The organism is Bacillus sp. MYb78 (assembly GCF_002975115.1).
In the GTDB taxonomy this organism is placed as follows: Bacteria; Bacillota; Bacilli; order Bacillales; family Bacillaceae_G; genus Bacillus_A; species Bacillus_A cereus.
The window spans coordinates 1-57,671 of sequence record NZ_PCOB01000015.1 but is presented as its reverse complement, the minus strand read 5'-3'; the positions used below and the strand labels follow the sequence as shown (position 1 = coordinate 57,671).

Here is a 57,671-nt window from a genome sequence, read left to right as displayed (position 1 = left end):
GTATATATCACCATGCTCTACTTGTAAGTTCACTTCCTTTAGCACAAGTTGATTCGAAAACGCCTTACTCATTTTCTTCACTTGTAATAAGGGCACATTCTCCACATGATGTCACCTGCCTCTATCCAGAACATTTTTTGAGAAAATGATTATTTGTTCTACTTGTTTTGTAGCATTGTATATTCCTTTTTTCATATCTAGAACACTTTTTTCAATGTGCTATTAATCGTTTCAACTGGAATAAACAAAATATATGCTACATATGTTTAAGCATTGGTCAATTGTTGAAAGGGATGAAGAGTATGTCACAGCTGAACTTTGAAGAAAATTTATTAACTAAAGTAGCCTGGTACTATTATAAAGATCAATTAACACAACAAGAGATTGCTTCACTTCTTCATATTTCAAGAAATAAAGTCGTCCGGTTATTAGATAAGGCACGCAGTGAAGGTATCGTTACATTTCACGTAAAAGGAACCGGTTTGCATTGCTTGAGCATTGAACGTGACTTAATGAAAAAGTTCCACTTGAAAGATGCCTTTATTATCCCTACTCCAATAGACAATTATGCTACTTCTCTCGGAAAAGCCGCTGCACAATATTTAGAGACTCATCTCCAACAAGGTGATTTACTCGGCATCGGCTGGGGTGAAACAATAAGTAAAATGCTAGAAAACATTCATTTGGAAAGTTCTATTAATCTTTCATTCGTAACGCTAACAGGCGGAGTAAACCACTATCTTCCAAGAAAACAAAACTATTTACACTACATGCAAGGTGATCTTCATATTATTCCTACTCCTTTTCTAGCATCTTCTACTGAAATGGCACAAAGTATTTTATCAGAACCAAGTGTGAAAGATATGCTTCATGTCGCTTCACTTGCACATACGGCAGTTGTCGGTATTGGCGGGTTATCTCAAGACGCTACGATTGTAAAAAAAGAAAAATTAACGCTACGTGAAATGACATATATTCGAAGTCAAAACGGGGCGGGCGATATTTTAGGACAGTTTTATAATACGAATGGTGATTTATTAGAGCTCTCGCATCATAATCGTCTAATTGGCACACCACTTACGATTCTTCGCAGCATGAAGCATGTCATTGGTGTGGCTGGAGGTACTCAAAAGATAGATGCCATTTATGGGGCTTTAAAAGGGAAATTTATTCATACATTAATTACTGATGAAGAAACTGCGCTCTCCTTATTAAGAAAGGAAGGTGATTCTTAATGTCTACTTTATTAGCTTTCGATGCTGGTACAGGAAGCATTCGAGCTGTTCTCTTTGATTTACATGGCAATCAAATTGCAGTAAGCCAAAAAGAATGGGTTCATAAAACTGATCCTCGTTACCCCGGTTCTATGAATTTTGATGAAAAAGAAAACTGGCAACTTGTACAACAGTGTACGAAAGAAGTTCTGCAAAAAAGTAATATACTTCCCTCTTCTATTCAAGCTATTAGCGCTACAAGTATGCGAGAAGGTTTTGTTTTATATGATAAAAATGGGCAAGAAATATGGGCATGTGCAAATGTTGATGGCCGTGCATCCGCTGAAGTTAGTGAGCTAAAAGAAATCCGCTCACATCTTGAAGAAGATTTATACAGAAAATCTGGGCAAACTTTTTCATTGGGTGCTTTACCACGTCTACTTTGGATTAAAAAACATGAACCAGACATCTACAACAATATTCAATCCTTTTCGATGTTAAATGATTGGATTTTGTATAAATTAAGCGGCGTACTGCAAATCGATCCTTCCAACGGTTGTACGTCCGGAATCTTTGATTTACAAAATAGAAATTGGGATAACGAAGTCGCTAAAGAATGTGGTATAACGTTGCCATTTTCACCAAAAGTAAATGAAGCTGGCACTGTAATTGGTAATGTTACAAAAGAGTGTGCAGCACTAACTGGTTTACTTGAAGGGATTCCTGTCGTCGCTGGTGGCGGTGATGCTCAAATGGCAGCACTCGGGACTGGAGTCGTAAAGCCAAATCAAACTTTAATATGCGGCGGCAGCTTTTGGCAACAGGAAGTGAATATTACAGAGTCAACAACGGATCCAAATGCTGCAATTCGAGTAAATTGTCACGTCGTTCCGAACCTTTGGCAATATGAAACGATTGCCTTTTTCCCTGGCCTCGTTATGCGTTGGTTTCGAGACGCTTTTTGCCAAGAAGAAAAAAAGTTCGCTGAAAAACTCGGTGTAGACGCTTATGAATTATTAGAAGAACAAGCGAAAGACGTACCTGTCGGTTCATATGGTATTATCCCTACTTTTTCAAACATTATGAACTACATTTCTTGGCGTCATGCCGCACCTTCATTCTTAAATTTAAGTTTAGACGCTGACAAATGCGGAAAAAAGGAAATGTTCCGTGCTATTGAAGAAAATGCGGCCTTCGTTACACTTGGAAACTTAAAACTAATTGAAAATCTTACTGGTACATTCCCTTCTGAAGTTGTTTTTGCTGGCGGTGCCGCTAAAGGGAAACTATGGCCACAAATTCTATCAGACGTACTCGGCATTCCTGTAAAAGTACCAGTTGTGAAAGAAGCGGCTGCTTTAGGAACTGCAATTGCTGCTGGAGTTGGCGCTGGCATATATTCATCTATGGAAGAGACTGCCGAACAATTTGTACAGTGGGAAAATACATTTGAACCAGTCACTGAAAATCACGAGCTATACAAAGAATTCTATGAAACATGGAAAACCGTGTATAGCAGTCAGCTCGCTTTAGCTGATAAAGGACTTACAACACATATGTGGATTGCACCTGGTGCACTGTAACACATTACATAAAGGAGTGAACTGTATGTTAAAAGCGAATGAAAATGACTTCTCCTATCGCTTCGGTGATAACGGGCCGAAATATTTAATACAAGGTCCAAATATTGATCTTGGCCTTGTTGTCATTCAGCCTGGGCAAGAATTTCAAAATCATTACCATACAACGTGTGAAGAAGTTTTTTATGCGTTAGAAGGTGAAATAGACTTCTATGTAAATAACGAAAGAGTTCCGATTAAACAAGGTGATGTCCTGCAAGTTCGCCCTCATGAATCTCACTATCTGATTAACCATTCTGACAAACCTTTTAAAGCTGTTTTTATAAAGTCACCACATTTACCAAATAAAGATACGGTACAAACGGAAAATCCAACATTAACGAAGGAGTGATTTTGAATGACTTGGGGATTTAAAAATCGATTAAATACAATTTTACCTGATGGTAGAGCGGTTATGTTAGCAATAGATCACGGCTACTTTTTAGGGCCAATTCACGGGCTAGAACAACCACTTGAAACAGTTAAAAACTTACTTCCTTATACAGACTCCCTCTTTTTAACACGCGGTGTACTTAGCTCCTGCATTCCTGAAAACTGCAGCACACCGATGGTTATGCGTGTATCCGGTGGCGCTACTGTCGTCGGTAAAGATTTAGCGAATGAAACAATTGTTACACCTGTGAAGGAAGCAGTGAAGCAAAACGCAATTGGCGTTGGCGTTTCTGTTTTTGTCGGATCAGACTATGAAACACAAACTGTTACAAATCTCGCAAATGTAGTTTCTGAAGCTCATGATTACGGCCTACCAGTACTCGGCATTACCGCAGTCGCAAAGGAATTACAAAAACGTGAAGCTCGCTTTCTAGCACTTGCTTCCCGCGTATGTGTTGAAATGGGTGCTGATATTATTAAAACGTATTACTGCGAAGGATTCGAAAAAATAACGAGCACATGCCCTGCCCCAGTCGTCATCGCGGGCGGCCCAAAACTAGATTCAATTGAAGACGCATTAAACATTACGTACAATGCATTGCAAGAAGGCGCTATCGGAGTAGACATGGGCCGAAACATATGGCAATCGGAGCACCCAGCTGCGATGATTCAAGCAATACATGGTATTGTGAAGAATAGATTGAATGTGAAAGAGGCGCTTGAACTTTATGATGATGTGAAGAATTAATGTAAAAAGACAGACTATTTATTAGTCTGTCTTTTTTACTTTACAGTGAAACTTTCTTAATTCGTCTTCTAATATGATACATACTTAAATTTTATACACCTTCAAATGATTACTCTTGGTGATTACTATTAAGCTTTGAAACTTTCTTACCTTCTCTATAATCAAGACAAGACACTTCAATTAATAAGCCATTAAATACTGTAAAATAAAAACCATAACTACTACCTCGCATCGAATAAGGTTCCTTATCTATTTCAATGCCGCCTGCTACTAAACGATTATACGCTTGATCAACTTCATTTGAAGTATCCACTAAAAAACCAATATGAAAAGCTTCCGGATACGTAACTTCCTTATTCCCTTTAAATGCTTTTGGATCACTTAGCACAAGTATAAATCCACTCTCATCACTCATAACTACAAGTGCTTTCCCTTTTTGTTCCAAAAATTGAAAATCAAAAAATGTTTCAAAGAAATGTCTCGCTTCTGATAAGTCATCAACACATAAATTTAAATGATTCAGCTTCATGTACTCATCTCCTTTTAAACAGAAGGTATATAGACTCATTTTCATAACACTTAAATATGTAAGGCAAGATATTCAAGCGTTCCATCTAAGACTATGCTTTATAAGTCTAATATTTTTTTCTATAGCCTAGAACGTTTTTTAAATGAATGAAAGATTTTCTATCATTCCCATCCCCCCAGTAATAAAAAAAGAGGATACATGTTTGCTTTTACAACATGTATCCTCTACTTATATATTACGACTGCTGATAAGCCGCTTTCGATGATTTTACATAATAAACTGCATGATCCACATTAATAATATGATCTGGTTTTGGTTTACCACGGCCTGCTCTATGTCCAGCTAAGTGTTCTTCACTTGTTTCCCAGTTTTTCCATGCTTCTTCAGATTCCCAGCGAATCATTACGACAACTTCTTCGTCGCCGCGTCTTACTTTTTTCACAAGAACACTTAAATCGATGAAGCCTTCAAATTTTTCAATAATACCTTCTCCAGTGAAACGTTCTACAACTATATTTGATGTACCTTCTTTTACTGTAAATGTTTTCGTTTCGATAAACATATATCCCACTCCCTCTTTGTTATACGAATACTAGTATTCTTCTATTATAATTGATTATGATAATTATTTTCAATTGTAAAGTTTTAATTTTTTGAATTATGCTGATTTCTTTTCTATCGCCTCATCTAAAAATTTGAAATATGGAAGTAACATCCCTATTAAAGATGTAACACATATAATTGCACCGATGATTACATATAGCGCTCTTACTCCCCACATTTCACTCAATATTCCCCCTACTAACACACCTAATGGCATAGCGGATCGTATAAAAAATAAACGCACTGAAAATACTTGTCCTATCATATTATTTGGGACGGTTTGTTGGCATATTGTCGTGTTATGAACATTGAAAAATGCAATACAAATCCCTGCTATTACTTCAATTATTATTGCAATGATAATACTATGATTGAATCCTAATGAAATGTATGTGAGTCCCCCTATAAACAATCCTCCGAGCATAAGTATACGCCGGCTTTTATATGTTACTTTTCCGACTAGTATAGATCCAACTACATAGCCAAGTGGGAATCCGGCCATAAAATAACCATATTCCGCATATCCCGCTGATAGCTCGTCTTTTATATAAGGAAGATTTGTGACCATCGTTACCCCAACTCCAAATTGCACGAAAGTAAGAAATATACCGAGCCAAACGATGATTGGTTTTGTGAAAAAATATGTAAAACCGTGAAGAAATTGTTCTAGCCACGTTTTCCGAATAGGTTGCGACGTTCTATTTTCTTTTATATAAAATAAGAAAGCACCACTAACAAATAGACAAATACATACGAAAGATAATGTAAGTTCTGTTCCAATCAAATGAATGACTACTCCGCCTAATACTGGCGCAAGAAACATCATAAGGCGAGTCATTCCATCAATGTACGCATTTGCATCTTGAAGTTGTTCTTTCCCTACAATGCTCGGTGTAATTGCTTGACTTGCAGGTGTATAAAGTGGTGTAATAAGTCCTACTACAATTTGAACAACATAAATGTGCCAAACTTCTATACTACCTGTAACTAGCATCACCAAAGGTAATAAGAATACGGACGCTCGTATCCATTGTGAACAAATCATAATCCACTTCCGGCTCCATTTATCAATAAATGGGCCACTTATTAATTGCAATATGAGTGATGGGATGAAATATAATAGCCACATACTACTTAAAGCCATTTCCGATCCTGTTAATTCATATACTAGAATTGAATTACATAACGTTCCGAAAGCCCCTCCTAATTCTGAGATTGCACTACCAATCCACATAAAAAAGAAAGAACGATTTTTCAATACACTCTTCACTATAGCTCACCAACTTTTCTCTTAAATTCCTCCCTTTATGTACATTCTTGTTGCATATTATCTATTCAAAAACGCTTCTAATTCTTTTGCTAACGACTGTACTGCTTTCTTCCTTAATACATATTTTCCGTCATGTATATCAACTAACTTCGCTGCACGTAACAATTTCAAATGATGGTGTACTGTCGATTTTCCAAGCTGCAATCTTTCCGTTATTTCCTGTAAAGTACGTTCTTTTTCAAACAACATTTTTACAATTCGCAATCTCGCTTCATCCCCAAGAGCCTTATGTTTTTGAACTAAAAAATAATTCGGCTCATACGGATCTTCGGGATGAATGCTTTCATTCGCAACTGGATAATGAAATACTTTCGTATCTTCAATATCTGCTTCAATATTCCACGGTCTGTACGTCATTTGCGGAATAAGAAGTACGTGATGAACACTTGGCTCTGGCATATAGTTCACTCCGCCAGTCGCCCATTCGACAAACTCTTCCGGCTTCATCTTTTTATTCATTTCATTTTTTGCTTCATAATCTCGTTTTAATATAGAAAATATTTCTTCTTCCTCTTTCTTAATTACACTCTCATACCAACCTGTCATAACAGCAATTAAATGAGATTTCAGCACTTGTACATCTACATCACATATAAAGCGAATATAAGTAGAATAAAACTGATGATCATCTGTTAGTTCCTTTAGTTCGTGTATTGCACATACAACTCCCGTTGCTGCTAAACGTCTTTTCTCTTCATACTTCTCTCCTAAAAACGGTAAACATATATACTTCAAATCTTCTTCTGAAAGTGAATCGATTTTAGCATGAAACTGCGATAAATCCTGAAAATCCTCTTCATACAACAACTGAAGCAATGCTTTCCACGTATTATGTTCTTCTACAAACTGTAAGTGTTCTCTCATCTCATTTGTTAATGATTGTCTAATTCCTTCCCATTCACTTTCAGTCTTTTCAAGTGTATCAATTAACCTTTTATGAGTAATTGCTGCAATGCCAAGTGCACATTCGAAAAGTATCGAATATTTCACCTGAACGTTTTATGTTTCCCTCTTTTTACTCTTTATGTGATAGACCTCCATTTTTATCCCCTCCTTGTTTGCTATGTATTAAATTCTATTTTTATCGAATTTTACCTTCTATTCTTTTAGAATTTACAAAAATATAAATTAAACCACATTCATTCTAAATTAAGAAGAATAAGAGCTTTTTTATATACAAATAATAAAGCTCAAGGAGTGGTTGACATGCATTTCATATCAAATATGTTAGGGATTTTCGTTGTCATATTAATCGTTTTCTTATGTTCGCCTAATAAAAAACATATAAAATGGAGACCAATTGTAATCCTCATCATATTGGAGCTTTTTATTACGTGGTTTATGTTGGGCACAAAGCTAGGCAGTATTATCATTAATAAAATTGCGTCATTTTTCAGTTGGCTACTGGCATGTGCGAATGAAGGAATTCGATTTGCATTTCCTTCCGCTATGGACAGTCCACACATTGATTTCTTCTTTAGCGCGTTACTTCCTATCATTTTTGTTATCACGTTCTTTGATATTCTTTCTTATTTTGGAATCTTAACTTGGATTATTGATAAAGTAGGTGCAGTTATTTCAAAGATTTCTCGTTTACCAAAGTTAGAAAGTTTCTTTTCGATTCAAATGATGTTTTTAGGAAACACCGAAGCACTTGCGGTTGTTCGTGATCAATTATCTGTTTTAAAAGAAAATCGATTATTAACTTTTGGAATTATGAGTATGAGTAGCGTTAGCGGATCCATTCTTGGTGCTTATTTATCAATGGTTCCAGCAACATATATTTTCAGTGCAATCCCATTAAACTGTATTAACGCATTAATTTTAGCCAATGTATTAAATCCTGTGGAAGTTTCGAAAGAAGAAGACGTTGTTTACACACCTTCCAAACATGAAAAAAAGGATTTCTTTTCTACTATTTCAAACAGTATGTTAGTCGGGATGAATATGGTTATCGTTATTTTAGCCATGGTAATTGGATATGTAGCTTTAACAGCATGTTTAAATGGGATTTTAGGCTTTTTTGTAACGGGGTTAACAATTCAAAAAATCTTCTCCATTATCTTTAGTCCTTTTGCATTTTTACTCGGTTTATCAGGCAGTGATGCTATGTACGTAGCTGAATTAATGGGGATCAAAATAACGACGAATGAATTTGTTGCAATGATGGATTTAAAATCAAACTTAAAGTCGCTACAACCGCATACGGTTGCGGTTGCAACGACATTTCTAGCTTCTTTTGCTAACTTTAGTACAGTAGGTATGATTTACGGAACTTACAATTCATTATTTGGCGGAGAAAAATCATCAGTCATCGGTAAAAATGTTTGGAAGCTTCTTGTTAGCGGGATGGCTGTTTCTTTATTAAGTGCTATGCTCGTTGGGCTATTTGTATGGTAAATAATTTTTATAATAAAAGACACTCAGGCCAATTGAGTGTCTTTTATTATTATTTTCGAATTTGTCCATTTCCACGAATCACATATTTTGTAGAAGTTAATGCTGGAAGCCCCATTGGTCCTCTTACGTGTAACTTTTGTGTACTGATACCAATTTCCGCTCCGAATCCAAATTCGGATCCATCTGTAAAACGAGTCGATGCATTATGATAAAGTGCCGCGGCATCTACAGAAGTAAAAAACTTGCTGACGTTTTCCTCGTTTTCAGTAATAATTGCTTCAGAATGCATAGATCCATACGTATTTATATGATGAATCGCTTCTTCAACAGTGGAAACCACTTTCACTGCTAGTGTAAGAGATAAAAATTCTGTCCCCCAGTCTTCTTCTGAAGCAAGTACAATTGAAGAATCCATTGCAAATGCTTTTTGATCACCACGTAGCTCCACGCCTCTACCCTTCAAAGAAGAAAACAACTCGCTACCATATTTCTCTGCCCACTTCTCATGAAGAACAATCGTTTCAATCGCATTACATACAGATGGACGCTGCGTTTTTGCATTTATAATAATATCCAATGCCATTTGTTTATCCGCTGTTTCATCAATGAAAATATGACAATTTCCCGCACCTGTTTCAAGTACTGGAACAGACGCTTCTCTCACAACAGTATCGATTAATTGTTTGCCACCTCTTGGAATAAGAACGTCTAGATAATCCTTCATTGTAAACAACTGCTTTGCGCTATCTCGCGTTGTATCTTCTATAAGCTGGACGCTTTCTTGAGGTAAGCTTGTTTGTTTGAGCGCCCTGTGAATAACGGCAACGATCGCTTTATTAGAATGAATAGCAGAAGAACTACCACGTAATATGACTGCGTTTCCTGTTTTCAAACAAATTGTAGCAGCATCCACTGTTACATTCGGTCTTGCCTCATAAATCATCCCAACAACACCAAGTGGTACGCGCATTTCCTGAATAGATAGTCCATTTGGCCTTTCCCATGCACTTACACATTCTCCTACAGGATCACGTAATTCAATTAGCTGCTTAATCCCTTCTGTCATATCAACAATACGCTGTTCATTCAGCATAAGGCGATCAATGAGAGAATCAGAAAACCCTTTTGCCTTACCTTCTTCTATATCCCGTTTGTTTTCCTCTAAAATATAAGCTGTTTCACTTATTAATTGATTTGCAATTGCAGCAAGTGCTTCGTTTTTTTGATTTGTAGATTTTAGTACAAGTTCCCTAACAACCTCTTTTGCTTTTATCCCCTTTGCCAACACTTCATTCATTTTTATTTCCTCCTTTTTAAAGTGAAACCCAATGATCCCTATGGATGACTTCATAACTATGTCTCTCGCCTCTTACTTGAATATCTTGGCTTTGCATACCTTTTACATCTCTTAGTTCCTCTGCACTATATGCGCATTGTCCTTTTCCTATTACGCGCCCTTGTTGCGTTACAACCTCTACAACTTCACCCACTTGGAAAAATCCTGATACATTCGTAACACCAGCTGGAAGTAAACTCTTACCATGCTGAATGATGGCAGTAGCTGCCCCAGCATCTACTTCAATTTGTCCGCTAACAAGCGAATGCAAGGCAATCCATTGCTTGTTCATCTTCATTTCTTTTTGAGGAGCATTACCGACATACGTTCCGTCACCCTTACCCTTCAAAACATCTACAAACTTTTCCTGCCCACGTCCTGTTCCGATAAATACACTCACACCAAGAGAGAGTGCTGTCTTTGCAGCATCGATTTTTGATTTCATACCGCCAGTCCCAAGTTTTGAGCCAGCATCTCCTGCAAGAGAAGAAATTTCTTCCGTAACTTCAGGAAGAAAATAATATTTTTTTGCATCCGCATTTTTCTGAGGATTTTTGTCATATAACCCGTTCACATCTGTAAAGATCATAAGCATATCCGCCGAAACAAGCCCGCTTACTAAAGCTGACAGCATATCATTATCACCGAACGTCAGCTCCTCTAAAGAGATGGAATCATTTTCATTAATAATTGGAAGAGCGGAACGGTTTAATAATTCTCCTAACGTAGCGTAAGCATTACTATACTGTTCTTTTCTAGAAAAATCACTTCTCGTCAACAAAAGTTGCGCAGTAACGATGCCATATTTACGGAATTCCTCCGTGTACGCCTGCATTAACAAACTTTGTCCGACAGCTGCTGCAGCCTGTTTCCCTTTAATCGTTACAGGTCTGCTAGGATATCCTAGCGCTGAAAACCCTGCAGCAACGGCTCCAGATGTAATTAACACAACCTCGTGCCCATCAGCTTTCAACCGAGCCAATGCGGCAACGTGATCTGAAAGCTGTTCTGTAGAGATGCCTACATGACTATCTGCCAAGGAACTACTTCCAATCTTTACAACAATTCGTTGTTTTTTCACTTTTTTATCCCCCAAGTCTAAAATCAAAGTTTTTATAATTTACACTTCATTCACTTTGCAACTATATCTATTCTCATCAATGCTGCACTGAATTATTTAAGAGCAAAATAAAAATGACCGCTTCGCCCTTAATAAAATAAAAAGGACGAAACGGTCATTGTTCCGCGGTACCACCTTAATTGATATACATAGATATCCACTTGGTGCCTATAACGCAGGCGAACGCCTAAACTTTCATTTAAGACTCAGGGATAGGTTCGATACATTCTATACGAGGAATCTTTCAGCCGGTGAATTCCACTCTCTTTCGCAAGAAGACATATGTACTAATTCCCTTCAACGATTTTCGATCTAATTTTTTTATATTATGCGATATAGTTCGATTCGGTGTCAAGAGGTATCTTAAAAAATAAATAGAGCCACAAGTTACTTGTATGAAATTATTGCCCTACTGAATGAAAATACAAATTGATATAAGTTTAACTCATATTCATAAACATAAAACCTTAAATTATAGTGTATATATTTACATAATGTCGAATATAATTAATTTTTATCTTTTAGTGTTGCAAAAATGAATATATTCTCTTAGAATGTTTCTTTATATTGCACAGGGATGTTATTCTTATTCTAAGAAAATAATATCAAACCGATATAATTGATTATAAAAGGAGCAAGATTGAGTTATTATGGATAAACAAATTGGATTCATCGGTTGCGGAAATATGGGAATGGCTATGATTGGCGGAATGATAAACAAAAATATAGTGTCTTCAAATCAAATTATTTGTTCAGATTTAAACACTGCTAATTTAAAAAATGCTAGTGAAAAATATGGGCTAACTACAACTACCGACAACAATGAAGTAGCTAAAAATGCTGATATTTTAATTTTATCAATCAAACCAGACCTATACGCGTCAATAATTAATGAAATAAAAGAAGTAATCAAAAACGATGCTATCATCGTTACGATCGCTGCTGGGAAAAGTATTGAAAGTACTGAAAATGCATTTAATAAAAAAGTAAAGGTTGTAAGGGTAATGCCTAATACTCCTGCTCTTGTTGGAGAAGGAATGTCTGCATTATGCCCGAATGAAATGGTGACAGAAAAAGATTTAGAAGATGTACTAAACATTTTCAATAGTTTTGGTCAAACAGAGATCGTAAGTGAAAAATTAATGGATGTTGTCACATCCGTAAGTGGTTCTTCACCAGCTTATGTATATATGATTATAGAAGCGATGGCAGATGCTGCTGTACTAGATGGTATGCCAAGAAATCAAGCATATAAATTCGCTGCTCAAGCTGTGTTAGGCTCTGCAAAAATGGTACTAGAAACAGGAATACATCCAGGTGAATTGAAAGATATGGTTTGTTCTCCTGGTGGAACGACAATAGAAGCTGTAGCAACATTAGAGGAAAAAGGATTACGAACAGCAATTATTTCAGCTATGCAACGTTGTACGCAAAAGTCTGTTGAACTATCTGGTCAAACTAAAAAATAAAACTATAAAAGAGATTACGTTAGCTATGAATTCACATAATTTTAATTAAAAATTCACTACATGATAAACGGCCAAACTCATATAAAATTGAGCTTGGCCGTTCCGCTTTTTAATTATATTAAAATAATTTAATTCAAATCTTCTTTAAAGGTTCTATTTTATCCCTTACCTATTCCCTACTATGATTGTGTAATTTTATTAGAAACTAATAATTTTTCAATGCATTTCGGTAACATATCTATTAGTGTTTCAAATGCGTAGTTTACATCTAGACGTTCTGTCCATTGATGTGCATCTTTTCCTACCGGCCCCATATTTAATACTGGAACATCAAACTCTTCTAATTCCTGAAGCGGAATTGAATAACCTTTATCCCATAATGGCATATTGTCTACAAGCGAACTCATTGAATCCAGTGGATACTGCAAGCCTACATAGCTTAAATCTGAAATCCCCCCAAAATAATTTTGGTTTTCAAATGTAATCTTATGATTGTAGTGTGCATACTTTTCCATTTCTACAACTACCTCTTTTATTAAAGGATTGTTGCGTGAACTCACAGCTGGATAGTACGGCGGAGCGAAGAAAAGTACAATCATCGGTGCCTTTTCTTTACATAAAATCGCTAATTTATCTACTAAATCAATCGTTACCGCACGATCATCTTTATCTTCTCTATTTTTTATAATATTAGATTGAATATGATTTATTTTTTCTTGTCCATGTTGCTCAATTGCATATGTGATAAGCTCTTCATAAGTTAATACATTTACTTTGAGATTAGGTGGTATAAATGGATTATATTTAGAAAAACGATATGCATGTTTTTCATACGACTCTTCTATTTTCTCTGCTACTTTCGTTACTTTTTGACGTAACAATGAAACTACATCTGTCATTGATTTTTCTAATAAAAACAAATTAAATAATGTAACTGCACGATGCGGAATTTGTACAGAATAATCCTCTTTTAAGTCCCTTTGAAGTAAGTTAGTTGGCGGAGGACTCGCTTCCCCTTCTACAATGTCACAAAGGTCTGTGTTTAACTCTAATTCTGCTGTTATTAATGAGGCCATATAACTCCCATTTAAGCCTGCAAAAGGTTCACCTACATGTGTCTCTTTTCCATAGCAAAGAAAACCAGGTAACACTTTACCAATAGAGCCAGTGTAAATATACTTATTTTGGTCACCAGGATGTCTTGAAAACATAGGCTCTGAGTTTAAGACCGTTTTATAATCTAAGTTATGCTCTCTTGCTAAATCTAACAATCTCGGAACAGCCGCCCTCATCCCTATAGAATTCACTTCTTCATCTGGTACAGCCAATAAAAGAACATTCCCATCGAATCTTCCTTCACATGCTTGTTCAATCATTGCCATTTGTAATGCGAGACCGCATTTCATATCCATTGTTCCTCTACCAAACAGCCATTCTCCATGTTCTATATCTTCACGTACATGGTCTGGAAGTTCATCTTTATGAGAATAAAACATAGATGTTAACTTTTTAGGATTAAATGCATCCTCTTTCCACACTCCGTAATCTTGTACATCTACAACATCAAAGTGACTTACTAGAATTACAGTATTTTTTGTACTATCGCTTTTCTTTACTAGTGCTGTAACAAAATATCGTCCGTCCCCTGTCGGATTTTTTTGTAAATGATGCGGGTTTTCTTTGAAGTACTGTAAATCAGATAACTGTTCCACAACAAAGTCTGGCAATATTACTTCAGCTTCTGAACCGGTAATACTAGGAATTTCAACAAGACCGCTTAATAATTGAATCAATTGTTCTTTTGATTGCCACTTTGACATATAAATCCCCCTATTTTTCCGCATTTTGAAAACTAATTCCAGTATATGAATAAAAAAATGACGACAGCTATCAAAATTATAGTTCTGATGTACTGCCGATTTTTATTGATATTTCATGAGCCGCTTGTTTTACCTTGCTAATAAGAAAAGATAGTCGATCATCATTAATACGATGACTAATTAACCCAACACTTAATGCTCCTACTACTTTATGATTAAATCCGATAATAGGTGCAGCTACTGAAGCTGTCCCTTCTGTTTTTTCACCATAACTGACAGCATATCCTTCATTTTTTATTTGCTTTATTTGATTAAGAAGAATTTGCTTTTGTTCTGGTAATGAAGAAAGTAAATTTTCTACAATATGTTCCATTTCATTCGTTTTCATATTGGCAAGCATCGTTTTATTTGCGGCACCAATTGAAAGTGGAATTTGTTCCCCTAGATTATCGATAACTCGAATTTTTAAAGGACTATCAATTCTTTCAATGATAATAGAATGTGTTCCGTTTGGAATATTTAAATAGACACTTTCCTCCACTTCAGCAGCTAAACGTTTCATCACTTCTCTTGCAACAGATCTGTAGTCTACCTTCTCCAATTGACGTAACCCTATTTCCATCCACATTGGTCCAATTTTGTACTGTTTTGTCTCTGAAATTTGTGTAACTAACCCATGCTCCATTAAAGAGTTAAGTAATCTATGTACTGTACTAACCGGGAGATGTGTTCCATCAGCTATATCAGAAATAGCCCAATACTCTTTTTCATTTGTAGAATTCAATAATTTAATAATACTTATCGCTCGATCAATGGACTGTACCATAACTCGCCTCAACTTTACTCGTAATATGTTAGTATGCTTAATTAACTATCAATTTAGCAAACATTCGAAATGAAATCAATCTATTTATTTAATTTTCTAACAATAAAAAACGTATCACTAACAAAGAATTGAAAACGCAAACAAAAAATTATTGACTTTTCTTTTTAATTATCTGAAAATTATAACAAGATTTCACATCACGGAATACATTCCATAATACGGAAAAACATCAAAATTTATTCTATCAACTATGAAAGTGAGGAAAACAATGGCGCAAGTAAGCAATACAAACAATGAATTAAAACGGACGATGAAAAGTAGACACTTATTCATGATTGCACTCGGTGGTGTGATTGGAACGGGGTTATTTAACGGATCTGGCTTTATTATAAGTCAAGCTGGACCTGGCGGATCCGTACTTGCCTTTATGGCCGGTGGATTATTAATGTATTTCGTTATGCTATGTCTTGGTGAACTTGCTGTAGCCATGCCTGTTTCAGGTTCTTTCCAAGAATATGCCACTAAGTTCATCAATCCTGCAACTGGCTTTACAATCGGATGGTTGTATTGGTTAAGCTGGGCGAATACGACCGGTCTTGAATTTACAACTGCCGGCATTACAATGCAGCGCTGGTTTCCTGATATTCCTGTTTGGGTTTGGTGTTTAATATTTGGCGTTACAATCTTCACTATTAATGCATTATCTGCTCGTAGTTATGCAGAAACAGAATTTTGGTTTTCAAGTATAAAAGTATCTGCCATTATCGCTTTCATTATTCTTGGCGGCGCCGCTATGTTCGGTTTTATTGATTTAAAAGGTGACGAACCCGCTCCGCTATTATCAAATTTCGTAAATCATGGTGGTTTATTCCCAAATGGACTTGCTGCTATTCTTTTAACAATGGTTACAGTCAATTATTCCTTCCAAGGTACAGAGCTTGTCGGAATCGCAGCAGGTGAAAGTGAAGATCCAGCAAAAACTTTACCTCGTTCTATTAGAAATATTATATGGCGCACGATGTTTTTCTTCGTCTTAGCAATCTTTGTTCTTGTTGCTTTAATTCCTTGGGAAGAAGCTGGATTAACAAAGAGCCCATTCGTTGCTGTTTTTGATAATATCGGTATTCCATATGCAGCTGATATTATGAACTTTGTTATTCTTACTGCTGTTCTTTCTGTTGCAAACTCAGGACTATACGCTGCTACTCGAATGCTTTGGTCTTTATCAAAAAACGAAATGGCTCCAGCCTTTTTAAAGAAATTATCATCACGTGGGATTCCTCTCAACGCTTTAATCATGACGATAGCTATTTCTGCTTTTTCTCTTTTGACAAGCGTAGTAGCTGCTGAAACTGTTTACTTGTGGCTCATTTCAATTTCCGGAGTCATTACCATTATTGTTTGGATGTCAATTTGTGTTTCTCAATTCTTTTTCCGCAAACATTATTTAGCAGACGGCGGAAAATTAGAAGACTTAAAATTTAAAACGCCACTTTATCCACTCGTACCAATTCTTGGTTTTGGATTGTATGGCATTATATTAATCAGTCTTATTTTTATCCCAGAACAACGACTTGGAATCTATTGCACTGTCCCATTTATCATCTTTTGCTACACTTACTATCACTTTAAAGTTAAGAAAAGAAATTCTACTAACACTCATAGTGAAACTAAAATTAGCGAGACTTCGTAATATTTGACGATACATAAAAGACCACACATGGCGTTTCACTTCATGTATGGTCTTTTATCGTTCCTTCTCTCATTTCCCCCTACTATTGAAAGAATTATTTATAACACTTTAAGTTCTGGATTGCTCAGGTGAACTTTGGGTTGAAAAATGAGCATTTCTATACCTTTCCCGAAATTTCAAGTTCTGCTAATGATGTTGTAGAAAGTGTTAATGTAGTAAATACTATAATACTAACAATTACTATTTTTACTATTCATAAGTTGATGATTCTGCTTACTATTACTGTTTTGTTTTGATATATTTAATATATATTTAATATATATTTAAAGACAGACAGGAGTTAGATACGATGATAAAAGGTTTTGGAGGAATATTTTGGAGAACTAAGAATCTTGAAGTTATAAAAAAATGGTACAGTGAAGTGTTGAAACTTGATATAGAAGATTGGAATGGAACTGTGATTAAACCCCAGTTAGGAAATGAGACAATCTTTTCTTTCTTTACAGAGAATGACAATTATTTTCCAAAAGAACAACAAGTGATGTTAAATTTCGAAGTACATAATCTAAACGAGGCTATAAAGCATCTTGAGAATATTGGTGTACCTCTTGAGAAGAAAGAAGAAATCAGTGAATTTGGACAGTTTATTTGGATTAAGGATCCTGAAGGTCGATTGATCGAACTTTGGGAGAAATAGTGGATTCTACTTATTTACTATTAAGTTAACAGCTGCGTTAATACATCAAGGTAAATAAAAAAGTCGATTCCTTTAACTCCACAGGAAATCGATTTTTTTGTGGAGTTAAACTTCTTAGCTTTGTAAATCCTCATTTTTCAAATTCTACCCTATGGCCACCAACTTAAAAACATAAAAAAACGCTATTCTTACGAAAAGAATAGCGTTTTTCATTATTTAAATATGATTTCATCTGAATTTAATAGATATATCCCCTCTCCTACAAAAGTAGTAGAGTGTTCATTTAAACACTTACTACCTCAGTGGGATTTATCACATTCCAATTTCAATATAATAGTAAATAGGTATATCGGATATAGATGTACATTACTAGGCTTATACATATTTCAACTTTAGAATTACATTCACTATTTAATTGGTAGTTACCAATAAAGAAAGGAATGATCATAATAATACAGAACATATACGAAACTCATTTACATGTAAGAAATTTAGAAAACGCAATAAATTTCTATCAAAACAAGCTAGGATTAACGTTAGCAAGAAAACTCTCCAAAAGAAGAGTGGCTTTCTTTTGGGTCGGAGAAAATAAACAACAAATGCTTGGACTATGGGAAGTAAATAATATCGAAGACTTTGAGCCGAGACATTTTGCTTTTGGTGTAAATTTAGAGTCTTTAATGACTTCTAAAGCGTGGTTAGAGGAACGTGAAATAGAAGTGATAGGAAGTCAAGGAAAAGGAAATCAAGAGCCAATTGTCCAAAGGTGGATGCCCGCTGCAAGTGTATACTTTCTAGATTGTGATGGAAATAAATTAGAATTCATTTCTATGTTACATGAGAATCCAGATGAACTAGAATATGCATCCTATTTAAGTGTATGGAATACGGAACACCAAGAAAAATGAATGGAATTTTCGTTCAAGTCTTTTCTTATTTTTGGATATAATGTTGTACTATCCCCATGCCCATCAACTTAAGAATTTAGAATTCCCCCCAAAAACGAAATTTCGCCACAAGTTGTCACAAAATTTCGTTTTTGGGGTAGTTTTATTTTCTTAGCTTGATTTCGATGAGCGGTACCCCATAAAGGCCCCTGATACATAATTGATGTTCTGCTATTTGTAGAAAACAATCCACTTATACCATTTTAACAAGAAGAAATATCTCGTCCATGTTGTAATATTGGCTTACGTTAAGCTTGTGAAAAAATCATATTCATGTATAATACAATTGATGTATGATACAATAGTTGTAGGAGGGTGACCTTTTTGAAAAGAGAAGATGCCTTAAAACTAAGAAAAGATATCAAGAAAATGATTATAATAACTGGGGTTTTTGAATCTCAAAATTTGCCCAATGGACCATTTGAAAAACCTTTACCAACTTCTCAAATGATGGCGTTAGAAGAACTAGAGGTGGAAAAATTAACTGTTTGGCAACTATCCAATAAACTTAGATTAGAGACTTCAACTGTAAGTAGATTGGTAGATAAGTTAGTAAAAAAGGGGCTTATTTATCGTGAAGTAAATGAAAAAAATAGAAGAGAACTTTTTCTGCACCTCACAGAAAAAGGTCACATAACTGTTAATTGCTTAAGAGAGCAATCCATTACATTTTATCAAAGTATTCTCAATAATTTATCAGAATCAGAACAAAAAATAGTTGTGGATGGTTTTGAATTATTTATTGATTCTATTTCTAAGTCTTTTGATTAGAGTGAGGTAAATCATAACATTTGGAGGGTAAAATGAGTTTGGATTTTGAACGTCCTATTATTGAATTAAAAGAGAAATTTGATGAATTAAAGAAAATTATGAAAGAAAATAATGTAGATTTATCGCCAGAAATTCATGTATTAGAAAAACGTTTAAATAAAATGCAAGATAAAATTCATTCTAATATTACACCTTTTCAACGAGTTCAAATTGCAAGGCTACGTAACCGGCCCACGACATTGGACTATATACCTTTATTGTTTACAAACTTTCTCGAACTTCATGGTGATCGATTATATGGTGATGATAAAGCAATGATAGGTGGTATTGCAAAATTTAAAGGGATGCCCGTTACGGTTATTGGTCATCAAAGAGGTAGAAATACAAAGGAAAATATAGAAAGAAATTTTGGAATGGCACATCCAGAAGGTTATAGAAAAGCGCTAAGACTTATGAAACAAGCTGATAAATTTAATCGCCCTATTATTACATTTATTGATACAATAGGCGCCTATCCAGGGAAAGGGTCTGAAGAACGTGGAATTTCTGAAGCGATAGCTCGAAATCTATTTGAAATGGCTACACTTAAAGTGCCAATTGTTTGTATTGTAATTGGAGAGGCATCAAGTGGTGGAGCTCTTGGCATTAGTGTCGGTAACCATATCCATATGTTAGAGTATTCATGGTACTCGGTAATTTCGCCAGAAGGAGCAGCATCTATCCTATGGAAGGACGCTAAGTATGCTCCAGAAGCTGCTGAACATATGAAAATTTCAGCAAAAGATTTAAAACATTTAGGAATTATTGATGAAATCATTCCTGAAATTAAAGGTGGAGCACAAAATGATATACAATCACAGGCAAAAATGATTGAATCTGTAATCGAATCATCTCTAAAAAAATTGATACTATTATCCTCGGAAGAGCTTATACAACAGCGATATGAAAAGTATAGACAAATAGAGAATTATAAATGAAAGTATTTAAAGTCCGTATTACATTTCGGAGGATTATCGCAAAAAAAATTCTAAATATTTTTGCAAGTAACCTCTTAAACTGGGATATGCTGATACTATCATTCTACAAAAGATGTGTGATCGGTATGGAAAAGGATAATTTGTTCTAATGGATCAACGTGGTGTGTACTATATACCGCGACTCAAATTAAACAATAGGATATATGTCAAAAATGAATTTCCTGAATACTTTCGAAACGGAACAATAAAAAAACAATATCAGTACATCAAAGTTGATTTAGAGCACATCATGGATACCTTAAAATCAGGACAGTCCTATGAAATAAAAGAAGCTTATATTGGAAAGGATAAAAAACTATTCACTCGGGTGATTATGTATCGATTTACAGAAAAACAACTTCGTGAGCGTATGAAAAAACAAGTGTACACAGAAAGTACACTTTGTTTTCATTTTTAAGTTGATAGGCATGTGTCCCCCCCTTTTTGCTATTAATTTTCGTCGGATTTATGAACAGTTATCATAACGGAAAATTCATGATAACTCCATTTGTTAACATAATGTATTTATTGTCATCTTATATTTGTACTTACGTACGAGCAATTCCTAATCTGCTTCAATTACAATTTGAATTATGTAAATTTTCTTCTTATCTGGCATCTACTCTTTAAACAAAAACTCCCCTTAAATCGAAAATGATTAAGGGGAGTTTTATATACGATGCAATTATAGTTCAGATTTCACTCGAACAGAAACATTATTTTTAATTATATTTTTGACATCTTTAAAGCTAACAAAATTGTTACTTTTCTCATCCCAAAGACGGAAACGTAGTGATTGTAAGCTTGTAGCAAGCGTAATCGTTGGTACATTTTTTAACGGAAGCGTATTATTGTGTGCCTCTTCTAGTTTATAGTTAGGTACTCTTGGGCTTAAATGGTGAACATGATGGAATCCAATATTACCAGTTAAGAATTGCAAAATTTTAGGAAGCTTATAAAAAGAACTTCCTTCCACTGCCGCTTTCACATATTCCCAATCTTTATCCTCTTCAAAATAAGAATCCTCAAATGTGTGCTGTACGTAAAACAACCAAATACCTATTGAACCTGCTATTAAAAATATAGAACCATGTACTAAAAGAAACGATTGCCATCCAATTGCCCAGCAAAGCATTCCTATAATAGCAACGATTAAAATATTCGTTAAATAAGTGTTCATACGTTCTTTTTTTCTAGCACCTTTTCGGTTAAATCTATTTTTAAGCAGGAAAACATAAATCGGACCTAATCCAAACATAACGAATGGATTGCGATATAAACGATATGCTAAACGGAGTCTAAATGGTGCTGCTACATATTCATCTACTGTAAGCGTCCAAATATCTCCTGTACCCCTTTTATCCAAATTACCACTCGTAGCGTGGTGAATAGAATGCTCATGCCCCCACTGATCAAATGGGAATAATGTTAAAACACCCATACACGTTCCAACTATTCTATTTGCACGTCGACTTTTAAAAAACGAATAATGGGTGCAATCATGAAAAATAATGAAAATCCTTGTCATAAATCCAGCGGCTAACAATGCTGGAACTAATGTTAACCAATAAGAAACTGACAAACTTTTATAAGCAAGGTACCATAAAATAATAAATGGCACGATTGTGTTGATCAGTTGCCAAACACTTTTTTTAATCGTTGATTTTTCAAAAGGAGCAACTTGTTTTTTTAAATTTTTAGTATTTTCTAAGGTCATTGTTCTAATTCCTTTCCTTTTTGTTGCTAATTCATATTATAACACACTATTAGTATCAGGTGTTAAAAGTAGCTATAATAAATATTTTATACTATGAAAATCTCTTTTTTCTTACTCATTACTTACAAATTTCTTACGTCCAAAATAGCTTCTATAATTGGACAGACGGAGCATTTTATGTATCAAAGAAACTTCGAATTTTTCCAATAAGTACATAAAAAAACAGAGAGTTTTTTCACAAGAAGAAAAGAGCTGTCATAAGTCAGTTTCACCGACTTGTGGCAGCTCCTCTTCGTTTTACCTTATTTTATCGATGAAGCCAAACCGCACCTGCAGACTTGTCTTCAGCTTGGCCTACTACTTCAAACTTCAGTCCTAGTTTCGGCAACTTACGTCCTGCATCAGGAATGATGCTGTTGATATATTGCTTAGAATCATCAAATTTCGCCACTCCTGGTAATCCTTTATAATCAAAAATACCGCGAGTTGGTGAATTTACTTTCCATGCTGGCGTTTGATCAAATGAGAATGCCGCATCGGCAATTTGATAACGCGTACTGCTCTTCACAGTAGGTTGTCCGTTTAATGTCCCTACAATTGCCTCTGGATGAGAATCTACTACTCCTAAGAACCCTTCACCTGGATGAACGCCTACCCAGTTATCTGTAAAGCTTTGATCCGCATACCATACAACCATTCCTGTATTAAATACTGGTCCACGTGCATGTTGTAACGCAGTGTCAGAACCAGCATAATTTCTCCACTCTACATAGTAATTATGTTTTTTCTGTTCAAATCCGTTAGACACAGTAAAGCCTTTTAACGTCATTGCTGGCTGACCTTCCGCATCATCAGAGAAAACAACTTTTCCATCTACAGTTAAGGCTGCATTATCTAACGCAAATCCTTTATAAGCTACTGCAATATCTGTTAAGTACTCAAATTGCAGTTTTACTTTTTTTCCTTTGAATTGGCTTAGATCGTATGATTTATCAACCCATTTACCATCAGTTGTATCCGCGCCGCCTTTTACATCTTTTTCGCCCATTCTATCAATGCGTGTCTTCGTTCCATCTTCTGCAATCGCATATACGTCAAGGAAATCATACTTCGCTTCAAGTTCGTAAAATGCCTTATAATCGAACTTAGCATCCTTTGCATTTGTTAAGTCAAATACTGGTGTCTCAAGTGTTGTATGAATGTCATTTCCTTTTGTACTATAATAGAACTTCTTACCAAACGCCGATTCGATATTTTTTATATCTTTGTCCGGCAAGTTAACACGAACGATTCCAGGTCGTTTAGATTTTGTAGTACTTTGATCTACATATGTCGCAACACCGATGCCTTTGCTAAGTTTGTCATAATCTACTTCAAGGATATTCGCCCAATTCCCCTTCATATTCTTTTGGAAAAACTCTTTATTTTGTGGTGAGAAACTCGTTGGCTCTGTTCCTGCAATTTTTCCAGCCCAGCTACCACCACTCATAATAGACCATGACTCAACAGGTTCACCTTGTCCTGAGTACTTTGTATCATATTCATCTGGTAAGCCTAAATCATGGCCATACTCATGTGCAAACACACCAACCGCTCCGTCTTCAGGCTCGATTGTATAATCGTATGCAGCCATCTTTCCGCCCCAGTTCGAAACAGAAGATTTCGTGCCATCAATTGCATATGGTTTTGAACCGAGTTTTGAACGATGTGACCAAATCGCATCATCTTTCAATTTACCGCCGCCAGCTTCTTGACCAACGCCAGCATGTACAACCATTAAATGATCAATAATTCCATCTGGCTCATTTTTATTTCCATCACCATCTTGATCGTATTGATCAAATTGGTCATAGTCTGCTAAATTGATTCCTTTTGCTACCGCTGCTTTTAATGCTTCTTTCACAAAATCTTTTGGTCCTAAAGGCCCCTTGTTATCATGACCAGTACCCGCATCAGCACCATAATCTGATGCTTTTCCTGGAACAGTAAGCCACTCTGTTACAGTCCCATCAACTGTATAGCTACCACCAGATTGTTCTTCATAATATTGCTTAAATGTGTTAATCTTCGATCCATCAAATAAAGTGAATGGTTCATCACCAAATAACATTTTTTGATAATGTTCACGATTAAAGTCCTTGGAATACATGTATCCTGGCTCTTGATCAATATTGTTATGCTTAAAATCGCTAAATTCTACAAGTAAAACAAGTACTTTATCTTTTCGAACAGCTCCATTGTATTCTTCTTGCTTCGCTGATGTAGTAGGTACTTTTCCATTTAATTTTCCTGGATTCAATCCAGCACTTTGCCCAGCTACTGGGCCTACTTCAGGCTGCTGTGCCTGTTCATTTTCCTTCATTTTTGCATCTTTTACTTTTTTCATAAAATCAGAAGCTTCTTGTGTAAGACTATCTCCTGTTAAGATTTCTTTCCCAGGGTTTTCCCCTTTCTTTTTCTCAACATATTTTTCGACAGCCTTTGACGTCTCAGCTTGTGATGCAGATTGATCAATTACCCCCCGTTGTTTTAGCGCTTCTGCCAAACGCTCCTCCGGTATTAAGTGCTCATCTATTGGTAGAGATGATGTTGGTGTCTCAGCATACGCTGCGTGACCTCCAAAAGCAAACGTACTACTTAGTACTGCTGCTGTTGTTAATACCGCTAATGGTTTTAATTTCTTTTTCTTTTTCAATGTATTTCCTCCCCAGTGTCTGCAAATTATCGTTTTTTGCCGATAACAACATAATATTCGTTATAATACGAATATTCAATCTTTTTCAACAAATAAAATGTTGAGAAATATTTTTTTATGCAGAGTGAAATACAAAAGATAGAAAAACAAACAGGCTCTCCAATAAATAACAGTGAACTTTTATATGTTCTTAGTTACAATCAAAATCCAGTAAATCTGAGATTTATATTTTTTTAATAAAAATAAGAATTAAATATTTTCTATACTATTTAATCTATGGATTATCATATTACTCACTATTCTCATTATTACAAGCTAATAGTGGTTCATACATCATTATAGCGTGATTCTCCGTTACATATTGATCTTCTATTAACTGTTTCTGTTGATTATATACTTTACGTTGAATCACATTATGTCGTATATAACCGCCCCAGTATGCAGGTTGAATTGAGTGTTCTTTCTCATACACTTCATATTGATAAAGTTGCGGATAGACTGTTCTCCATTCACCAACTAAATATTCATCTGTCATATAAAGGTGAAGTTGATACGGTTGGTCCGTTTCATTTTTAATTTGTAAATCCAAATAGTTATAGGAACAAGTCGCTCCACTCCCAAACGGTTGAGTTCGCCTCGAATCAGGAAAGACATCAAAGCTATGACGATATCGTTCTGTTACTGTCAGTGGTGTATGTAAAGTCATCCAATATATTAAATTCGAAAGCTGACAAAGACCTCCTCCAATACCTGTTTGAAAAGATCCGTAGTGTAATACCATACCTTCTACATATCCTTTTTTCCTCGTAGGCTTACCTATTAAACGCCAGTAAGAAAATGTTTCTCCTGGTCTAATGACGATACCATTTAGTTTTTTAACAGCAATTTTCAAATTAACAACCTTATTCTGTTGATACCACATATCTACATCTTTGAGCTTACGAAGTAATATCGTTCGGTGCTGAATTGCTGTACAAGGTAGCTTTTCTTGTTGGAGCCTTTTTGCATATGTTTTTCCGTCTACTAACCACTGAATGTACCTCTTTGTAGAGTAATACCACTTCCCTAGCATAATACGATACTTAGACCGCTGTTTAGGACGTAAGTGCACTATATTCATTTTATTCCCTCTCTCTTTCTTCAACTAAATTCTAATATATCTCTAATTCAATAAATTACAGTTTTCTTAGCTGCATAATAATTTTCGTAAATAAAGTGAAACTTTAATCAGCCCTCACCAATCGGGCTTTTACAAGCAGCCTGACCCCCACCTAACTTCTTTGCTTTCGCTTAATTTTGAGGTGGGGGTCTTACTGTCCGGCAAATAGCGGGATACAAAAGACGCAAAAAAATAATAAATTTACTCTAGTGGAGATTTTATTTTGTTGATTGCTTTATAATTATATAAAACTGCGCTTCAATACGATAAATTGAAATAAACACATTATTAATATAACGAATAATATTAAATAAAAAATAACGAAAATTAAAGAAATTCTAAAGTATTAATATATTTTTCGTAAATATTAATTGATAATACATTAGACTTTACTATATGTATAAATTCTCTATTCTACAAAACGAAATTTTTTAATGTAAGAAAAAATATAATTCCCCTTTCACATTTATACAAGTCTCATCTGGAAAACTTTCCAAAACAATCCGAACCCTTATATTTAGAATAAACACAAAAAATTGCCACCAGTTAGCTTAACTGGTTGGCAATTTTTTAACGAGAATGCTTTACAAATAGTTGAATTGCTTCTTCTGGTACATAGCACTTTCCATTACTCTCTACAATAATACTTCCTAATTCATACCCTTTACCATTGATACGAATTATATTTTTGTTACCAAATAATTGTGCTTCTACTTTATTATGTTTTACTACGAGTAACGGGTTTGCTCCTTCGGTTTTGTCGGCTGTTACAGTTGCACCGATTTTCTTAAAGGCTTGTTCACTCTCCAAAAATATTTTATTCGTTACTTCTTCTAAGTTAAAGCCCATCGCTTTCGCCATCGTCTTCGCAATGTCTGTATTTTGGATTAAGCCTTCTGGTTTTTGAGGTCCATAAGAATGTAAAAATACATCCTCACCTGTATGTCCTCCTGTCGTAAAGCCGATATTTGCACGATTAGCCAATAATGTAGTAAGAATTCGTCCTACATCCATTTTCTTTTTTGACGCTTTTAATTTTTCTTTTTCATCATGAGTTAGATTATCCAAACCGTATAGTTTAGCTACATCTTCTACATTTGATAAATCAGATTTCAGTTTATTTATAGTTCCTTCAAGTGTCATTTTCGCCTTTTTCAATGAATCAATGTATGCAGAAACCGGTGTAGTATTGTATCCTTTTGTCGTATTTCTATTCCCTATAGAGATACCGCTGTTACCATGATCAGTTAAAGCTATGAGCATCGTATCCCCATCTTTCTTCGCAAATTGTAACGCCTTTGCTACCGCTTCATCAAATGCCAATACATCACTAATCATCCCAATTGGATCATTAGCATGAGCTGCCCAATCAGGCTTACTACCTTCTACGAATAAAAAGAAACCATCTTTGTCTTTTGATAATGTTTGAATTGCTTTTTCTGTCATTTGAGAAAGTGTTGGTTGTTCTGGATTTGTTGCTATACGATCTATATCAAACGCAAGAGCATGATTTGAGAAAGAGCCCCAAATTTTATTAGATTTGGAGTTCAATAACGCATCTTTCGTTTCAACGAAATCGTATCCTCTGTCTTGAATCACCTTCACTAAATTTTCACCATCTTTTCGGATTCCATTACTTTGCATAGGTAGCAGCGCCGCTTTTCCCCCGCCTAATACGACATCTATATTTTGATATACTTGTTGCTTCGCAATTACGTCAAATTGCTTGCGATTAACATGGTGAGCCGAGAATCCCGCCGGAGTAGCATGCTGAATTTCAGATGTAGCAACAATTCCAGTTGCACGGCCAGTACGTTTTGCACCTTCCAATACGTTTGCGACCGGCCGTAACTTGTCCTCTTCTTTTATTGGCTTTAAGTTAGGTGAATTTACAGTAGAAGGTAGTACGCCTACATATCCTGAATTCGATTTATTTCCAGTTGCTAATGCTGTCGCTGCTGGTGCTGAGTCTGTAATAGCTGATTCTGCAGAATATGTACGAACACCTCCTGTTACAATTTGATCTAACGTAAGCGGTGCCTCTTTATACCAGCGAGCCAATGTTGTCGCCGTTGAACTTGTTCCGTCCATAACCATCATAATTATATTTTTAGGCTGGTGTTCTACTTTTTTCACCTTAGCTTTGGCCGCATGATAATTCATCATACTTTCCGTACTTAATACGCTTACTATTATAGCTCCCACTAATAGTAACTTTTTCATCTTCACACCATAATTCAACATGATTGTTCCTCCATAAACTTTGCATTCATTTCAATACACCTTATTTCCTTTCTCATTCCACAACCTACATATGTTTTATTAGTTCCCAATTCTCATAAAGCTAACAATAGTTACTTTCTATTTCTTTCCTTAATTAAATATCGGTATGTGTCATCTATCTTATAAAAAAGATTTAGCATTCATTCATTAATTACTTGTTTAACAATAAATCCTCGATTAAAAGAAATAAAATTTTATTGTTAAACAATAAATTTCATGTTAAATTAATAAGATATTAAATAAATGAGGTGCTTTTTATGAAACAAGGATCCACACTCTTTTTAAAGACCGTTGTAATTCTGATCGGAATCCCCGTTCTTGCTATGTGCATTTTTTTAGTCCCTAAAATAGGAAATTTCGCCGCAGAATTATATCCAGATATTTCATATATTAAATATCTTGTATTTATCAATTTATACGCAACAGCAATACCTTATTACTTCGCACTGTACCAAACATTTAAGCTTTTAAACTATATTGATAAAAACAACGCATTCTCAGAGTTATCTGTTCAAGCTTTAAAAAATATTAAGTACAGCGCATTGGCAATTAGTGTATTATATGTATTAGGTATGCCACTTTTCTATCTCGTGGCAGAGAGAGATGATGCCCCTGGCATTATTATTATCGGAATGATTATGATTTTTGCTTCAATGGTAATCGCGGTCTTTGCTGCCGTTCTCCAAAGACTATTAAAAGATGCTATAGATATAAAATCAGAAAATGATTTAACGGTCTGAGGTGAATAATATGGCAATTATTATTAATATTGATGTAATGTTAGCAAAAAGAAAAATGAGTGTAACAGAACTTTCGGAGAAGGTTGGAATTACAATGGCTAACCTTTCTATCTTGAAAAATGGAAAAGCAAAAGCAGTCCGTTTTTCAACTTTAGAAGCAATATGTAAAGCATTAGAATGCCAACCGGGGGATATTTTAGAATATCAACCTGAAGATACCAAGTAAAAAGAGTCCTTCATACGAGAAGGACTCTTTTTATTTCACATTACGGCGCAAAACTAATTTGACCAGTAAACAATAGGATAATTGCTATGATCCAAAATATAAAAAATGATGAGGACAGTATTAATGAAAGGATAGCAATCCCCTTCTTCTCTGTTTTTTTCGTCATTGTTATTATAGAAAGCATAATACCTACACCTGTCAGAGCAATTGTAATATAATCTCCAACTATATTACCTGCATTCGCTATCCTTGTTGGCGTTATAAAAACGAATAGAAAACACAAAATGCCGATGAGTAAAGATATATAGCTTATTATACTGTACTTCTTTTTAGGAACTATTTCTGTTTTCATACTAATCCCACCCCTTCTATATAGCTATGAGTTTATATTAGCATGAATAACCATAATTTGGTTATGATAAAAAGCAGATAAAACGGACACTATCACTTTATCTGTCAGTTTATTTCTATCTAACAACTAACCTGACTATTTCTTTACTAAAGATATACAATCATTCTTTGATCCACGGCAATTGGTATATAATAGCTCTAAAAAATAAAGACTGTACCTTTAAAATGAAAGATACAGTCTTTATTAATAACTTTTTTTATAAAGAAAACTCTCTATCACTCACTACCTTAAAAAACTCCGAGTAATGTGATAAAGAATAATCCGCTACATCACAATTACCTTGAAACATACATGTTGAAATACCTAATTCTTTTGCAGGTAATAAATCTAATTCTCTATCTCCAATAGCTAAATCAATATTGTATTTTTTATGCAGATGATTATAAGCTAAAGAGTTTGGCTTTCGAGGAAAGCCATCGTTAATTGTAACCATATCTACGAAGTATTTTTCCCAGCCGTAATATTTTAAAATGCCCATAACCCCTTCCCTATGTTTATGGGTCATAATCACATTTTTATTTACAAATTTCAAAACCTCTTCGACACCTGCAAAAGGTTTCATATCTTTTGACGTGAATTTTCCCTTCAAAACTTTAATCTTTTCTTCCTGCTCGCATGAAATATTATAATACTGAATTGCATGAGAGTATGATATTTTTAAGTTTTTGTATATTTCTTGTTTTTCTACTGAATCACCTAATATTTCAGAAAACAACATTGTATATGCAGGATACGTATCAAATAACGTCCCATCAAAATCCCATAAAATATTCATTCTATTCACCTGCTATGTTCAAATCATTTAATGACTAAATCCGCCCTATCCCTCGGCGATTCCATTTCTAAGTAATAATCCTCTGCTTTCCAATACCTATTTTCAAACTTTGAAAGGTTTTTCTGTGTCTCCTCACTCTCACGCAGAAACCTTGTCTCTCTTGGACAGTCCAAATAGACCATATAATGAAAGAAATCTCTCCATTCTTTTCGCTGCAGAAAAACTCCTTCAATAACAATTACGCCTACAATAGGAATCTGCACTTTTTTCATTTCACATGAGTCTGTTTCCTCTTGATAAAAAGGCAAAGTTAATTTTGTCTCATGTTGTAACTTCTGAAAAAACTTCTGCCTCAAGTATGTAATATCCCACTGTAAACAATAATACTCATACCATTCTTCATGGTTTGTATAATAGCGTCGATTACGCTCTACTATATGATCATCAATATGGAAAATATGAAACGGAATGCCTTCTTGTTTCATATTTTCTTTTAAATTTGCTACGAATGTTGTTTTTCCTGAACGACTTAAACCATCTATACCTAAAATGAATCTATTTTCCCTATGATTCTTCATAATCGTTATAAGTTCGTTTGTACTCATTACTTCTTCCACTCTTCTTTTAATAAAGAATATAAAATGGTATCATGAGCAACTCCATTTTGAATCATATGTTTTCGAAGTAATCCTTCTTCTTGAAATCCTGCTTTTATTAACAACTTTTGAGAAGCTTTATTTTCTACATATACAACCGCTGCGATTCTTATCAGTTGCAGCATTTCAAATCCGTAAGCTAAAATCGCTTGTAATGCTTCCGATGCATATCCTTGTCCCCAATATGTATCATCTAATTCATAACCAATTTCAGCTCGTTTATGAATATTATTAATTAAATGAAATCCGCACGTTCCGATTAATTGGCCCGTCCCTTTTTTCTCGATTCCCCAGCGAAATACACTGCCCTCTTCATAACGATTGTTAAACGTTTGAATCGTTGTTTTCGCTTGCTCAATATTTTCAAAAGAATCCATTCCGAAATAACGTATAACTGATTCTTTCGAAAAATATTGGAACATCGTTTCTGCATCTAATAGTGTAAGTTCTCTTAAGAGTAAACGTTCTGTTTCTAGTTTTGGAAATCCCATCTCTCTTTCTCCCTCTATTCTAATGAACTGCAAATTTCAATATAATTTCCATCTGGATCAGCAATGTAAGCAATTGTTTGTCCCCACGGTTTTACAATAGGTTCAACTAAAATCTTGATTCCTTGTTCTCTAAATTGCTCAATCGTTTTTTGTACATTCTCAACAACGAATCCTAATTCAAAATGAGAAGACTGTAATTCACCTTCTGTAAGCGGTAGTCCTGTTAATTCTTTCACATCTTGCCGCGTATTCATCGCTAAAATGGTAGTTCCAGTATTAAATTCAATATATGTACCGTGCTCTGCTTTTATAGGTAACTGTAAAATATCTTTATAGAATTTTAAACATTCTTCAAACTTTTCTACATATAAAATGATGTACTTCATTTTCAAATCCATTTTACATCCCCCTTTATATCTATCCCTAAAATTTCGACAAAAGTCTCATAAAAACCTTGTTCTTTGTTGTAATGAGCAAAAAAAATGAGGCCGATTTCTCGGCCCCCCAGCTTATTGGCATAAAACAGGAGATTTGGTTTGGACATAACCAGTTCGTACTTTTATTATATTTTATTTTTTCTGAATTTTAAATACATTAAACACCTATTTATATTGAGAAAGTTTTTTGCTTGCATAAAATTAAAGATTTTAAGAAATGATACAAATGGAGGTGTATACATATGGAACCAATGCTATGTCCAAGCTGTAAAACGAACCGTACTCGCTTTAATATTCTTGAACAACAAGTAAAACCAGTCAAATTAAATCCACAAACTGGTCAAGTAGAAGAAGAATACACAAATGAAACGATGAATGCTTTTCATATGGCCTATCAAGGACCTACATACCGCGTCCAGTGTGCTGTATGCGGACTTGTTGAAAACCCAGAACAATTTATTAAACCTGCGCAAAATCAGTCTTTCTAACAATGTCATTACTATCCCTTTTAGAAATAGATTTTTTCTATAAGGGATTTTTCCATTTAATAAGTTAATTAAAGATGTATTTCTTCCTTATTATATATTAAAACCCACACCCTTTTGGTAATATTTACATAAGGGGGGTATAACAAACGATTTTAAATAAAAAGATAATGCTTCCATCAACATTTCTACTAGTAACTTGCCACATAGTCATCTTTTACTTTTGGATCTTCGATTTTGAAAAAATAACGACTCCTTACGGTCTAACAATATGGATTGTTTCTACTATTTGTGGTCTTTTACTTTATTACCATTTTAAAAATCAAAAATCTAATAAAGTGATATTTATTGCTAATTCTTTATTATTTCTTCTTCATTTATGATTTTTTTAGGTATTGTTACTAGTATTATCTTTATAACTGTTAATTCTATGAATTAAAAAGGTAGTCTTTTATTATGTAAAAAAGAATGAACAAAATAAATATATATAAAGATTAGAGAAGATGATTTCCCAATATATCTTCTCTAAGAATATCACTCTTTGTTAAAATATTTCCTTTTTCAATTTTTTAAGCTTTCTAAATAAATTAATAAACGCATATGAATATATACAAACTAAAAACCCTACCATACCTCTATATAATCCTGATTCTGATACTCCAAGAAAACATAAGTAAAGCACTGGAATTAACGTTACAAACATAATTGCAACGAACTGTATCAATTCAACAAGTTTTTGTATCTTCGTTTCTTTGTCTGAATAAATATCAGGTAACTCATTTTCCTCGTCTACTTCTTTACAGAAATAATTCCATTTCGCAAAACTCGTTACATGTTTCCAGCCACACATTTCATATATATCAATATATTCTAGTTGTTTTTCTTTCGAATCTTTATAATCCAGTCTAAAATCCGCTTTATATATTACATCTTTCGGTTCAGTTTTCTTAAACGTATACATTACATTATACTTTTGTAAAGCCCATCCTTTTTGATGCATTTTTCTTAAAAAAGCTTCTTCTTTTTCCAAGCTCCATATCGCGAAAGGTTTGAATACCTTCTTTGTCTCCATATTCCATTCACTCCCCTAATATACTATTCCCATTCCTTACAGATCTCTGTAACCTGTTATACTCGAGCTCTAACACTTCTCTCCCAAACGTTGTTAACTCATAGCACTTCTTTCTATCTGTAGAGGCAACTTCAACAATTAATTTTTCTTTTAGTAATTTCGTCGTATTCCCGTATAACGTACCAGGACCGAGTTTTACTTCTCCATTTGTCATCTCTTCTACCATTTGCATAATTCCATAACCATGCATTGGCTTTACAAGTGACAATAATATGTAGTATGTCGCCTCAGTTAACGGAATATATTTTTGCGCCTTCGCATTCATTATAACTACCTCCGATACATCGTCTTATGATATATCGACTTACGATACATCGTATACCGATATTGTATAATCATATTCCAAAATATGCAAGCTTAATTTAATAATTAAATATCTATTTCTTTGAATTAAAAAATCATACTAATTTTCTGAATAATTTGTTAAAATATAGAAATATTAGCTCTTTTATACTGAAAGGAATGGTACATATGATAAATAAATTGAAAGAAAACATAGGATCTGTGTTTGTTGGTAAAGAAAATGTTATTGATCTACTGCTTGTTTCACTGCTTGCTGATGGACATGTACTACTCGAAGACGTGCCTGGTACTGGGAAAACGTTACTGGCGAAAACCATTTCAAAAAGTATTGGCGGTAGTTTTTCTCGTGTTCAATTTACCCCTGATGTACTTCCAAGTGATGTAACAGGTATTGAATACTTTAACCCAAAAACAAGTGAATTTGAGTTAAGAATTGGACCCGTTATGACAAACATTTTGCTAGCAGATGAAATTAACCGTGCAATGCCGAGAACACAATCTAGTTTGTTAGAAGCGATGGAAGAGCGACAAGTGACGCTTGAAAAACAGTCTACTCCTCTCCCAAAACCGTTCTTTGTTATTGCAACACAAAACCCAATTGAATCACAAGGGACTTTCCCTCTTCCAGATGCACAGCTTGATCGCTTTTTAATGACGATTTCAATCGGTTATCCAACTCCTGAAGATGAGTTACAAATGATGCGACGTTTTCGTAACGATTTACCATTAGAAAGTGTCACATCTGTCATCTCATTAGAAGATATTTTAGAAGCTCAAAAACGAGTAAAAGAAATATTTGTTTCGGAACCGTTAGAACATTACATTATTAATCTTGCTCATGCTACAAGAAATCATGATTATATCGCTAACGGTGTAAGCCCACGTGCCACACTTTCTTTAGTGCGCGCAGTTCAAGCATTAGCCTTCTTACGCGGGAGAGAATATTGCACCCCTGAAGATATACAATTTTTAACTCCTTCTGTTTGGAATCACCGTATTGTCTTATCAATGGAAGGTGCCCTGCGCACGACTAAAAATGATATAATGCAAAGTATTTTAAAAGAAGTTGACGTACCTGTGGAGATTGAGCAAGTATGAATGGACAGCGTGTTGTAACTGTACCTTTATTTTTTCAACTCCATATTATTCAACTAACTGTGCCAGGCGCTATACTATTTACGTTTTTTATGCCGCAACGAATTATAATGTTTCTCTTTTTCTCCTATTATTTATTTGCGATTTTCATTTATAAATATGTCGCTTACATAGAGAAAAAATTTGAAGTTATAAACGAGAGACAAACCACTCGGCTTTTCCCTGATGAATCTGGAAAGTTTTTTATTCATTTGAAAAACGGTGCACATATCCCTCTCGTTAATGGTGTTTGTTATTTTCATTTAGATTCGTCTCTTATACAGCATAAAGATCAAGGAATTGAACGAATGTCAAAAACGTTATTCTCTTTTCCATTTTCACAACCTGCACATTCGGCGCAAAAATGGGATTTAACATTAACCGCAACGAAACGTGGTGTGTTTCAAATTGAACAGTTCGAATGCGTTTTAAAAGATCCTTTTCATTTATTAAATGTACACTTACCTGTTTTCGATAAGTTAAAAACTGAAATTATTGTGTATCCTTCTCCTAAAGAAGTAGCAGGTTTGCAAGAACTTCAGCAACTTCTAACTGGTTCTTATCGAACTAATTTTTCTTTTTACAATGATGAAACATCTATTATCGGTGTAAAGCGATATGAGCGTGAGTCTTTCCGCTCTATTCATTGGAAGGCATCTGCTAAAATGCAGGAATTACAAGCGAAGCAATTTGAACCTGTAAAAAATTATAGTTGGACGATTTGTCTTTCTTTAGCTGCCGATCGTGGATTTGGTTGGAAAGATAATGTTGAAGATTTAATTTCATTCGCAACATACATTTGCCAATATGCAACGAAGCATCACATACCGTTTGAATTATTTATTAGTGTATTAGCAGAAGGTGGTGCATTACATTTATCGTTACATGAAGGGCAAACACAATATGCAAAAGCTTTAGAAGAATTAGCACGTGTTTCAGATGATAGTACGTTACTGCCGAAACAAGGATTCCTTCATTATGTAATGAGAAAGAGAGAACGTTCGTCTACAATGATATACATTGGTTTACAGAAAAATGAACTCCCTCTTCTCTCGCAGCCAACGTTCCTCATTAATAGCGAAGGGATGGTGGAATCGGTTGAAAACTTGGCTCTATCACGTTAATGACTTTATTTTGCTTCTCCTCCTTTCATTATTAACAGAAAGGGATGACCTTGTTGCTATTTCCATATTTTTAGCAACAGGCTATGTAGGCGTATTTCTTCTTCATAAATTTATGAAGAAAAAAACAACAGGATTTGTCATACTGTTCATTACTCAAATAATCGGTTGTTCTTTCCTTCTCCCATTCTCTCTATTTGGCACAATTATGTTACCGCTTTTCTTCTTTATCGTACATGTAGTCGGACCAGGATATCCAGTTCAAAAATCGTTAGGCGGTATTGTTTGGTTTAGTATTTCAGCCATATTTTTTGCGCCCTTTCCACCTTTGTGGGAGCTGTTACTATTAGTTATACACATTATGATTACATTTTGGTTAACTGGGGCAAATCGGAATCAACAGTTATTACGTTTCATTTCTATCATTACGATTGGTGTAATGAGTATAGTACTTGTTCAAGTGTTTCCTTTCATTCGACTTATTTTTTCCTATATCATAGAAACAGTTGCATTAGGATTCGGATACGCTATCAATCCGTTATTTTCAGCAGCTGAATTAAAAGAAACTGATGATTTTTGGTCGAATAAAGGGAATTTAAAGGATCCTCAAATTAAGGATGTGTTTGGACAGCGTGCTTTTGACCCCACACTCATAAATAGCATTACCATAATAGTATGTACAACCATTGCTATTTACGTTGTTTGGAAAATAGTAAAAAGACGAAAACAATTCAGTTTACCAAATATGCCTGCCTTCGAATCTACTATCATTACTAATAAAGAAGGAACGAACCAAAATCGTTTTAAACGAAATAAACCGCCGCATAACGAAATTCGGAAGGAAATTTTCAAGTTAGAGAGTAAGTTAACCCCTCCTTTAAATAGAAAACGGGGAGAAACTGTTGAAGCTTGGCTAGAAAGAATAAATGATGAAGAAGATGTAAATATTCAAAGTGATATTATTATAGATGCTTATAATACGGTGCGTTATTCAAATGGTAAAAGCATTGTACTTCTGCATGAATTTAAGGAAGAGATTCATAAGCTTTATGCCTATCAGAAAAGTTTGAAGAAACGAAAGAAATAACGTAACAAAAAGACTCCTATATTCATAGGAGTCTTTTTATACTTCTACGTTGCTTTTTAAATTGAAGCATTCTTCCCTGCTTCAATTTCTAATGACTCTTCATGCCACCAAAGTGTTTCTTCAGGGTCTTCTTTAGCGATTAGGTGTGCTTCTTTTTTCGTTTCTACTGTAGGATATGAACCTTTTAGCGCACGCCCTGAAGTCGTAACAAATAATACACTAAATACAACTAATCCAATAATACTTACACCCGTCAAATAAAATGCTGGCGCAAGCGGGTTACCAGTTGCATGAACTAAGTATGAACATACGAGCGGTGTTGTTCCACCGAATATCGATACAGAAATATTAAATGAAATCGAAAGTGCTCGATAACGTACATCAGTGAAAAAGAGTGATGGTAATAATGAAGGTAATGTTCCTTCATATACACTTAAGAAGAAACCTAGTACGAAAATACCTGCAAATATAGCTGCAATATGTCCGTTACCTATTAGTAAAAATGCTGGAATTGCAAATACAGTTAAACCAAGTAAACCAATTTGCACGACGCGTTTATTACCAATTTTATCACTTAATTTACCAAAATATAGTGCTAGTGGAATCATAAGTGCCATCGTAATAGAAATAATTAATAAGCCCGTTGTTTCTTTGACTTTAAGTACTTGAGTTAGATAAGAAGGAATATACGAAAGAATCATATAATTCGTAATATTAAAGAAGGCGACAATTACTGTGCTTAATAAGAAGTCTTTTTTGTGATATTTAATAATATCCATAAATGAAAATTGTTCATTGTCTTCAGATTCCTCTTGTGCTTTTTCCATCTCTTCAAAGATTGGAGATTCATCTAGATGACGGCGTAAGTATAAACCGACCAAACCAATTGGTGCGGCTACTAAGAACGGAATACGCCATCCCCAGCTGAGCATTTGCTCATCTGTTAACAATAACGTCAAAATGGTAACAATTACCGATGCAGCAATGTAACCTGAGAGTGTTCCAATTTCAAGACCACTACCGAGTATACCACGCTTTTTATCTGGAGAAGATTCTGCGATATAAACCATTGCTCCTGAATATTCGCCGCCTGTAGAGAAGCCTTGAATCATTCGGGCAACTAAAAGTAGTATTGGTGCCCATACACCAATTTGTTCATAGGTTGGTAGTAATGCGATGAATAATGTAGAAAGTGCCATTAAAATAATAGTAGTACTTAACACGATTTTTCGGCCGTACTTATCTCCTATTCTACCAAAGAATACACCTCCGATTGGTCGAACGAGAAAGGCTGCTGCAAATGTACCGAATGTAAGTACAAGTTGCAATCCACTATTATCAACACCTGAGAAGAATAATTGACTTAAGATAACCGCTAAATACGCGTATAATCCGAAGTCAAACCACTCCATTGCGTTTCCTATACCAGTAGCAATTACTGCTTTCCTGGCTTGTTTAGGATTGACAATATTAACGTCTTGAGGTTCAAAATTTAAATCATTATTTTGTTGCATATAATAAAACAGCTCCTTTTTAATTTAACTTCTTTAAGCACACCTTCTCTTATTGAATAAAATTAATTCGAAGCACTTAAGGAAAATTAACGTCTCCTTATCTGTTATTATTGTTTCACATAATTAATTATTTGTCCAATGAGATGCTCTCTAGGTTAAGTAATTTACTATTTTAAAAAGCTGAAGAAGCCGCTAAAATAGCGCCTTCTTCAGCTTTTTATATTTTTTATATTTTTTTAAATACTTGCTGTAGCAGCTATGTTATGAATACAGGAAATAAACTCATAAGTGAATGCGTCAATTTCCTCTTTCGTAATAATATACGGCGGAAGTAATCGAATAATATTCCCTTGTGTTACATCGACTAACATCCCTTTATTCATTAACTCAATCTGTAATTTCTTCACATTTTCTTTCGTGTCATTCACACTTATCCCAAACATCATCCCCGCATGACGTACTTCCTGAATATAATAAGCATTTTCTTTCTGAATATCTTGCAGTTTGTCATTCAAATATAGTGACGTTTCATAAGCTTCTTGCATTAACCCATCATCAAGTAATGTATTTAATACAGTTAAACCTAAAGCTGTTCCCATTGATGAATGAGCAAATGTTGTCCCGTGATCTCCTGGTGAAAATACATCACATAACCTTTCACCTACAATAATTCCTCCTAGCGGTATCCCGCCTCCTGCTCCTTTACCAATTTGAATAATGTCCGGTGTGATATTAAAATTTTGATAAGCAAATAATTTTCCCGTTCGACCCATACCACTTTGAACTTCATCAACGACAAGAAGTACATTATATTTTTCACATAAATTTTGAACACCACGTAAATATTCATTTGATAAAGGATAAATCCCCCCGCTACCTAAAACAGGCTCTAGCATAATTGCAATTGGATTTTCTTTAATAATGGTTTCTTCTAATTGGTCTATATTCTCGCGCTCTACTTCATATACAGGAATAGATGTTTTAGGGAAATTTTGATATACCTTTTCTTGTCTCGTAAAATGCAGTGCCCCTAACGTCCTCCCGTGAAAACTATCTTTTAACACAACTACTCCATCACGCTCTTCATTCGCAATAAATCTATATTTATCAATTAATTTTAATGTCGTTTCTGTCGCTTCCGTACCAGAGTTTGTAAAAAAGACTTTTCCGCTTTTTAAAGTACAATCTACTAATTTCTTTGCATACTCAATTGCAACTGGGTTTAAAAAATGAAACGGTAAATGCAATGATTTCGCAACTTGCTCCATTGTCATTTGTACAATTTTAGGATGATTGTATCCTAATACATTTACTCCTACGCCAGAAAATAAATCTAAATACTCTTTACCATCTACATCATACAGTTTACACCCTTCTCCTTTTTCCATTGCAACCTCTGTACGACAATATGTAGACATCATATATTCTTTATCTAATTGAAACCAATCCGACATATTAAATTCCTCCTAGTTATTTTCCCTTTTTTAACGTTCATTCTCTATATAATCGTTTATAAATTAAGTTTTAAGATTGAAATTTTAATAGTGGTTTTCTTCCACCTTTTTAGTAAAACGTGTGCTTTCTCTTCCCGATATTCATTTTTCCATAATTTCTTCTATTTCAACAGGTCCACTACATATGTGTTTTTTTCATCTAGCGGTATGTTACTGCTTTGAACTGTGCGTGTCATACATAATTAAGGCTATAGAATCATATTTAGTAACAATGGACAAAAAAGATTTGGAGGCTATATCGATGGATGAAAACTATGATAAACAGGGGCAATCTATACTAGGGAAAGACTTTAATGAAAATGACGAACGTAATGAACAAGCTAAACTTCACTCTCAAACAGTTGGTTCACGTGGACCCGTACTAGAGCAAGATAGTGTACTGCATGAGTCATTACAAGAATTTATTCATGAAAAAATTTTAGAAAGACCTGTTCATGTAAAAGGATTTGGTGCGTTCGGTTATTTTCAAACGATATATTCGATGTCTGAACATACTAAATTAAGTTTTTTACAAAATTCTAATGAGAAAGTTCCTGTTATGGTGCGATTTTCGTTAGCTGTTAGTACAAAAGGAACACCGGATACTGCTAGAAATGTACGCGGTTTTTCTACAAAATTTTATACAAAAGAAGGAATTTTTGACCTTTTATGTAATCACATTCCTGTTTTTTCTGTTCGTGACCCAATGCGTTTTCCTGAAACGATTCAAGCATTATTGCCTTCACCTAAAAATAACTTAATAGACCCTAATAGATTTTGGAATTTTGTCGCTAAAGCACCTGAATCTATTCATTTTGTTGTCCGTTTATACTCTAATAATGGTACGGCCAAAAGTCTTCGCCACATTCCAGGACATAGTGTTAATACATATGTATGGAGAAATGCGGAAGGTAATCGAAAGTATGTAAAGTATCATTGGTACCCATTTGAAGGTGTACAGTACATTACTAATAAAGAAGCAATTAAACTAGCTGCTGAAAATCCTGATTATAGCGGGAAAGATTTATATGATGCTATTGAAAATGGTAAACCAGTGGAGTATGGTTTATACGTCCAGCTCATGGATCCGAAAGATGAAGCTTACCTATCTTATGATCCTTTAGATGACACAAAAGTATGGGATGAACAGGCGTATCCTCTCATACCAGTCGGGAAAATGGTATTAAATAAAAATCCTGAAAATTTTATGGAACAAGTAGAGAAAGTCGCATTCTCCCCTTCTAATTTACTGGATGGTGCAGAACTATCAGATGATAAAATGCTGCAAGGGCGCGCTAACATTTACAGTGATTCACAAAGAAGAAGAATTGGTCCCGAATTTCGCAAATTAACGATTAACCAACAGCAAGATTGGACACCCGCTAATCAAATTACAAGCGGTGATGGAAGGTACGTTGAAGGTAAACTTGAAAGAACTTCTATAACAAAACAGAATGACTTTACGCAGGCTGGTGAATTTTATACGAAGTTAAAACCGATAGAAAAAGAACATCTCGCTGAGAACTTAGCTAGTGATTTGAAAGTTATATCCGATGATATTAGGGAGATCGTTTTGGGGTATTTCAATCAAGTATCAACTGATTTGAAAACAAGCATTGAGACAGAAATGAAAGAGCATTAAGAAGATTAAAGTATTCTTTACGAATGAGAATTCAAATCTATATTAATTATTTTCTTGTCAAAATCCAATGAGATTATTTAATTTAAAAATATAAAGCCAATATATCCCTGTTCTATAATTAGAACAGGGATATATTGATATAGTTTAATTTTTAACATTACATACTTTATTTTGCTAAAAATGCAATAAGTTTCCTTTCAAAATAAATTATAGTAAACTATTTTACTTGTACCGTATAATTCCCTGTTCCACCACCATACTTATATACACTTAAGTAATATTTCCCTGGCTTTGCATTATAATTTCCAAGCAATTTGTTTCCATCACATTTTGTTGCATAAGCTACATAATTATTTAGATCTGATTCAGAATATAATACCCAGTTCAGTCCAAGATTTTGTTCGTTCGTAACAGAAATTTGTAAATCTTTTTGATCCTTTACATCAATAACAAATTTATCCCCCTGATCTTGATCGCTCAAGGTTCCTCTTAACAAAATATTCAAAGATAGTGGGTTTGCTGTTTCAAATGAATTATTTGGTTCTTTTTCTACAGCCGTACCTTCTTCCGTATTCACTCCGCTAAACACAACATCATATTCATATTGCCCAGCATTATTTACACGGTAATTTACAAAATAAGCAGTCAATGTTTTATATCCAGTCCACTCTTTTCCTGAAAGACGTTTCAACATATCATTTGTTGCTTCATTCATCACTTTCCAGTCCTCAACTTCTCCTTTAGCCGCACTTCCTGTATATGTCCCCTGTAGTGTAAATGTATTAAAGAATTGTGATTTATTCTTTGTTACTTTCACATCTTTTAATTTCGCTTCATTTGTAATATCTGAAGTAATGTCGGAAAGCGATTTTGGATCATGCTGAGTTAAATACTCATCTGATACTTGTGGAATTGTATACTTATCGCGATTATCAATAAGCATTTGCATATAAGATTGATATTCTTCATTTAACTTATTATCTTTGCTTAATGTAGCACGGTATGCATCGTAACTTGAAACATCATTTGCGCGAATCAAATCATGCACTTTATCGAACATTTCAGGGCGCTTATTATACATATATGATTGCAGCGCAAACGAATAATTATAAAAATCCCACGTTCCATATTTCGCATTTAATGTTTGTGATGCTGTATAACGTTTTGCAGGATCATTAGATAACCCACCAATTATACTTTTTCGCGGTACTACACTATCTAATCGCGTTGCACCTGCAAAGAACTCTGCGTTTCCTTCTTCAAACCATGTTAAACGTTCATTTTGATACATTTCTCCTTGTCCCCATAATCCCTGAACTTCGTACCTTCCCTGTAAGTAGTGCGTAAATTCATGGCGGAATAATTCTTCCAAACTATAAATACTTTGCTCTGGTGTACGTTCATATGTAAAGAAAGTCCCTGTCCCTTCAATATAAATCCCACCATTATTCGTTTCATATCCGTACAGTTGACGATTAAATTGATACTCATCTGGGCTATTATAAATAACCATCGTTAACACATCATCAGCATGTCCACTTTCAAGTGGTTTATCGCTACCAACTGTACGATAAAATTGAGAACGCACTTCTTTTGCCGCCCAGTATAGACGTTTAATTTTCTCTTCGCTAACTTTATCCCCAGCTTTAAAGACAATTGCTCCATCATCAAACGTATACGTTTTCGGTAAATATTTCTTTTTACCCTCTTCTCGAATTTGATCTAAATTTACAGTTTTTCCGTTTGCATCTATTCCTCCATAATTTGTAGTAATTTGTTCTGCCGCAACAAAGTATTGCTCTCCTAAATATGGATAAATTCGCATTGCATCTGTAACAACTTGTTGTCCTTTTGTCGGCGTGCTATGAAGCTTGCCCAATCGTCCAGCATAGTAAATCCCATTATTAATTAACCATCCGTTTTTATTTGTTACTGTACCAAGTAGTGCAAAACGATTTACTTCATTAATAAAGTTATCAATATTTCGAAACCACATCGTATCTTTTGGCTCTTTTCCAGTCGTGTACATATCCGTCTGAATATCAAAGTCAATTCCCTTCATCAACTCATATATAGCGTCTCCTTTTGTTCGATCTTCAATGAAAGTTGCAAGATTATCATTATATTGTTTAAAAATTTCACCTGCATATAAAACCGTTTCAACATCTGCTGATGCATTTCCAATTAATTTTCCATATGATGCAATTACTTTATTTTGTTCTGATGTACCAAGTTTGAAATTTGGATTTTTTGCAATTGTTTTTAAAGCTGGTAAACATTTATCATGGTAGCTACGCTCATTTAGTTTGCTTAATTCATCATGGTAAAAACCTAAATAAAATGCTGCACGTAGAGCTTCTACTAATGTTTCAATCCCTTTTGAATCATCTTTCGTATAAGCTTGTCCTTGTTCTGCTAGTTTATTAATAATTGCTTGCATTCGACTATCATCTTGATAGAATTTAAGACTATCACTATTAAACTGAAATAATTCTGGAATTTGATACCATTTAATTGTCACAAGAAGATCAGTTAATTGTTTATTATTTAATTGATTTAACTCAGCCATTGAATACTTTTTTTCTTCAGCTAACGGTTTAATATTATCGTTTGGTGCTAGTGGACGCTGCGATAAATCCGCTAATTTTAACCGTTTTGTAAAAGATGCATTTTCTTGTACTTTTGAAGGGTGCGCCAATTCATCAACAGATTTCTGTATTCCTACCGGCTCCATTTGTAATACATTCTTCACATTTTTCTCTTTTGTCTCTGCTTGAATTTGCAAACCATTACATGTTATTGTCACTAGTCCAACACCAAGAATCCACTTAGAAATTTTCGAATATTTAACCATACCATTGCCCCCTAATGATTTAAAAGAAAATTCAGAATTTTTAAACCGAAAATCTACTTATTTGTATATATTTACAGTTCCGCTATAAATACAACTATGATTAATAATGCAATAGTAGCTTGTTTTATACTATTACGAGTACAGATTCCTTACATACAATCTCCCTTCCTTACATTTAATACAAGCAAAAACTGTGCCAATCATATTTCTTATGCATGGCCAATATTCTTTTATAAATACTGTAGAATAAAATATACATAGGTGGTTCGGCAATGTATAAATCATTTGACACAAAATCTAATGTTTATGAAGAACAAATTCATTGAATGTTATAAGTTCATTAGCCAGTACATAATTTCCAACTAAAAACATCCCCAATTTTTAAATCTCTCAAAAAAAGGTAAACAAACATATTCCATAAAGCTAATATGTTCGTTTACCTTTTTCTATTTCAAATCAACAGCAAAATATCGTTGAATAAAAACAGCATGAATAAGTATTTTGTTATTCATTTCTCTTTTTTATATAATCTTTTTCACATTGCAAAGGCTTGAATTTCACTTTTTTCCCTTTCTTCTTTTTCGTTTTTATAACGAGCCATTCCCCTTTTTCAACGTCTAGTTTTAGGCGTTTCATTACATTGATATTATCTTTTTCTTTATAAAGTAAAAATGCTTCTTGCGCCCTCACAAATAAGCTGGGCTGTTCGCTAAATCCACCACTATCATAAATTTTAGTTAGCGAATTATAATAAGAATCATTTTCCTTTCCACCATACATCAAATGGGCAGCCTCCAGATCTCTTTTACTTACTTCCCAAAAACTATGTTCATCAATATTTAAATTAAATGTGGATTTAATGTCCTGTATTATATTCTTCACATACTTTTCATCTCGAACTTTTCTTTCTTCGAGACAATCCGAAGATAACCTTGGTGCATCTGATTGGGAATGTACAACGTGTTGTATCGATACACACAGAATAAATATGCTTAAAATGTAAAATATTTTTTTCATATTTACATATCACCTCAAATGATTTAGATACTATATCATTTGAGGCTTACAATATTCTTATACTAATAATGTAAAAGGCCCTATAATTTAGACTATTATAGGGCCTTTCCTTTTAATATTGCTTTATTAAATTCACCAGCGAAGCCAGTACCTTACTACTTTTCACATCATATAATCCTATAGGTGTTACTCGTATAAAAGGCAAGTGCGTCGCAGAAAAGAATAAAATTGTAAATGCTGGATCATCATACGCGTAGCCACGCTCTTGTAGTAATTTCACCATCTGTTTCTCTTCCTGTATTAATTCACTCATTTTTAAATTAGACATAATCCCGAGCAATGGTAATGCTATTTCGTGTAACACTTCATTGTTTTCTGCTACGACCATTCCACCACCGAGCTCTTTTACTCTACGAAAAGCTGTAAGCATATCTTCTTTACTTTTTCCAATGAGAATCATATCACCTGTGCCGGAATAAGAACTAGCAAGACCACCTAATTCTTTCGCAAAACCTTTTACAACTGTATTTACTCGCCAAGTACCATCACGAGCAATCATCATGAGGAAGCATTCATCATGATCTGTGGATAATTCATCACAGTCTATATTGATTTCACTAGTATATGGTTTTGTAATAACGTTATTTAATAAGTGTATCCCCGTTTTATTAGAGAAAATCATATCCTCTTTTTCTATTGACCAATCTAATGATAATGGAGTTACTTTATATTTACTCCAGTCTATATGTAATGCTTCATGCGTATTTACACCGTCACGCTTCACCCATTTCCCCTTTGCAAGGACACTAATTGGTACTGGGTTTTCTTTACTTTCTAAAATATTGATATTAGCAATTCTACCTGTCGCAATCGAACCATGTACATGTTCCATATTATAATAGCGAGCAATATTATAACTTGCCATATGGTATGCATCTATTACTGGCACTCCTTGTTTTATCGCGGTAGAAATCATTACGTTTGTCATTCCATTTTCATAAAACGAAGGATGTGAGCCGTCTGTAGTAAGTATAAATCTATCAAACTGTTTCACGCCTAATTCCAACAATTCTTTTAATAAAACTTCTAAATCCGGTCTAATGGAAGAATTTCTAAGAGAAACGGTGTAACCTTGCATAAGACGAGTGAAAGCTTCCTGCCCTGTCATCGCTTCATGATCACAATCTGTACCTAACAGTTTTAACTTCGCTAAAGTCGTTTCAGATGCACCCGGAAAATGGCCTTCTACTTTCTTCTGCAATCGCTTCGTTTCCTGCACCCAAGTTAACATTTCATCATCACCATGTAATAATTTTGGCCATGCTGTTAACTCCCCACCTTGAAGAACAGCTTCTTGTTTCAGCCATTCTATTATTTCTTTACTATTAAACAAAGATTCCCCGTTTTGCAATTCAGTCTGTCCATCAAAACGGCACCACCAATACATAGTGGCTGGAATCTTTTTAAATTCCTCTAATAAACGAAATGATTCTTCACGTTTTAATGTGAAAAATAGAGTTAAATTATCATTAATAAAAGTCGTTGTCCCAAATTGCATCGCATGATTTGCTAGCGTCTCTGGGTTATACAACTGATATGGATGTGCATGCGGTTCTATGTAACTGGGAACGACATACTTTCCATCACAATCAATGACTTCACATTTATATAGTTGCTCTGGCAACTTTTCTCCTACATATATAATACGGTCATCATAAATCCAAATATTTGCTTGCATCCATTCACGTATATAGGAATTTAAGTATGTTGCATTCTTTAATAATTTGTGTGGACTTCTTGTACCGTCTATTATTTCAACATGTTCTCGTAATTGCTTGTTACTCCATCTAAACTGATTTTGTCCCAATGTATTTCACTCCAAATCAATTTACTTTTTTATTAAAACAAAATAATTAACAAACTAAAGTATTATCCATTCATAACTCCCCTGTATAGCCCCTATACTTCTCATTATACGGAATACTCTCAAAAATAACAATTTTCAAAACAAACAACACCTCTTTGTCCCACAACAAAAAGGATGTCATGCAACTGACATCTTTTTTAAACTAAACTATAAGATTGAATTGCACTTTGAAATACACTTGTATCATATTTATGTTCTACATATACTTAATACCATATTATGAATGTTAATACTGTCCTTATTTGTGAAATTTAAAAAGCATCTCTTTTATTTACAGCTATTGCAGAAACCTATTCGCTTTTTCTTCATCTATTTATTAAATTCAACTTGCATCATTTTATCAAACTGTGTAAGAATATCAACCGGACCTAAAGAATTAACATTGACAGCAAATGTATGCTTGCCTCCAATTACTCCACCAGCAAAAGTCATAAACCCAGGAATTGATCCTCCGTGCCCCCATACTGAGACACCATTTGGAAGTTTAGTCTCATAGATTCCAAGACCATATCCATCCCCAACCCCTTTTCCTTCTACAGGAACTGTAGTAAGCATTTCTTTTAGCTCGCGTTCCTTCAGTAACTTACCACCGAGTAAAGATGAAAAGAATTTGTTTAAATCATCCGCATTAGAAATCATATCTCCAGCTGCATTAGCTAAACTCGGATTATAATACGTAATGTCTTTCAACTCGCCTGTTTCTTCCATTTTCACATATCCACGAGCATGATTCTTTCCTGGGATGACGGGTGAATTTCCTGGTAAAAACGTATTTGGCAAGTCCAGAGGTTCAATAATTCGCTTTTCAATTTCTTCCGCATAATTATTACCAGTTATTTTTTCAATAAGCATTCCCAATATTACATATCCTGTGTTTGAATACAACCAGTCTTTGCCCGGCGAGAAATCTGGAGGCAGAGAAAGGCCTATTTTCACTATTTCTTCTGCTGTATACGTTTTTTTCGAATTCATTACGTCAGCGTCTTTTGACTTTAAATATTCAGCGATACCACTCGTATGATTCAAAAGTTGTCGTATCGTAATTTGATTTCCATCATACCCATTTCCTTGCACGAGACCCGGCAGCCACTTTTCAATTGGATCGTCAAGTTGTACGCGATTTTCTCCTACTAATTGAAGAACAGTCGTGGCGGTAAAAGTTTTCGTCACACTACCAATCCGAAAGCGAAAATCCGATTTCACCGGTTTCTTTGTAATTAAATCCGCCACGCCAGCAGTATAACTATTAACTTTCCCTTTATTAGACGTCTTAGCTAATACCCCTGGTGCCCCAATTTGTATTGTTTCCTGCATTACTTGTTTCCATCCATTCCGATTCTTTTGATTAGGTTCTTGTGACGAATTAGAAATATTTTGAGTAGACTCTGCTTTCACAGTAAAACCAGGTGTAGATAGAGTAGTACCCGCTAATAAAACTGCTAAACTTGCCAACTTAATTTGATTACGTGTTTTCATAAGGCTTTCTCTCCTCTATTAATATCGTATTGATTCAAGCTATACTTTCATCCTATACGATAAATCTCTCTTTTTTCTTATTCATTCCTTACAAAATACTTACGTTTAAATTTAAATAGGGTAAACTGAGGTAGAGTTATGCATGCAAATAAAAAGAGAACATGTATTCACTTTTTATGTAAACATGTTCTCATAAACATTTAAAATTCTATATCAGCTTTTCATCCTATTCTTTACACAACTAATCTAAATTCCTTTTTACCAGCCTGCACTAGCATTCATACCATTTCCAATAATAGAAAGTAATAACGGCCATAATACTGGTCCTAATGTAAGAAATACATTTAGAAGTATGAGCATTCTATATCCAACGGTGAAATTGTGATTTTTACGATTAACAAATACTAAACTGATTAATGATATTATAGTCGTTAAAAATAATACTAACATTAGCAACCAATACCACACCATTAAACTAAGACTCCATGGTGTTAATAGCTCATGTATGATGCAAAATGAGATTCCTAATACTGCAAAACTAAAGCTAGTCACCGCTGTTTTTATAAGCCATTTATTTAATTTTTTATCGTATGTATTTTTACAGTATAAATCTATTAAAGTATATAAAGATAAATATGACATTAATACGCCTATCCAAGATAATAACCAATCACCGTCCCCTTGAAATAATAAGAACAGCAACCAACACATACCTACTGCTGAAAAAACAAAGGAAATAAGTATGCTTTTTAATACCGATTTCATTATAGTTCACACCCTTAAAAAATTTAAAAATAAATTATAAGTTATTATTTACATGCTGACCGTGTAACTTTTAACTCTAATACATTTCTTTTTCTTTCTATTTTAATAAAACAAGGATAAATACATTAAAAAATTAAATATACATTAACACAAAATTAAGTATAAGTAAAACAAATTAATTTACACTTAATTCACTTCACTTATTTAAAGGCGATTACATACATGAAGAAGAAGAATAATAATGTTGATTAAAAAATTGTAACAGAATTAACTAATATAACCATTTCAACCTTAAATTGAAATAAAAAAGATGACCTCAGCCACACGCTAAAGTCATCTTTTTCTACCTTCTTATTTTACTAACTCTCCATTATAAGCTTTTATATTAAGCGGAGCAGTTAAAAATTGTGCTGCTTTACTAACGAAAGATGTGAAGTGTTCACTCGTATTATGGCTCGCAACTGCTGCTTCATCTTTCCATACTTCTACCATCGTATAAACACTTTCTTTTTCTGTATCTTTATATAAGTCATAAGATACATTTCCACTTTCTTCTCTTGAACCGTGAATGAGTGGCTGAATTTCTTCTAAAAATGCTTGTTGTTTTGCTGGATCTACTTGAAATATTGTGTGAATAATAATCATGGTGTTTCCCCTTTCATATTCCACTTATTTCTTTAAAATTACTTCCACTCTGCAACTTTTTCAATTGGAAGACGTACTGATTGGTAACCACTGTCAGCAGCTTTTCCGATTGAAATTAACATAACTGGTACGTGACGGTCTTTATCTAGTCCGAAAGCTTCTGCGATTTGATCTTTCTCAAAACCACCAATTGGACAAGTGTCATAGCCGTGAGCACGAGCTGCTAACATAAATTGCATTGCTACAAGACCACCGTCAATTAGTACTGTGTCTTTCATTACTTCTGGTGTAACCATTGAGAAATAAGCTGAAAGTTTTTTCATTTGATCCTCTTTTACTTCAGCTGGCATAAGTCCGCGCTCTACTGCTGTACCATAAATTTCTTCTGCGTTATCAAAGTTGTTTAAGTCACCGAATACAGCGATCATTGCTGAAGATGTTTCTACTTGAGATTGATTGAATTTCGCAAGTGGTGCAAGTGTTGCTTTTGCTTCGTCACTTTCAATCACAAGGAATCTCCATGGTTGCATGTTTACTGAAGATGGTGCAAGTGTTGCTTCTGTAAGAATTTCTGTCATTTCTTCTTTGCTAATTTTCACTGAAGGGTCGTACTTACGAATTGAACGACGTCCTGTTAAAATTTCGTTAAAATCATTTGTTTTTACTGAGTTAGTCATAGTTGTATTCTCCCTTTTTTATAATTCTTTTATATTTTCTTGAATGTGGTTTAACATATTTAAAAGATTGTCGCGTTCTTCTTCACTTAATCCTTTAAATGCAGATGCTGCAAAACGTTCTTTTTCCTCTTGAAACGCTTGAATTTTATTTCGTCCCTCTTCAGTAAGAGAAACTAACGTAATTCTGTTATCATCTGGATTTTTACGTCTTACAATCATCTCATTGGCCTCAAGCTGCTTTAAATGCCTCGTTATCGCAGCATTATCAATATTCACTTCTTGCTGAAGTGCTTTTTGACTAATTTCACCTACTTCATATAACTGAAGTATAAGCTCTAATCGAGACTGGCTCATACCCGTACACCCTTCAAATTTCGAACTTACTTCTTTATTTAGAAAGTGTAATTTATATAAAATAATCGCTTCTTTTGAGCATGAACTTGTCAAATTACCCCTCCTTTACAATCAAAATAAAAACATTTGATGTATCAATAGTTGATATGTCAATTAATATAATCTATATCGATTTAGAATGCAAGCATTTTGTTTTCATTTTATTTTTTCCAAATTAAGGCGCTTTGTAGCGTTACAAATAATGTTAATTGCACTATAATAATACTAATTTAAAGAACTGGAGAGTGATTGATAATGCGGCAATACACAAATAGAAATGAGGAAATGAAAATGGAAAATGAAATGAGGATATTGATATATGACAACAATAAATATAGGGATTGTCGCGCACGTAGACGCTGGCAAGACGAGTTTGACTGAGCGTATTCTTTATGAAACGAATGTGATTAAAGAAATTGGCCGAGTAGATAGTGGTAATACACAAACTGACTCAATGGAATTAGAAAGACAACGCGGAATTACGATTAAAGCATCTGTCGTTTCTTTCTTTATTGATGATGTAAAAATAAATGTCATTGATACACCTGGACACGCTGATTTTATCGCTGAAGTGGAGCGATCATTCCGCGTTCTAGACGGTGCGATTTTAGTTATCTCTGCCGTTGAAGGTGTGCAAGCACAAACAAAAATTTTAATGCGAACATTACAGAAACTAAACATACCGACAATTTTATTCGTTAATAAAATTGATCGTAGTGGAGCAAACACTGAAAAAGTTATGAAACAAATAAAAGAGGTTCTTTCAAATGAAGCATTCCCCTTCTACTCTGTTCTAAACGAAGGAGCGAAAGAAGCCCGGATCATTGAATATAAATCATATGACGATTGTATGGAACTGTTAGCACCATTTAATGAATCATTACTTGAGTCATATGTAAATAACGAAATAATACCGGACGCACTATTAAGAGAAAAACTAGAACAGCAAATACAGCAAGCAAGTGTGTATCCAATCTTTTTCGGTTCAGCAATGACAGGTATAGGAGTAACAGAACTACTTGACAAACTTCCGGCCCTAATGCCGGCTCTTACATCGGCACAAGAGGAACCATTATCCGGTGTTGTTTTTAAAATTGAACGTGAACCTTCTGGAGAAAAGGTTGCTTATATAAGAGTTTTTTCAGGTAGCTTACATGTTAGAAAATATGTTGATATACAGCGCGATGAGTCTCTACCACATAAAGAAAAGATTAAAAAAATGTGTATGTTTCATAGCGGAAATGCTGTTCAATCTACTATCGTTCCTAGCGGAGAATTTTGCAAAGTGTGGGGACTGAATGATATAAAAATTGGTGATATTATTGGTGAACGTACGGATTATATAAAAGATATTCACTTTGCCGAACCACAAATGGAAGCTTCCATTGATGCAGTATCAAAAGAAAGAATTCATGATTTATACGCTGCACTTATGGAGCTATGTGAAGAAGATCCACTTATTAAAGTGTGGAAAGATGATGTTCATAATGAACTATACATTCGCCTTTTCGGTGAGGTACAAAAAGAAGTAATTGAAACAACACTTTATGAGAAATATAATTTGCAAGTTACTTTTTCAAATACGCGAGTTGTATGTATCGAGAAACCAATTGGCTTAGGCAATTCTGTTGAAGTAATGGGTGAAAAAGAGAATCCATTTTACGCAACAGTCGGATTCAAAGTTGAACGTGGTGAACTTAACTCTGGCGTAACATATCACTTAGGGGTTGAACTCGGATCACTACCTTTAGCATTCCATAAAGCGATTGAAGATACGGTATTTCAAACGTTAAAACAAGGATTATATGGATGGGAAGTTACAGATATTATCGTCACGTTAACACATACTGGTTATGCTAGTCCTGTTACAACAGCAAGTGACTTTAGAAATTTGACACCGATCGTATTAATGGATGCTTTAAAGCAAGCTGAAACATATGTATATGAACCAGTAAATGAGTTTGAATTAACTGTACCGGAGCACGCAATTAGTACTGCAATGTATAAACTCGCTGCCGTTCCAGCAACTTTTGCAGAGCCTATATTCCATTACAATTCTTATCAGTTAACAGGATCATTACCTGTTGCGAAAACAGAGAGTTTCAAACGAATACTACATTCATTTACAGAAGGAGAAGGCATATTTACAACGAAGCCAGCTGGTTTCACAAAGCTTATGGCTCCCTTCCCTACTCGAAAACGTGTTGATTATAATCCGCTGAACCGAAAAGATTATTTGCTTCATGTGTTGAAGGCTTATTAAAAGTAAAAGAGGTGCAATTCGCACCTCTTTTTGCATGTATTGATAAGTTATTTTTTCCTAACAACTTCTTTAAGCTTTTCTATTATATTTGCTATCGCTTCAATTGAATTCTCTGTTTCATATTCCCCAACATTTACAGAATGATTTGCATTTTTGACAACGTCGATCGTTAAATTCGTTTTATATAACTGATCAATTTGATTTGCATTATAATGGTGATCTTTATCCCCAATAACTAAAAGCCCTTCGTGACTACTATGTAAAATAGAATCAAAAATAGATTCAAAAGTTAGTAAAGGTGTAAGTACTATCATTTTTGACTGTAAAAAATCGTCTCTCCTCATTAAATCATTTGCAATCGGAATTGTTCCGAGTGATTTCCCTAAAAACAAAGTCTCGTTGTATTGCTCATCTTTTAATACTTCTTTCATTATAGGATGAATATCATCCACCATTACTTTCGTTACTTCTTCCATTGGTTTATTCATTAATTGTCCATCAAAGGAATAATGAATATGTATAACATCTATTTTATGTTCAAGCATTAACATCGTTGCATAATAAAATAACGGTTTATCGTAATTGTATCCTGAACCTGAGAACATAAAGCAAATCCTACTAGAACCTTTTTCGATATGTGTGTAACGAATTACTTTATCATCTATATGTATTTCTTTTTTAGTCCCCTTCACCCTTTTCCCCTCCGAATACATTTAATTTTGTAAAACGATATGTTCTGTATGAACTGCTATATCCTTTACTTTCTCTTTTATAAATGCAGGCTGTAAGTTATATGCATGTAACTCTTCTACCGGCACCCACTTAAACAAATATGTTCTATCCTCTTCTTCCAAAATATATTCATCCGCTCCATTTGCAGGTAATTCATGTAGCTCTACTTCATAATAAAAACTAATCTCATGAAACTTTTGCTCAGAAAGTGTAAAGAAATTTTCTACTGTCCATATTAATCTCTTCTCTTTCATAGGAACAGCTAGTTCTTCTGCAAGTTCTCGTTTTAACGCAGCTTCACTATTTTCTAGCATTTTCACTCTTCCGCCTGGTACATACCAATAATCTTCCCCTTTGTTTTGAAGAATAAGTATTTTATTATCCTGTTTACAAATTGCTCCAACGCGGTAATTAAAACATGTTTCCTCAACTTTAAACGTAAGATCCATCCGTAATGCCCCCTCATATAAATATCGAATTATTACAAAACAATTATGTAATTACTGTACAAATAAGGTTACTAAATTTATTCACTTCATTCAATGATTTTCGAATTTTCTAAACTATTATTTTTCATCATTACAAGTGTATATACATATGTTACAATCATATTGCACACTAGAAAACATTATGGGGGTACGGATGGAAACGTTATTAATCCAGCAAACTGAGAAATCAAATAAGTTTTGGAAAATCGTTGTGAAAGAAAAAGACTATGTTGTGTTTTACGGAAAAATTGGCACAGCTGGCAGTGTGAAAGCGAAAGAGTTTGAAACAGAAGAAGAATGTATGAAAGAAGCTAATAAACTAGTTGCTTCCAAACGTAAAAAAGGATATATAGACCCTATTCAAGGGGAAGATTACATAAAAGAAAAGACGATAACCGAAGAAGAATTTTGGGAACTACTTCATCGGACAAAAACGAAAGGTGAGGACCAAGAAGAACAAATAGAATGGCTTACTTCCCACCTTGCTAAACGTACAGTACATGAAATTGTAGCTTTTGATACGCATATGCATCGTATTTTGAAAGATTCCTATACCACCCGTTTATGGGCAGCAGCCTACATTATTATGGGTGGCTGTTCAGATGATACTTTCGATTACTTCCGCGGATGGTTATTATATCAAGGAAAAGAGACATACGAAGCTTGTATTGAAAATCCAGAACGATTAATTCCTGTATTAGAAAACTTGAGTGAGTATGACGTCCCAGAGATTGAAGAACTTACTCTATATTTCGGGCAAGAAGTTTACATGGAGAAGACTGGGGATGAAGATGATACTTACTTTACACTATACCATGTCTTAACAAATGAAGAGTTTGAGGAAGTTGATATCGAGTTAGATTGGGATGAAGACGATGAGGAAGGTTTAAAAAAGATGTTTCCTAAGCTATGGGAGATGTACGGGGAAGAACCGATTGAGTGGTAGATTCATATTAGGACTCTGTTTAACCAATAAACAGAGTCCTTTTTTCACAAGATTCTTATTTAAACTCTCTTTATTCCATACCACTTATCCAATAACATCTTTTCTCTTTCCCTTGAAATCCCTGCTTTTAATTCCCAATTCTCCATACTCTTCATCCACTTATACACATCTGTAACTGTATGTTCTAAACTTCTAAAAGTAAGTCCTTCTTTAACAGCACTTGCAATACTAATAGAAAACCCACCTTTCCACGGCTTCGTTTCCCCTTCTAATGGAAAAGTTTCTGGAATCCATAAAGGCATTTCTGTCCAAGGCTGCACATTATGTTCACTCATAAACGATTCGTCTACCCAAATGAATTCAGCATCGCTATTCGTAACCTTTTTACACGTATTTAGTAGCTCTTCCATCGTCAATTCATCATTCGGACCTGTTATATTAAATGTTCCTGCTTTATTATGTTCTGCCATATCGAGTCCAAATCTCGCGACATCTTTTATGTCAACTAATTGCACTGGACGATTTTTTCTTCCTGGTACTAACACTTTTCCGCCCTTTGCTACACGCTGAACCCAGTATGGAAGTCGATCTGTATAATCAAACATTCCTGAAAGAAGTCCTGCTCTTACGTGTAAAACACGCCCCGGCCAATACTTCTCTGCTTCTTTTTCGCATAATACTTTCAGTGCACCATAATGCTCATAAGGAGATATTTCACCATTTTCTACAGTCTTTATTTGCTCAGCCGTCGGTTCAGGTTGTAATATATAGTCTTCTTTTATGTCATGCGGAATCCAATCTTTATATACGGAAAGGCTTGAGATGAATATATAGTGTTCAATATTATCTTTAAGTACTTCTCCAACATTTCTAATGTGATGTGGAGAAAACCCACATGTATCCACGACAACATCCCATTTTCGATTTTCTAAACTGGATACATCACCATTTCTGTCCCCGATAAGCTGCTCCACTTCAGGAGAATTTTCTTTATTTGTTCCGCGGTTAAATAATGTAACTTCATGCCCTCTCTGTAAAGCCTCTTCTACGAAAGCTCTTCCTAAAAATCGTGTACCACCTAGAATTAATATCTTCATAGTTCTCCCCCATTCATGATTGAAAATCCTTTCTTTTGTTAAACGATTTTTTGTTGTGGAAAGTTACGGGGAAAGCTTAATTTTTTCTACAAGTTCAATATATGTAATTTCGACACTTTTTCTATGTTAAAAACAATAATATAGAAATATTCATTCTGTCGATTTCCATTTCATATATAATTAAAATATCGGATATTCGATTAACCACTTATACATACTTAGGCAGGTGAAAAATATTAATAAACACATAGTTTATCATTCAACATTATGTATTTATTTTCTCACATCACTTGTATATATCATTGTAAATGTCAAGATAAACATGTACATTTTCGCTTGTTTAAGCATGTACAAAATC

The 57,671-nt window shown here is 34.4% G+C and carries 52 protein-coding genes, 3 pseudogenes and 1 other annotated feature (1 of these 56 running past the window's edge); of the genes and pseudogenes, 22 read left to right on the top strand and 33 right to left on the bottom strand.

The genetic code is table 11. The annotated features are described in order from the left end of the window. Positions 1-105, bottom strand: a pseudogene (locus CQ064_RS23350) (sugar ABC transporter ATP-binding protein) (it extends 1,380 nt beyond the left edge of the window). Between the two features lie 179 nt (positions 106-284). On the opposite strand from CQ064_RS23350, the gene CQ064_RS23345 reads away from it, so the two are divergent. From CQ064_RS23345 to lsrF, 4 genes are read left to right on the top strand one after another with little or no spacing between them, the layout of a single operon-like run. Beyond that, positions 285-1,235 (top strand): sugar-binding transcriptional regulator, encoded by a 951-nt coding sequence (locus CQ064_RS23345; protein ID WP_003270894.1) that lies wholly within the window; start codon positions 285-287, stop codon positions 1,233-1,235. Beyond that, on the top strand, positions 1,235-2,797 hold the full coding sequence (lsrK, locus tag CQ064_RS23340; protein ID WP_000105700.1) for an autoinducer-2 kinase: 1,563 nt from the start codon (positions 1,235-1,237) through the stop codon (positions 2,795-2,797). The genes CQ064_RS23345 and lsrK overlap by 1 nt, the downstream gene beginning before the upstream one ends. Before the next feature lie 25 nt (positions 2,798-2,822). Further along, positions 2,823-3,185 (top strand): cupin domain-containing protein, encoded by a 363-nt coding sequence (locus tag CQ064_RS23335; protein WP_000909986.1) that lies wholly within the window; start codon positions 2,823-2,825, stop codon positions 3,183-3,185. A 6-nt stretch (positions 3,186-3,191) separates the two neighbouring features. Then, positions 3,192-3,974: a 3-hydroxy-5-phosphonooxypentane-2,4-dione thiolase gene (lsrF, locus tag CQ064_RS23330; protein WP_000219785.1), complete on the top strand. Its 783-nt coding sequence runs from the start codon at positions 3,192-3,194 to the stop codon at positions 3,972-3,974. A gap of 109 nt (positions 3,975-4,083) precedes the next feature. Here the strand turns inward: lsrF and CQ064_RS23325 are convergent, their stop codons facing one another. From CQ064_RS23325 to CQ064_RS23310, 4 genes are all read right to left on the bottom strand, one after another. After that, positions 4,084-4,503 carry a VOC family protein gene (locus tag CQ064_RS23325; protein ID WP_000773084.1) on the bottom strand — a complete coding sequence of 140 codons (420 nt, stop codon included), beginning with the start codon at positions 4,501-4,503 and terminating at the stop codon, positions 4,084-4,086. A gap of 235 nt (positions 4,504-4,738) precedes the next feature. Beyond that, complete coding sequence (gene hmoA / locus CQ064_RS23320) at positions 4,739-5,065, bottom strand: heme-degrading monooxygenase HmoA (RefSeq protein ID WP_000469496.1); 327 nt, start codon at positions 5,063-5,065, stop codon at positions 4,739-4,741. A gap of 96 nt (positions 5,066-5,161) precedes the next feature. Beyond that, entirely contained in the window at positions 5,162-6,376 is a 1,215-nt protein-coding gene (locus CQ064_RS23315) for an MFS transporter (RefSeq protein WP_000843810.1), read from the bottom strand. Between the two features lie 57 nt (positions 6,377-6,433). Further along, entirely contained in the window at positions 6,434-7,426 is a 993-nt protein-coding gene (locus CQ064_RS23310) for an ArsR/SmtB family transcription factor (protein ID WP_000877631.1), read from the bottom strand. 216 nt (positions 7,427-7,642) lie between these two features. Here CQ064_RS23310 and CQ064_RS23305 point away from each other — a divergent pair, with 216 nt between their 5' ends. Then, entirely contained in the window at positions 7,643-8,836 is a 1,194-nt protein-coding gene (locus CQ064_RS23305) for a NupC/NupG family nucleoside CNT transporter (protein ID WP_000545496.1), read from the top strand. A gap of 49 nt (positions 8,837-8,885) precedes the next feature. On the opposite strand, the gene CQ064_RS23300 is transcribed toward CQ064_RS23305, so the two are convergent. Both CQ064_RS23300 and proB read right to left on the bottom strand, forming a co-directional pair. Continuing rightward, positions 8,886-10,133 carry a glutamate-5-semialdehyde dehydrogenase gene (locus CQ064_RS23300; RefSeq protein WP_001006624.1) on the bottom strand — a complete coding sequence of 416 codons (1,248 nt, stop codon included), beginning with the start codon at positions 10,131-10,133 and terminating at the stop codon, positions 8,886-8,888. Positions 10,134-10,149: 16 nt separating this feature from the next. Continuing rightward, entirely contained in the window at positions 10,150-11,253 is a 1,104-nt protein-coding gene (proB, locus tag CQ064_RS23295) for a glutamate 5-kinase (protein ID WP_000744741.1), read from the bottom strand. 138 nt (positions 11,254-11,391) lie between these two features. Further along, positions 11,392-11,602: a binding site (T-box leader), on the bottom strand. Positions 11,603-11,942: 340 nt separating this feature from the next. Here proB and proC point away from each other — a divergent pair. After that, positions 11,943-12,761 carry a pyrroline-5-carboxylate reductase gene (gene proC / locus CQ064_RS23285; protein ID WP_000360725.1) on the top strand — a complete coding sequence of 273 codons (819 nt, stop codon included), beginning with the start codon at positions 11,943-11,945 and terminating at the stop codon, positions 12,759-12,761. A gap of 179 nt (positions 12,762-12,940) precedes the next feature. On the opposite strand, the gene CQ064_RS23280 is transcribed toward proC, so the two are convergent. Both CQ064_RS23280 and CQ064_RS23275 read right to left on the bottom strand, forming a co-directional pair. Next, complete coding sequence (locus CQ064_RS23280; RefSeq protein WP_003274521.1) at positions 12,941-14,605, bottom strand: M20/M25/M40 family metallo-hydrolase; 1,665 nt, start codon at positions 14,603-14,605, stop codon at positions 12,941-12,943. A gap of 52 nt (positions 14,606-14,657) precedes the next feature. Then, positions 14,658-15,407 carry an IclR family transcriptional regulator gene (locus CQ064_RS23275; RefSeq protein ID WP_000250751.1) on the bottom strand — a complete coding sequence of 250 codons (750 nt, stop codon included), beginning with the start codon at positions 15,405-15,407 and terminating at the stop codon, positions 14,658-14,660. A 268-nt stretch (positions 15,408-15,675) separates the two neighbouring features. On the opposite strand from CQ064_RS23275, the gene CQ064_RS23265 reads away from it, so the two are divergent. The 6 genes and pseudogenes from CQ064_RS23265 to CQ064_RS23235 form a co-directional block, all read left to right on the top strand. Then, positions 15,676-17,100, top strand: a complete 1,425-nt coding sequence (locus CQ064_RS23265; protein ID WP_000079995.1) for an amino acid permease — start codon at positions 15,676-15,678, stop codon at positions 17,098-17,100. 349 nt (positions 17,101-17,449) lie between these two features. Beyond that, positions 17,450-17,797, top strand: coding sequence for a VOC family protein (locus CQ064_RS23260; protein WP_000589589.1), 348 nt, complete (start codon positions 17,450-17,452; stop codon positions 17,795-17,797). A gap of 449 nt (positions 17,798-18,246) precedes the next feature. Beyond that, the gene (locus tag CQ064_RS23250) at positions 18,247-18,705 is read left to right on the top strand and encodes a VOC family protein (RefSeq protein ID WP_024927883.1); all 459 of its coding nucleotides are present in this window, start codon (positions 18,247-18,249) and stop codon (positions 18,703-18,705) included. 363 nt (positions 18,706-19,068) lie between these two features. After that, the gene (locus CQ064_RS23245) at positions 19,069-19,515 is read left to right on the top strand and encodes a MarR family winged helix-turn-helix transcriptional regulator (RefSeq protein WP_000817654.1); all 447 of its coding nucleotides are present in this window, start codon (positions 19,069-19,071) and stop codon (positions 19,513-19,515) included. 32 nt (positions 19,516-19,547) lie between these two features. Continuing rightward, positions 19,548-20,492 (top strand): acetyl-CoA carboxylase carboxyltransferase subunit alpha, encoded by a 945-nt coding sequence (locus CQ064_RS23240; protein WP_000050723.1) that lies wholly within the window; start codon positions 19,548-19,550, stop codon positions 20,490-20,492. 148 nt (positions 20,493-20,640) lie between these two features. Further along, positions 20,641-20,928, top strand: a pseudogene (locus CQ064_RS23235) (IS4 family transposase); the annotation flags it as partial. 288 nt (positions 20,929-21,216) lie between these two features. Here CQ064_RS23235 and desA read toward each other — a convergent pair. The 4 genes from desA to CQ064_RS23215 form a co-directional block, all read right to left on the bottom strand. Beyond that, positions 21,217-22,248 carry a Delta(5) desaturase DesA gene (gene desA, locus CQ064_RS23230; protein WP_000171496.1) on the bottom strand — a complete coding sequence of 344 codons (1,032 nt, stop codon included), beginning with the start codon at positions 22,246-22,248 and terminating at the stop codon, positions 21,217-21,219. 307 nt (positions 22,249-22,555) lie between these two features. Further along, positions 22,556-24,943, bottom strand: coding sequence for an immune inhibitor A domain-containing protein (locus tag CQ064_RS23225; protein ID WP_000727447.1), 2,388 nt, complete (start codon positions 24,941-24,943; stop codon positions 22,556-22,558). Positions 24,944-25,232: 289 nt separating this feature from the next. After that, positions 25,233-26,063 carry a VanW family protein gene (locus CQ064_RS23220; RefSeq protein ID WP_001028244.1) on the bottom strand — a complete coding sequence of 277 codons (831 nt, stop codon included), beginning with the start codon at positions 26,061-26,063 and terminating at the stop codon, positions 25,233-25,235. A 609-nt stretch (positions 26,064-26,672) separates the two neighbouring features. Next, positions 26,673-28,346 carry an alkaline phosphatase gene (locus CQ064_RS23215; RefSeq protein WP_000935921.1) on the bottom strand — a complete coding sequence of 558 codons (1,674 nt, stop codon included), beginning with the start codon at positions 28,344-28,346 and terminating at the stop codon, positions 26,673-26,675. A gap of 296 nt (positions 28,347-28,642) precedes the next feature. Between CQ064_RS23215 and CQ064_RS23210 the strand changes: the two genes are divergently transcribed. After that, positions 28,643-29,125 carry a DUF2975 domain-containing protein gene (locus tag CQ064_RS23210; RefSeq protein ID WP_000809125.1) on the top strand — a complete coding sequence of 161 codons (483 nt, stop codon included), beginning with the start codon at positions 28,643-28,645 and terminating at the stop codon, positions 29,123-29,125. Between the two features lie 10 nt (positions 29,126-29,135). After that, positions 29,136-29,351: a helix-turn-helix domain-containing protein gene (locus CQ064_RS23205; protein ID WP_000974620.1), complete on the top strand. Its 216-nt coding sequence runs from the start codon at positions 29,136-29,138 to the stop codon at positions 29,349-29,351. 40 nt (positions 29,352-29,391) lie between these two features. On the opposite strand, the gene CQ064_RS23200 is transcribed toward CQ064_RS23205, so the two are convergent. From CQ064_RS23200 to CQ064_RS23180, 5 genes are all read right to left on the bottom strand, one after another. Continuing rightward, positions 29,392-29,703: a hypothetical protein gene (locus CQ064_RS23200; protein WP_000845548.1), complete on the bottom strand. Its 312-nt coding sequence runs from the start codon at positions 29,701-29,703 to the stop codon at positions 29,392-29,394. 256 nt (positions 29,704-29,959) lie between these two features. Next, on the bottom strand, positions 29,960-30,538 hold the full coding sequence (locus CQ064_RS23195) for an HAD-IA family hydrolase (RefSeq protein ID WP_001024228.1): 579 nt from the start codon (positions 30,536-30,538) through the stop codon (positions 29,960-29,962). A gap of 23 nt (positions 30,539-30,561) precedes the next feature. Beyond that, positions 30,562-31,143 carry a kinase gene (locus CQ064_RS23190; RefSeq protein WP_000106123.1) on the bottom strand — a complete coding sequence of 194 codons (582 nt, stop codon included), beginning with the start codon at positions 31,141-31,143 and terminating at the stop codon, positions 30,562-30,564. Continuing rightward, entirely contained in the window at positions 31,143-31,685 is a 543-nt protein-coding gene (locus CQ064_RS23185) for a GNAT family N-acetyltransferase (protein ID WP_000506654.1), read from the bottom strand. Before CQ064_RS23185 ends, CQ064_RS23190 begins: the two co-directional genes overlap by 1 nt. Before the next feature lie 14 nt (positions 31,686-31,699). Further along, entirely contained in the window at positions 31,700-32,083 is a 384-nt protein-coding gene (locus CQ064_RS23180) for a VOC family protein (protein ID WP_000364502.1), read from the bottom strand. Between the two features lie 281 nt (positions 32,084-32,364). Between CQ064_RS23180 and CQ064_RS23175 the strand changes: the two genes are divergently transcribed. After that, entirely contained in the window at positions 32,365-32,610 is a 246-nt protein-coding gene (locus CQ064_RS23175; protein WP_000433609.1) for a hypothetical protein, read from the top strand. A 167-nt stretch (positions 32,611-32,777) separates the two neighbouring features. After that, positions 32,778-33,046 (top strand): annotated as a pseudogene (locus CQ064_RS34145) (hypothetical protein). Between the two features lie 105 nt (positions 33,047-33,151). On the opposite strand, the gene CQ064_RS23165 reads toward CQ064_RS34145, so the two are convergent. Then, positions 33,152-33,607, bottom strand: a complete 456-nt coding sequence (locus CQ064_RS23165; protein ID WP_015406491.1) for a DUF2812 domain-containing protein — start codon at positions 33,605-33,607, stop codon at positions 33,152-33,154. Positions 33,608-33,686: 79 nt separating this feature from the next. Beyond that, on the bottom strand, positions 33,687-34,004 hold the full coding sequence (locus CQ064_RS23160) for a PadR family transcriptional regulator (protein ID WP_000991893.1): 318 nt from the start codon (positions 34,002-34,004) through the stop codon (positions 33,687-33,689). 206 nt (positions 34,005-34,210) lie between these two features. Here CQ064_RS23160 and CQ064_RS23155 point away from each other — a divergent pair, with 206 nt between their 5' ends. Genes CQ064_RS23155 through CQ064_RS23145 form a run of 3 tightly spaced genes read left to right on the top strand, consistent with a single transcriptional unit; the run spans position 34,211 to position 37,384 of the window. After that, positions 34,211-35,140, top strand: coding sequence for an AAA family ATPase (locus CQ064_RS23155; protein ID WP_000608786.1), 930 nt, complete (start codon positions 34,211-34,213; stop codon positions 35,138-35,140). Continuing rightward, positions 35,137-36,300: a DUF58 domain-containing protein gene (locus CQ064_RS23150; protein ID WP_001014382.1), complete on the top strand. Its 1,164-nt coding sequence runs from the start codon at positions 35,137-35,139 to the stop codon at positions 36,298-36,300. The genes CQ064_RS23155 and CQ064_RS23150 overlap by 4 nt, the downstream gene beginning before the upstream one ends. Then, positions 36,275-37,384 carry a DUF4018 domain-containing protein gene (locus CQ064_RS23145; protein WP_000860513.1) on the top strand — a complete coding sequence of 370 codons (1,110 nt, stop codon included), beginning with the start codon at positions 36,275-36,277 and terminating at the stop codon, positions 37,382-37,384. Before CQ064_RS23150 ends, CQ064_RS23145 begins: the two co-directional genes overlap by 26 nt. 56 nt (positions 37,385-37,440) lie before the next feature. On the opposite strand, the gene CQ064_RS23140 is transcribed toward CQ064_RS23145, so the two are convergent. Then, positions 37,441-38,898, bottom strand: a complete 1,458-nt coding sequence (locus CQ064_RS23140; protein ID WP_001186932.1) for an MFS transporter — start codon at positions 38,896-38,898, stop codon at positions 37,441-37,443. A gap of 236 nt (positions 38,899-39,134) precedes the next feature. Beyond that, positions 39,135-40,352, bottom strand: coding sequence for an aspartate aminotransferase family protein (locus tag CQ064_RS23135; protein ID WP_001286459.1), 1,218 nt, complete (start codon positions 40,350-40,352; stop codon positions 39,135-39,137). Positions 40,353-40,653: 301 nt separating this feature from the next. Between CQ064_RS23135 and CQ064_RS23130 the strand changes: the two genes are divergently transcribed. Next, a complete protein-coding gene (locus CQ064_RS23130; protein WP_000344192.1) occupies positions 40,654-42,033 on the top strand; it encodes a catalase in 1,380 nt (459 codons plus the stop codon). A gap of 217 nt (positions 42,034-42,250) precedes the next feature. On the opposite strand, the gene colA is transcribed toward CQ064_RS23130, so the two are convergent. The 8 genes from colA to CQ064_RS23090 form a co-directional block, all read right to left on the bottom strand. Continuing rightward, on the bottom strand, positions 42,251-44,887 hold the full coding sequence (colA, locus tag CQ064_RS23125) for a collagenase ColA (protein ID WP_000241871.1): 2,637 nt from the start codon (positions 44,885-44,887) through the stop codon (positions 42,251-42,253). 504 nt (positions 44,888-45,391) lie between these two features. Next, positions 45,392-45,904, bottom strand: a complete 513-nt coding sequence (locus tag CQ064_RS23120) for a hypothetical protein (protein ID WP_000719366.1) — start codon at positions 45,902-45,904, stop codon at positions 45,392-45,394. Positions 45,905-46,016: 112 nt separating this feature from the next. Continuing rightward, the gene (locus CQ064_RS23115) at positions 46,017-47,771 is read right to left on the bottom strand and encodes an adenine deaminase C-terminal domain-containing protein (protein ID WP_000531414.1); all 1,755 of its coding nucleotides are present in this window, start codon (positions 47,769-47,771) and stop codon (positions 46,017-46,019) included. Positions 47,772-48,140: 369 nt separating this feature from the next. Next, the gene (locus tag CQ064_RS23110) at positions 48,141-49,307 is read right to left on the bottom strand and encodes a serine hydrolase domain-containing protein (RefSeq protein WP_000857659.1); all 1,167 of its coding nucleotides are present in this window, start codon (positions 49,305-49,307) and stop codon (positions 48,141-48,143) included. A gap of 258 nt (positions 49,308-49,565) precedes the next feature. After that, entirely contained in the window at positions 49,566-50,072 is a 507-nt protein-coding gene (locus CQ064_RS23105) for a DUF3902 family protein (RefSeq protein WP_000843829.1), read from the bottom strand. 351 nt (positions 50,073-50,423) lie between these two features. Beyond that, positions 50,424-50,717 (bottom strand): putative quinol monooxygenase, encoded by a 294-nt coding sequence (locus tag CQ064_RS23100; RefSeq protein WP_000583843.1) that lies wholly within the window; start codon positions 50,715-50,717, stop codon positions 50,424-50,426. 38 nt (positions 50,718-50,755) lie between these two features. After that, positions 50,756-51,394, bottom strand: coding sequence for a nitroreductase family protein (locus CQ064_RS23095; RefSeq protein ID WP_000185375.1), 639 nt, complete (start codon positions 51,392-51,394; stop codon positions 50,756-50,758). 18 nt (positions 51,395-51,412) lie between these two features. Continuing rightward, positions 51,413-51,841 carry a MarR family winged helix-turn-helix transcriptional regulator gene (locus CQ064_RS23090; protein ID WP_000204172.1) on the bottom strand — a complete coding sequence of 143 codons (429 nt, stop codon included), beginning with the start codon at positions 51,839-51,841 and terminating at the stop codon, positions 51,413-51,415. A gap of 265 nt (positions 51,842-52,106) precedes the next feature. Here CQ064_RS23090 and CQ064_RS23080 point away from each other — a divergent pair, with 265 nt between their 5' ends. Beyond that, positions 52,107-54,050, top strand: coding sequence for an elongation factor G (locus CQ064_RS23080; protein ID WP_000207806.1), 1,944 nt, complete (start codon positions 52,107-52,109; stop codon positions 54,048-54,050). 47 nt (positions 54,051-54,097) lie between these two features. Here the strand turns inward: CQ064_RS23080 and CQ064_RS23075 are convergent, their stop codons facing one another. Both CQ064_RS23075 and CQ064_RS23070 read right to left on the bottom strand, forming a co-directional pair. Further along, positions 54,098-54,763, bottom strand: a complete 666-nt coding sequence (locus CQ064_RS23075; RefSeq protein ID WP_003270870.1) for a hypothetical protein — start codon at positions 54,761-54,763, stop codon at positions 54,098-54,100. Further along, the gene (locus CQ064_RS23070; RefSeq protein ID WP_000366246.1) at positions 54,764-55,231 is read right to left on the bottom strand and encodes an NUDIX hydrolase; all 468 of its coding nucleotides are present in this window, start codon (positions 55,229-55,231) and stop codon (positions 54,764-54,766) included. A 193-nt stretch (positions 55,232-55,424) separates the two neighbouring features. Between CQ064_RS23070 and CQ064_RS23065 the strand changes: the two genes are divergently transcribed. Beyond that, positions 55,425-56,216, top strand: a complete 792-nt coding sequence (locus CQ064_RS23065) for a DUF4240 domain-containing protein (protein ID WP_000449113.1) — start codon at positions 55,425-55,427, stop codon at positions 56,214-56,216. A gap of 59 nt (positions 56,217-56,275) precedes the next feature. Here the strand turns inward: CQ064_RS23065 and CQ064_RS23060 are convergent, their stop codons facing one another. After that, on the bottom strand, positions 56,276-57,313 hold the full coding sequence (locus tag CQ064_RS23060; protein ID WP_000697729.1) for an SDR family oxidoreductase: 1,038 nt from the start codon (positions 57,311-57,313) through the stop codon (positions 56,276-56,278). Between the last annotated feature and the right edge of the window lie 358 nt (positions 57,314-57,671).

What these genes read in the sequence shown, in the direction of transcription:
- lsrK (WP_000105700.1), top strand. Translation starts at nt 1,235, where the DNA reads ATGTCTACTTTATTAGCTTTCGATGCTGGTACAGGAAGCATTCGAGCT.
- CQ064_RS23335 (WP_000909986.1), top strand. Translation starts at nt 2,823, where the DNA reads ATGTTAAAAGCGAATGAAAATGACTTCTCCTATCGCTTCGGTGATAAC.
- lsrF (WP_000219785.1), top strand. Translation starts at nt 3,192, where the DNA reads ATGACTTGGGGATTTAAAAATCGATTAAATACAATTTTACCTGATGGT.
- CQ064_RS23325 (WP_000773084.1), bottom strand. Translation starts at nt 4,503, where the DNA reads ATGAAGCTGAATCATTTAAATTTATGTGTTGATGACTTATCAGAAGCG.
- hmoA (WP_000469496.1), bottom strand. Translation starts at nt 5,065, where the DNA reads ATGTTTATCGAAACGAAAACATTTACAGTAAAAGAAGGTACATCAAAT.
- CQ064_RS23305 (WP_000545496.1), top strand. Translation starts at nt 7,643, where the DNA reads ATGCATTTCATATCAAATATGTTAGGGATTTTCGTTGTCATATTAATC.
- CQ064_RS23300 (WP_001006624.1), bottom strand. Translation starts at nt 10,133, where the DNA reads ATGAATGAAGTGTTGGCAAAGGGGATAAAAGCAAAAGAGGTTGTTAGG.
- proC (WP_000360725.1), top strand. Translation starts at nt 11,943, where the DNA reads ATGGATAAACAAATTGGATTCATCGGTTGCGGAAATATGGGAATGGCT.
- CQ064_RS23280 (WP_003274521.1), bottom strand. Translation starts at nt 14,605, where the DNA reads ATGCGGAAAAATAGGGGGATTTATATGTCAAAGTGGCAATCAAAAGAA.
- CQ064_RS23275 (WP_000250751.1), bottom strand. Translation starts at nt 15,407, where the DNA reads ATGGTACAGTCCATTGATCGAGCGATAAGTATTATTAAATTATTGAAT.
- CQ064_RS23265 (WP_000079995.1), top strand. Translation starts at nt 15,676, where the DNA reads ATGGCGCAAGTAAGCAATACAAACAATGAATTAAAACGGACGATGAAA.
- CQ064_RS23260 (WP_000589589.1), top strand. Translation starts at nt 17,450, where the DNA reads ATGATAAAAGGTTTTGGAGGAATATTTTGGAGAACTAAGAATCTTGAA.
- CQ064_RS23240 (WP_000050723.1), top strand. Translation starts at nt 19,548, where the DNA reads ATGAGTTTGGATTTTGAACGTCCTATTATTGAATTAAAAGAGAAATTT.
- desA (WP_000171496.1), bottom strand. Translation starts at nt 22,248, where the DNA reads ATGACCTTAGAAAATACTAAAAATTTAAAAAAACAAGTTGCTCCTTTT.
- CQ064_RS23220 (WP_001028244.1), bottom strand. Translation starts at nt 26,063, where the DNA reads ATGAATATAGTGCACTTACGTCCTAAACAGCGGTCTAAGTATCGTATT.
- CQ064_RS23215 (WP_000935921.1), bottom strand. Translation starts at nt 28,346, where the DNA reads ATGTTGAATTATGGTGTGAAGATGAAAAAGTTACTATTAGTGGGAGCT.
- CQ064_RS23210 (WP_000809125.1), top strand. Translation starts at nt 28,643, where the DNA reads ATGAAACAAGGATCCACACTCTTTTTAAAGACCGTTGTAATTCTGATC.
- CQ064_RS23205 (WP_000974620.1), top strand. Translation starts at nt 29,136, where the DNA reads ATGGCAATTATTATTAATATTGATGTAATGTTAGCAAAAAGAAAAATG.
- CQ064_RS23200 (WP_000845548.1), bottom strand. Translation starts at nt 29,703, where the DNA reads ATGAAAACAGAAATAGTTCCTAAAAAGAAGTACAGTATAATAAGCTAT.
- CQ064_RS23195 (WP_001024228.1), bottom strand. Translation starts at nt 30,538, where the DNA reads ATGAATATTTTATGGGATTTTGATGGGACGTTATTTGATACGTATCCT.
- CQ064_RS23190 (WP_000106123.1), bottom strand. Translation starts at nt 31,143, where the DNA reads ATGAGTACAAACGAACTTATAACGATTATGAAGAATCATAGGGAAAAT.
- CQ064_RS23185 (WP_000506654.1), bottom strand. Translation starts at nt 31,685, where the DNA reads ATGGGATTTCCAAAACTAGAAACAGAACGTTTACTCTTAAGAGAACTT.
- CQ064_RS23180 (WP_000364502.1), bottom strand. Translation starts at nt 32,083, where the DNA reads ATGGATTTGAAAATGAAGTACATCATTTTATATGTAGAAAAGTTTGAA.
- CQ064_RS23175 (WP_000433609.1), top strand. Translation starts at nt 32,365, where the DNA reads ATGGAACCAATGCTATGTCCAAGCTGTAAAACGAACCGTACTCGCTTT.
- CQ064_RS23165 (WP_015406491.1), bottom strand. Translation starts at nt 33,607, where the DNA reads ATGCATCAAAAAGGATGGGCTTTACAAAAGTATAATGTAATGTATACG.
- CQ064_RS23160 (WP_000991893.1), bottom strand. Translation starts at nt 34,004, where the DNA reads ATGAATGCGAAGGCGCAAAAATATATTCCGTTAACTGAGGCGACATAC.
- CQ064_RS23155 (WP_000608786.1), top strand. Translation starts at nt 34,211, where the DNA reads ATGATAAATAAATTGAAAGAAAACATAGGATCTGTGTTTGTTGGTAAA.
- CQ064_RS23150 (WP_001014382.1), top strand. Translation starts at nt 35,137, where the DNA reads ATGAATGGACAGCGTGTTGTAACTGTACCTTTATTTTTTCAACTCCAT.
- CQ064_RS23140 (WP_001186932.1), bottom strand. Translation starts at nt 38,898, where the DNA reads ATGCAACAAAATAATGATTTAAATTTTGAACCTCAAGACGTTAATATT.
- CQ064_RS23135 (WP_001286459.1), bottom strand. Translation starts at nt 40,352, where the DNA reads ATGTCGGATTGGTTTCAATTAGATAAAGAATATATGATGTCTACATAT.
- CQ064_RS23130 (WP_000344192.1), top strand. Translation starts at nt 40,654, where the DNA reads ATGGATGAAAACTATGATAAACAGGGGCAATCTATACTAGGGAAAGAC.
- colA (WP_000241871.1), bottom strand. Translation starts at nt 44,887, where the DNA reads ATGGTTAAATATTCGAAAATTTCTAAGTGGATTCTTGGTGTTGGACTA.
- CQ064_RS23120 (WP_000719366.1), bottom strand. Translation starts at nt 45,904, where the DNA reads ATGAAAAAAATATTTTACATTTTAAGCATATTTATTCTGTGTGTATCG.
- CQ064_RS23110 (WP_000857659.1), bottom strand. Translation starts at nt 49,307, where the DNA reads ATGAAAACACGTAATCAAATTAAGTTGGCAAGTTTAGCAGTTTTATTA.
- CQ064_RS23105 (WP_000843829.1), bottom strand. Translation starts at nt 50,072, where the DNA reads ATGAAATCGGTATTAAAAAGCATACTTATTTCCTTTGTTTTTTCAGCA.
- CQ064_RS23100 (WP_000583843.1), bottom strand. Translation starts at nt 50,717, where the DNA reads ATGATTATTATTCACACAATATTTCAAGTAGATCCAGCAAAACAACAA.
- CQ064_RS23095 (WP_000185375.1), bottom strand. Translation starts at nt 51,394, where the DNA reads ATGACTAACTCAGTAAAAACAAATGATTTTAACGAAATTTTAACAGGA.
- CQ064_RS23080 (WP_000207806.1), top strand. Translation starts at nt 52,107, where the DNA reads ATGACAACAATAAATATAGGGATTGTCGCGCACGTAGACGCTGGCAAG.
- CQ064_RS23075 (WP_003270870.1), bottom strand. Translation starts at nt 54,763, where the DNA reads ATGTATTCGGAGGGGAAAAGGGTGAAGGGGACTAAAAAAGAAATACAT.
- CQ064_RS23070 (WP_000366246.1), bottom strand. Translation starts at nt 55,231, where the DNA reads ATGGATCTTACGTTTAAAGTTGAGGAAACATGTTTTAATTACCGCGTT.
- CQ064_RS23065 (WP_000449113.1), top strand. Translation starts at nt 55,425, where the DNA reads ATGGAAACGTTATTAATCCAGCAAACTGAGAAATCAAATAAGTTTTGG.
- CQ064_RS23060 (WP_000697729.1), bottom strand. Translation starts at nt 57,313, where the DNA reads ATGAAGATATTAATTCTAGGTGGTACACGATTTTTAGGAAGAGCTTTC.